45 protein-coding genes and 1 tRNA gene (2 of these 46 running past the window's edge) are annotated in these 57671 nt (G+C 42.2%); 30 read left to right on the top strand and 16 right to left on the bottom strand.

The window, feature by feature from the left end:
- The 11 genes from ACSLUR_RS14030 to cobA all read left to right on the top strand — a co-directional run.
- A protein-coding gene (locus ACSLUR_RS14030; RefSeq protein ID WP_448555535.1) for a trypsin-like serine protease crosses the window boundary here: on the top strand, positions 1–1143 show its 3' portion. Its footprint begins 933 nt before the window's first position; the window shows 1143 of its 2076 coding nt (coding positions 934–2076); its start codon lies beyond the left edge, outside the window; the stop codon is at positions 1141–1143.
- Positions 1144–1474: 331 nt separating this feature from the next.
- Positions 1475–2080: an ANTAR domain-containing response regulator gene (locus ACSLUR_RS14025; RefSeq protein WP_116000116.1), complete on the top strand. Its 606-nt coding sequence runs from the start codon at positions 1475–1477 to the stop codon at positions 2078–2080.
- A complete protein-coding gene (locus ACSLUR_RS14020; protein ID WP_448555532.1) occupies positions 2077–3237 on the top strand; it encodes a CmpA/NrtA family ABC transporter substrate-binding protein in 1161 nt (386 codons plus the stop codon). The genes ACSLUR_RS14025 and ACSLUR_RS14020 overlap by 4 nt, the downstream gene beginning before the upstream one ends.
- 445 nt (positions 3238–3682) lie before the next feature.
- On the top strand, positions 3683–5044 hold the full coding sequence (locus tag ACSLUR_RS14015) for a CmpA/NrtA family ABC transporter substrate-binding protein (RefSeq protein WP_448555608.1): 1362 nt from the start codon (positions 3683–3685) through the stop codon (positions 5042–5044).
- Between the two features lie 118 nt (positions 5045–5162).
- On the top strand, positions 5163–6140 hold the full coding sequence (locus ACSLUR_RS14010; RefSeq protein ID WP_220347687.1) for an ABC transporter permease: 978 nt from the start codon (positions 5163–5165) through the stop codon (positions 6138–6140).
- Between the two features lie 43 nt (positions 6141–6183).
- Positions 6184–7047: an ABC transporter ATP-binding protein gene (locus ACSLUR_RS14005; protein ID WP_116000120.1), complete on the top strand. Its 864-nt coding sequence runs from the start codon at positions 6184–6186 to the stop codon at positions 7045–7047.
- Positions 7048–7158: 111 nt separating this feature from the next.
- Positions 7159–8349 carry an alginate export family protein gene (locus tag ACSLUR_RS14000; protein WP_448555530.1) on the top strand — a complete coding sequence of 397 codons (1191 nt, stop codon included), beginning with the start codon at positions 7159–7161 and terminating at the stop codon, positions 8347–8349.
- 42 nt (positions 8350–8391) lie between these two features.
- The gene (nirB, locus tag ACSLUR_RS13995; protein WP_448555528.1) at positions 8392–11007 is read left to right on the top strand and encodes a nitrite reductase large subunit NirB; all 2616 of its coding nucleotides are present in this window, start codon (positions 8392–8394) and stop codon (positions 11005–11007) included.
- A gap of 2 nt (positions 11008–11009) precedes the next feature.
- Positions 11010–11393 carry a nitrite reductase small subunit NirD gene (gene nirD / locus ACSLUR_RS13990; protein ID WP_448555526.1) on the top strand — a complete coding sequence of 128 codons (384 nt, stop codon included), beginning with the start codon at positions 11010–11012 and terminating at the stop codon, positions 11391–11393.
- 14 nt (positions 11394–11407) lie between these two features.
- Positions 11408–14200 carry a nitrate reductase gene (locus tag ACSLUR_RS13985; protein WP_448555524.1) on the top strand — a complete coding sequence of 931 codons (2793 nt, stop codon included), beginning with the start codon at positions 11408–11410 and terminating at the stop codon, positions 14198–14200.
- 43 nt (positions 14201–14243) lie between these two features.
- Positions 14244–15203, top strand: coding sequence for a uroporphyrinogen-III C-methyltransferase (gene cobA / locus ACSLUR_RS13980; protein ID WP_448555522.1), 960 nt, complete (start codon positions 14244–14246; stop codon positions 15201–15203).
- A 66-nt stretch (positions 15204–15269) separates the two neighbouring features.
- Here cobA and ACSLUR_RS13975 read toward each other — a convergent pair.
- Positions 15270–15346, bottom strand: a tRNA-Val gene (locus tag ACSLUR_RS13975).
- 239 nt (positions 15347–15585) lie between these two features.
- On the opposite strand from ACSLUR_RS13975, the gene ACSLUR_RS13970 reads away from it, so the two are divergent.
- A complete protein-coding gene (locus ACSLUR_RS13970) occupies positions 15586–16695 on the top strand; it encodes an OmpA family protein (RefSeq protein WP_448555520.1) in 1110 nt (369 codons plus the stop codon).
- A gap of 104 nt (positions 16696–16799) precedes the next feature.
- Here ACSLUR_RS13970 and ACSLUR_RS13965 read toward each other — a convergent pair whose 3' ends face one another.
- Entirely contained in the window at positions 16800–17744 is a 945-nt protein-coding gene (locus ACSLUR_RS13965) for a DUF3137 domain-containing protein (RefSeq protein ID WP_448555518.1), read from the bottom strand.
- Between the two features lie 50 nt (positions 17745–17794).
- Positions 17795–19147, bottom strand: coding sequence for an MATE family efflux transporter (locus ACSLUR_RS13960; RefSeq protein ID WP_448555516.1), 1353 nt, complete (start codon positions 19145–19147; stop codon positions 17795–17797).
- 57 nt (positions 19148–19204) lie between these two features.
- On the opposite strand from ACSLUR_RS13960, the gene ACSLUR_RS13955 reads away from it, so the two are divergent.
- Positions 19205–19843: a riboflavin synthase subunit alpha gene (locus ACSLUR_RS13955; protein WP_448555514.1), complete on the top strand. Its 639-nt coding sequence runs from the start codon at positions 19205–19207 to the stop codon at positions 19841–19843.
- A gap of 61 nt (positions 19844–19904) precedes the next feature.
- Here ACSLUR_RS13955 and ACSLUR_RS13950 read toward each other — a convergent pair whose 3' ends face one another.
- The 3 genes from ACSLUR_RS13950 to ACSLUR_RS13940 form a co-directional block, all read right to left on the bottom strand.
- A complete protein-coding gene (locus ACSLUR_RS13950; protein WP_448555512.1) occupies positions 19905–20111 on the bottom strand; it encodes a CPXCG motif-containing cysteine-rich protein in 207 nt (68 codons plus the stop codon).
- Between the two features lie 141 nt (positions 20112–20252).
- On the bottom strand, positions 20253–21122 hold the full coding sequence (locus tag ACSLUR_RS13945) for a fructosamine kinase family protein (RefSeq protein ID WP_448555510.1): 870 nt from the start codon (positions 21120–21122) through the stop codon (positions 20253–20255).
- Between the two features lie 107 nt (positions 21123–21229).
- Positions 21230–22006 (bottom strand): START domain-containing protein, encoded by a 777-nt coding sequence (locus tag ACSLUR_RS13940; RefSeq protein WP_448555508.1) that lies wholly within the window; start codon positions 22004–22006, stop codon positions 21230–21232.
- A 179-nt stretch (positions 22007–22185) separates the two neighbouring features.
- On the opposite strand from ACSLUR_RS13940, the gene thrS reads away from it, so the two are divergent.
- The 6 genes from thrS to ACSLUR_RS13910 all read left to right on the top strand — a co-directional run bounded on the left by thrS (position 22186) and on the right by ACSLUR_RS13910 (position 29273).
- Positions 22186–24096: a threonine--tRNA ligase gene (gene thrS, locus ACSLUR_RS13935; protein WP_448555506.1), complete on the top strand. Its 1911-nt coding sequence runs from the start codon at positions 22186–22188 to the stop codon at positions 24094–24096.
- Between the two features lie 92 nt (positions 24097–24188).
- Entirely contained in the window at positions 24189–24755 is a 567-nt protein-coding gene (infC, locus tag ACSLUR_RS13930; RefSeq protein WP_448555605.1) for a translation initiation factor IF-3, read from the top strand.
- Positions 24756–24911: 156 nt separating this feature from the next.
- Entirely contained in the window at positions 24912–25106 is a 195-nt protein-coding gene (rpmI, locus tag ACSLUR_RS13925) for a 50S ribosomal protein L35 (protein WP_116000135.1), read from the top strand.
- Between the two features lie 16 nt (positions 25107–25122).
- Positions 25123–25482 carry a 50S ribosomal protein L20 gene (rplT, locus tag ACSLUR_RS13920; protein WP_116000136.1) on the top strand — a complete coding sequence of 120 codons (360 nt, stop codon included), beginning with the start codon at positions 25123–25125 and terminating at the stop codon, positions 25480–25482.
- Positions 25483–25638: 156 nt separating this feature from the next.
- A complete protein-coding gene (locus ACSLUR_RS13915; RefSeq protein WP_448555503.1) occupies positions 25639–26742 on the top strand; it encodes a phosphoribosylaminoimidazolesuccinocarboxamide synthase in 1104 nt (367 codons plus the stop codon).
- Between the two features lie 386 nt (positions 26743–27128).
- The gene (locus ACSLUR_RS13910) at positions 27129–29273 is read left to right on the top strand and encodes a methyl-accepting chemotaxis protein (RefSeq protein WP_448555501.1); all 2145 of its coding nucleotides are present in this window, start codon (positions 27129–27131) and stop codon (positions 29271–29273) included.
- A 401-nt stretch (positions 29274–29674) separates the two neighbouring features.
- Here ACSLUR_RS13910 and ACSLUR_RS13905 read toward each other — a convergent pair whose 3' ends face one another.
- The 3 genes from ACSLUR_RS13905 to ACSLUR_RS13895 all read right to left on the bottom strand — a co-directional run bounded on the left by ACSLUR_RS13905 (position 29675) and on the right by ACSLUR_RS13895 (position 31851).
- Complete coding sequence (locus ACSLUR_RS13905) at positions 29675–30313, bottom strand: GNAT family N-acetyltransferase (RefSeq protein WP_448555499.1); 639 nt, start codon at positions 30311–30313, stop codon at positions 29675–29677.
- 15 nt (positions 30314–30328) lie between these two features.
- Entirely contained in the window at positions 30329–31045 is a 717-nt protein-coding gene (locus ACSLUR_RS13900) for a YehS family protein (protein WP_448555497.1), read from the bottom strand.
- A gap of 113 nt (positions 31046–31158) precedes the next feature.
- The gene (locus ACSLUR_RS13895) at positions 31159–31851 is read right to left on the bottom strand and encodes a helix-turn-helix domain-containing protein (RefSeq protein WP_448555495.1); all 693 of its coding nucleotides are present in this window, start codon (positions 31849–31851) and stop codon (positions 31159–31161) included.
- Positions 31852–32079: 228 nt separating this feature from the next.
- Between ACSLUR_RS13895 and ACSLUR_RS13890 the strand changes: the two genes are divergently transcribed.
- Positions 32080–33627, top strand: a complete 1548-nt coding sequence (locus ACSLUR_RS13890; RefSeq protein ID WP_448555493.1) for a methyl-accepting chemotaxis protein — start codon at positions 32080–32082, stop codon at positions 33625–33627.
- An 86-nt stretch (positions 33628–33713) separates the two neighbouring features.
- Complete coding sequence (locus tag ACSLUR_RS13885) at positions 33714–35774, top strand: EAL domain-containing protein (RefSeq protein WP_448555491.1); 2061 nt, start codon at positions 33714–33716, stop codon at positions 35772–35774.
- 259 nt (positions 35775–36033) lie between these two features.
- Here the strand turns inward: ACSLUR_RS13885 and ACSLUR_RS13880 are convergent, their stop codons facing one another.
- Positions 36034–38028, bottom strand: a complete 1995-nt coding sequence (locus tag ACSLUR_RS13880) for a HAMP domain-containing methyl-accepting chemotaxis protein (protein WP_448555489.1) — start codon at positions 38026–38028, stop codon at positions 36034–36036.
- 699 nt (positions 38029–38727) lie between these two features.
- Here ACSLUR_RS13880 and pheS point away from each other — a divergent pair.
- Genes pheS through ACSLUR_RS13865 form a run of 3 tightly spaced genes read left to right on the top strand, consistent with a single transcriptional unit; the run spans position 38728 to position 42431 of the window.
- Positions 38728–39708 carry a phenylalanine--tRNA ligase subunit alpha gene (gene pheS / locus ACSLUR_RS13875; protein ID WP_116013328.1) on the top strand — a complete coding sequence of 327 codons (981 nt, stop codon included), beginning with the start codon at positions 38728–38730 and terminating at the stop codon, positions 39706–39708.
- A gap of 11 nt (positions 39709–39719) precedes the next feature.
- Positions 39720–42137, top strand: coding sequence for a phenylalanine--tRNA ligase subunit beta (gene pheT / locus ACSLUR_RS13870; protein WP_448555487.1), 2418 nt, complete (start codon positions 39720–39722; stop codon positions 42135–42137).
- A gap of 3 nt (positions 42138–42140) precedes the next feature.
- A complete protein-coding gene (locus tag ACSLUR_RS13865; RefSeq protein WP_116000146.1) occupies positions 42141–42431 on the top strand; it encodes an integration host factor subunit alpha in 291 nt (96 codons plus the stop codon).
- A gap of 139 nt (positions 42432–42570) precedes the next feature.
- Here ACSLUR_RS13865 and ACSLUR_RS13860 read toward each other — a convergent pair whose 3' ends face one another.
- The 3 genes from ACSLUR_RS13860 to queC form a co-directional block, all read right to left on the bottom strand.
- Entirely contained in the window at positions 42571–43080 is a 510-nt protein-coding gene (locus ACSLUR_RS13860; protein WP_448555484.1) for a DUF2937 family protein, read from the bottom strand.
- Positions 43077–44528 carry an HDOD domain-containing protein gene (locus tag ACSLUR_RS13855; RefSeq protein ID WP_448555482.1) on the bottom strand — a complete coding sequence of 484 codons (1452 nt, stop codon included), beginning with the start codon at positions 44526–44528 and terminating at the stop codon, positions 43077–43079. The genes ACSLUR_RS13860 and ACSLUR_RS13855 overlap by 4 nt, the downstream gene beginning before the upstream one ends.
- A 145-nt stretch (positions 44529–44673) precedes the next feature.
- Positions 44674–45339: a 7-cyano-7-deazaguanine synthase QueC gene (queC, locus tag ACSLUR_RS13850; RefSeq protein ID WP_448555480.1), complete on the bottom strand. Its 666-nt coding sequence runs from the start codon at positions 45337–45339 to the stop codon at positions 44674–44676.
- Positions 45340–45408: 69 nt separating this feature from the next.
- Here queC and queE point away from each other — a divergent pair, with 69 nt between their 5' ends.
- Entirely contained in the window at positions 45409–46110 is a 702-nt protein-coding gene (queE, locus tag ACSLUR_RS13845) for a 7-carboxy-7-deazaguanine synthase QueE (protein ID WP_448555478.1), read from the top strand.
- Positions 46111–46192: 82 nt separating this feature from the next.
- On the opposite strand, the gene pdsS is transcribed toward queE, so the two are convergent.
- Complete coding sequence (pdsS, locus tag ACSLUR_RS13840) at positions 46193–48433, bottom strand: proteobacterial dedicated sortase system histidine kinase (protein ID WP_448555477.1); 2241 nt, start codon at positions 48431–48433, stop codon at positions 46193–46195.
- Between the two features lie 2 nt (positions 48434–48435).
- The gene (gene pdsR / locus ACSLUR_RS13835) at positions 48436–49161 is read right to left on the bottom strand and encodes a proteobacterial dedicated sortase system response regulator (protein WP_448555475.1); all 726 of its coding nucleotides are present in this window, start codon (positions 49159–49161) and stop codon (positions 48436–48438) included.
- 258 nt (positions 49162–49419) lie between these two features.
- Between pdsR and pdsO the strand changes: the two genes are divergently transcribed.
- Together pdsO and ACSLUR_RS13825 are read left to right on the top strand one after the other, a co-directional pair.
- Positions 49420–50196, top strand: coding sequence for a sortase-associated OmpA-like protein PdsO (gene pdsO / locus ACSLUR_RS13830; RefSeq protein ID WP_448555473.1), 777 nt, complete (start codon positions 49420–49422; stop codon positions 50194–50196).
- 207 nt (positions 50197–50403) lie between these two features.
- A complete protein-coding gene (locus tag ACSLUR_RS13825; RefSeq protein ID WP_448555471.1) occupies positions 50404–50883 on the top strand; it encodes a hypothetical protein in 480 nt (159 codons plus the stop codon).
- A gap of 19 nt (positions 50884–50902) precedes the next feature.
- Here ACSLUR_RS13825 and dinG read toward each other — a convergent pair whose 3' ends face one another.
- A complete protein-coding gene (gene dinG / locus ACSLUR_RS13820; RefSeq protein WP_448555469.1) occupies positions 50903–53041 on the bottom strand; it encodes an ATP-dependent DNA helicase DinG in 2139 nt (712 codons plus the stop codon).
- A gap of 75 nt (positions 53042–53116) precedes the next feature.
- On the opposite strand from dinG, the gene ACSLUR_RS13815 reads away from it, so the two are divergent.
- The 3 genes from ACSLUR_RS13815 to ACSLUR_RS13805 form a co-directional block, all read left to right on the top strand.
- Positions 53117–55690: a DNA polymerase II gene (locus ACSLUR_RS13815; protein WP_448555603.1), complete on the top strand. Its 2574-nt coding sequence runs from the start codon at positions 53117–53119 to the stop codon at positions 55688–55690.
- Between the two features lie 94 nt (positions 55691–55784).
- Positions 55785–56321 carry an ATP-binding protein gene (locus ACSLUR_RS13810; RefSeq protein WP_448555467.1) on the top strand — a complete coding sequence of 179 codons (537 nt, stop codon included), beginning with the start codon at positions 55785–55787 and terminating at the stop codon, positions 56319–56321.
- 188 nt (positions 56322–56509) lie between these two features.
- Positions 56510–57671 carry the 5' portion of a cystathionine beta-lyase gene (locus tag ACSLUR_RS13805; RefSeq protein WP_448555465.1) on the top strand. 59 nt of this gene lie beyond the right edge of the window, so only the first 1162 of its 1221 coding nucleotides appear in the window; the start codon lies at positions 56510–56512; its stop codon lies off the right edge, out of view.

Here is a 57671-nt window from a genome sequence, read left to right as displayed (position 1 = left end):
CTGTTAAATAACCAAGAATGTCGAACCATTTTAGCCAATTCATTGTTTGGTGAAGGTGGCGACCCTGACCGAGCAGGTGTGACTGATGTCATGATTTGTGCCGCTGTCGCTGGTGGCGGCAAAGGTTCATGTCAAGGTGACAGTGGTGGCCCTCTTGTACTAAATACTAACGAAGGCTGGCAACAACTAGGTATCGTTAGCTGGGGCTTTGGCTGTGCAGCAGATGGGTTCCCAGGCGTTTATGCGCGTGTTGCTGAATTTGATGATTGGTTAACGGCAATCACTGAAGGTATTGCGATTAACCAAACGCAAGACTTCCATATTGTTGGAACTGAGCAAACTTTTAGCACGCAAGTAGAAGTGGTTAACAACGCCTCACAAACAGCGAATCTTACCTACAGTATTGAAGGCGATGATAGCTTCTCTGTTGCTGGAGATGAATGTTTATCGCTCACCGCGGGTGAACGTTGTCAGTTAACGGTTGATTACACGGCTAGTGCCGTGGGTGAGCAAACAGCTCGTCTAACCATTAACAGTGATAATAGTGAAATTACCACCAGCGAGACTTTCTTGGCAGGTCGTGCAATTGCGGCATCAAGTGATATTGAAAACACGGTTGGCGGCGATGAAAACATCACTTGGTATAACGGTGGTGAACAGGCTTGGCTTGCCAATAACGTTGACGGTGGCATTGAAAGCGGCGCAATTACTCATGATCAAGACAGTATCGTTATGGCTGTTGTAAGTGGTGAAGGTGAACTTAACTTTGAATGGTCGGTATCATCCGAAGAAAATGCTGACGATCCTGCCGAGCCTTACGACGCACTTTATGTTTACATCAATGGCGAACTAGTAGAGTTTATTTCAGGTGAAGTCGCATTTGAGCAAAAATCTTACGACTTAACGGGTGAAGAAAACCGTATTACTTGGGTATACAACAAAGACGGCTCTGCAAGTGAAGGCGACGATAAAGGCTATATTCGCAATATTAGCTTTACGCCGACAGCGGCTCCAGCTCCTGCTCCAGCGCCGACACCAACACCATCGCCGACTCCGGCAGCACCTAGTAGTTCTTCTGGTGGCGGCTCTATGGCATGGTTACTACCATTGTTATCGTTAGTGTGGTTAAGAAGAAAACACTAGCTTAGCTGATACTAGCTTAGGTGATTATTAACGGCAGCTTGTTAACATATTAATTTATATAGCTTTTCGTTAACCTGTTTAAAGGTCTGCATATGCAGGCCTTTTTTGTGCCAAATAGCTTAACATTAGGGAATGTTTATAGTTATCAGTTCATTGCGTTGCACGTGTTTCACTAAAATAAAGCAAAGCTGCATTAAATCGGTTCAACAGTTGCGTAAATAGCCATAATAATAAACTTAAGGTTATGTTATTTAAGGGAATATAAAGCTGGTGTGTATCTTGTATTAGTTGCTGTCTAAGCTTGGAAAAGTGGCGACTCACGCAAACCAGCATGCAAAAACAACAATTAAATGAACTTAACGTGCTACTTATCGAAGACGATAAGAAAAAAGCCGACATTCTGATGAGTGCCTTAGATCACTCACAATACTGTATTAAACACGTCGCATCTTCGGGTATGTCATTGCTCAAGCAAGTTGAACAACTGCAACCTGATGTCATTATTATCGATGTAGAATCCCCAAGTCGCGATATTCTCGACAGCCTCAGCATTATTTCACACGCCAATCCTAAACCTGTTGTCATGTTCTCGGAACAAGAAGATACCGAAACCATTAATCAAACAGTGAAATCTGGGGTTAGTGCCTATATTGCCGGCGATATAAATCCTATTCGGGTGCGCTCCATTTTAGATACCGCCGTCGCGCGTTTTTCAGAATACCAAGCGCTAAAAAGTGAACTGGTCAAAACCAAGCAAAAGCTTTCTAGCCAGCGAGTGGTTGAACAAGCAAAAGTTTGGTTGATGGAAACCAAAAGCCTAACTGAAAAAGAGGCTTATCATCGAATTCGCAAAATGGCGATGGATAACAGTCAGAAGCTAGAAGATGTGGCCAAAAATATTTTATCACTTGCGCAAATGTTGGAGAAATCATCATGAGCAGCACCAATATTCATAACATAGAGAATAACAAGCGCAATATCTCTCTTGGCTTTATGCCATTAACTGACTGTGCGCCACTTGTCATTGCCCATGAGTTGGGCTTTTTTGAGTCGCAAGGGCTAAATGTTACGCTGAAAAAGCAATATTCATGGGCGACCATGCGCGATAAGTTGCATGCAGGCGTGTTAGATGCTGCGCAGTTTCTTGCACCGATGCCGATTGCTAGCACGTTAGGATTAAGTGGCCCTGCGGTGAACGTTATTGCGCCTATGGTGCTGAGCCAAAATGGCAACGGTATTACCATCTCAATGGCGCTTTATGAAGAAATAAAGTTTGTTCATCAACGTCATCATATTGATTTACCCATTAGCGCTGCTTTGTTGAAACCTGTTATTGAGGCTAGAAAGAAAGCAAGCAAGCAAACTGACACGAAATTAAGATTTGCCACCGTTTATCCGCACAGTTGTCATTATTATCAATTACTGACGTGGTTCGAGCAAAATGGTGTTAATAAGGACGATGTTGATATCGTTATTATTCCTCCTGCCTCTATGGTTGAAGCGCTCCAAAGTGACGATATTGACGGCTTTTGTGTGGGTGGTCCTTGGAATGCCAAAGCAGTGCGTGATGGTGTTGGCGTTACAGGGGCAACATCTTGCGATATATGGCCTGACATGCCAGAAAAAGTACTGGCGATGAAACAGAGCTGGCAAGAGCAACACCCAGAAACCACGAAAGCGCTAATCATCGCGTTGCAGCAAGCATGCGATTGGCTGGCTACAGTGGCTAATCGCTTTGAAGCGGCACGTATACTTAGTCGGCACACCTATTTAGATTTACATTTGTCGGTTATCGCGCCGTCGCTTATTGGAAGCTGCCTCGTGCATCATCAACTATCACCACGTCACATTCCGAGCTATAACCGTTTTGCCCTTGATGGCAATGATACGATTAATAAACCGGAACTCTTCCATGGTGAATGGCTGTTGAGTCAGATGGTCAAACATCAACATATTCCTGCTGAAGTTAAGCTAGAAGCACTGATTGATAGTGTATTTCGACAAGATATTTATCAGCAAGCATTTGCAGAGCACGATGCTTTTGCAACACCAACTAAGGTAACGCCATTAAAAAGCACCAAAATGGTACCTTAGTGCGCCAAACTAATGCATTGGCAGGTTAACAGCATTTAACACAAAATCATCACTAGGGTATGCAAAGTCAATAAAAATAAGGGTTTAGAGTAAATGTTCAAAGTTGGCACTAAACCTGAATAGTAATAATTGAAGTTATCAACGTTTGTAGTTGGGTCAAACGAAAACAAAAACCAACCCTGCAACGGCTGTGGGTATAACTCGCCTAGAACCAAGCATTTTAGGCAACAAAAAATTACGCGTTAATAAACAAGTAATAACACAACAATTTATTTAACTAATTACACCGCAAAGGCGTGGTAACCGATTAGTTTGGCATAGTAGCCCGCATGCACGTGGTAATGATCCCCATGATCAAACCTCAGGTGCAGCGGGCTTTTTTTATTTGGAGGAACGGATGTTTAAACACCTATTAAAACAACCTAAACATTTCTGCCGTAAAATAATGGGTCAAGCGCTTGTAGCCGGCCTTTGTCTTTCGAGCAGTGTCGTAAGCGTTAGCGTTAGTGCCGAGGAGTTAGGGTATCCAGAAAAAGAAGAGCTAAAATTCGGTTTCATTAAACTTACAGATATGGCGCCTATCGCCATTGCTTATGAAAAAGGCTATTTCGAAGACGAAGGTTTATACGTCACGATTGAAGCGCAAGCAAACTGGAAAGTTTTACTTGATGGTGTGATTGATGGCCGCCTAGACGGTGCTCATATGCTAGCGGGTCAGCCAATTGCTGCAACCATTGGTTATGGTACAAAGGCTGAAATCATTACACCGTTTTCAATGGACTTAAATGGTAACGGCATCACAGTTTCTAATGAAATTTGGAAACAAATGAAGCCAAACATTCCTAAGCAAGCTGACGGTAAGCCAGTTCACCCGATTAAAGCAGATGCCCTTAAGCCAGTGGTTGAGAAATACTCAGAAGCGGGTAAGCCATTTAATATGGGCATGGTATTCCCAGTGTCTACCCATAACTATGAGTTACGCTACTGGTTGGCGGCAGGTGGTATTCACCCTGGTTACTACGCACCACATAAAGGCGACACATCAGGTCAAATTGACGCTCAAGCATTACTTTCGGTAACGCCGCCACCTCAAATGCCTGCCACGTTAGAAGCTGGCACTATCTACGGTTACTGTGTGGGTGAACCTTGGAACCAGCAAGCAGTATTCAAAGGTATTGGTGTACCTGTTGTTACTGACTACGAGATCTGGAAAGACAACCCAGAAAAAGTATTCGGTATCACCAAAGCGTTTGCTGAAAAATACCCTAATACCACTATTCGTTTAACGCGTGCACTCATTCGCGCTGCGAAATGGTTAGACGAGAACAACAACGCTAACCGTCCAGAAGCGGTAAAAATTCTATCGCAGTCAAACTACGTTGGTGCTGACTACGATGTGATTGCAAACAGCATGACAGGCACTTTTGAATACGAAAAAGGTGACAAACGCGCTGTTCCTGATTTCAACGTATTCTTCCGTTACAACGCAACTTACCCGTTCTATTCAGATGCCATTTGGTACTTAACACAAATGCGTCGTTGGGGCCAAATCAGTGATGATAAGCCGGATAGCTGGTACTTCGATGTAGCGAAAAAAGTATACCGTCCAGACATTTACATGAAGGCAGTGCAATCATTGGTCGATGAAAAAATTATGCCAGCAACTGATTTCGCTTCGCTTGATGGTGAAGACGGCTTCCGCAGCCCGCAAACACACTTCATCGATAACATCGTTTACGACGGTACTAAGCCAAACGAATACATCAATAAATTTAACATTGGCTTAAAAGCTGGCGACAAGATTTAGTCGCCAGTAACAAAACCCAGTACTAGAAAAGTAAATAGAAAGTTATACAGCGTAGCTTTACGGTTAAGTGGCTAGTGTTACGCGCTTGGAGAGAAATATGACCACCTTAATACAAAAAATGACTACATCAGAAGGGCAGCCGAGCTGGGCAACCAATGCGTTGCGCTGGTTGTCAAATCACATCAAAGCTATTGTTTTGCCAATAGTTGGTATTGCGATTTTCCTGATAATTTGGTCGTTTGCTGCCAGTAAAATAGATACGTCGTTAGGTAAGTTCCCAGGCCCAACGGCAGTGGCGACTCAGGTGGTCAATTTATATCAAGAGCACAACACAGAACGCGAAAAAGAAGCAGCGTTTTATCAACGTCAAGAAGAGCGCAATGCCAAACGTGTTGCTAAAGATCCGAACTATGTACCTAAAATCCGTGCATATACCGGTAAAGAAACCTTTATCGACCAAATCGGCACTAGCTTGATTACGGTGATGAGTGGTTTTGCTGTCGCGGCGGCTATCGCGATCCCACTAGGCATTGCAATTGGTCTTAGCAAAAACTTGAATACGGCAATTAACCCCATTATTCAAATTTTTAAGCCGGTATCACCGTTAGCGTGGTTGCCACTAGTGACCATGGTGGTTAGCGCGGTATATGTGTCGCCTGAGCCAATGTTTGCCAAGTCATTTCTAAACTCAATGATCACGGTAACCCTGTGTTGCTTGTGGCCAATGGTGATCAACACCTCTGTGGGCGTATCAGCTATTAACTCTGATTGGAACAATGTTAGCCGAGTATTGCGCTTACCGAGCCTAGTACACGTGCAAAAGATTGTACTACCAGCGTCAATTCCTGCCATTTTCACGGGTATGCGTTTATCACTGGGTATTGCTTGGATGGTGTTAATCGCGGCAGAAATGTTGGCGCAAAACCCTGGTCTTGGCAAATTTGTTTGGGATGAATTCCAAAATGGTAGCTCGCAAAGCTTAAGTCGCATTATGACCGCCGTATTTGTTATTGGCTTTATCGGCTTCTTGCTTGACCGCGGCATGTTACAACTGCAACGCATTGTCTCTTGGGACAAAGCCAGCGCAAATCGTTAATCCTCTTTAGGCCCTGATAATAATACAGATAAGGAATATTTAGATGAGCATTTTACTTGATATCAGCAAAATCGACATGGTATTTCCAACGCCTAAAGGAGACTTTACCGCGCTAAAAGAAGTGGACTTAAAAATTAACAAAGGTGAATTTATTTCGTTAATTGGCCACTCTGGTTGCGGCAAGTCGACGGTACTAAACGTAGTGGCGGGTTTATATCAAGCCACTAAAGGTGGTGTGCTGCTTAACAACAAAGAAGTGACGGAACCAGGCCCAGAACGCGCCGTTGTGTTTCAAAATCACTCTTTGTTGCCTTGGCTAACGGCTTATCAAAACGTTGAACTTGCGGTGAAGCAGGTGTTCAAGAAAAAAATGGCACCGGGTGAGATGAAAGAGTGGATAGAGCACAATTTGAAACTCGTTCATATGGATCACGCGATGCACAAACGCCCAGATGAAATTTCTGGTGGTATGAAGCAACGTGTGGGTATCGCTCGCGCGCTGGCTATGCAACCAGAAGTACTCTTGATGGATGAACCGTTTGGTGCATTGGATGCGCTAACCCGTGCGCATATGCAAGATTCATTGATGGAAATACAAGACGAACTCAACAATACCGTGATCATGATCACCCATGATGTTGATGAGGCTGTGTTGTTATCAGATCGCATTGTCATGATGACCAATGGTCCTGCGGCCACAATTGGTGAAATTCTTGATGTTAACTTACCAAGACCGAGAAACCGCTTGGCACTTGCGCAAGATGTTGAATATAACCGACTTCGCTCCGCTGTATTAACTTTCCTTTATGAAAAACAACGAAAAGTCGAAACCATTGGTCAAAAGGCTGATGACTCGACAACTGTTAAATCGAACAAAGAAAACATGAAAAAACATGACGTGGCGTAACAAAAAAACACTAAATTAGCGCTACGATACGCTGGTTAATATTTAGCCGGTCACTAGACTGAGCTATGTAAAACCCACGTTTTCGTTTGAATCGAACACTAAGGAATTAATATGAAAGCAAATAAACTAACTCTCTCAATTCTAGCTGCAACTACATTTACTGCTGTTTCACCATTGGCCTTCAGTGCCGATGCAGGCACAGCGTCTATCGATTTTCGTTTACGTTATGAAGCTGTCGATCAAGACAACGCCTTGCGCGATGCTGATGCTTTAACGTTACGTACTCGCCTAAGTTATAAAACGGCAACCTTTAACAAGTTCTCCGGCTTTGTTGAATTTGAAGACTCGCGTCAAGTGCTAGGTGTTGACGATTACAACGACACGGCTGGCAATGGCGCAGGTTATTCAGTAATTGCCGATCCTGAAACAACAGAAGTTGATCAGGCATATGTTCAGTACGCTGATCAAGGCTTTACGGCAAAAGTTGGTCGTCAAGTACTTACCTTAGACAATCATCGTTTTGTGGGTCACGTTGGCTGGCGACAAGACAGACAGACCTTCGATGCGGCTTCATTTAATTACAAATCGGATAACTATGAAGCGATTTACGCTTACCTGACTCAACGCAACCGTATTTTTGCCGAAAATCGTGATTTAGACAGTAAAGACCACTTGTTGAATGTGAGCTACAAAACGCCATTCGGTAAGTTAACTGGTTATGGCTACTTGCTAGACGAAGATGAGGGCGTTCAAAGAGAAATAGATACGTACGGTATTCGCTTCGCGGGCAGCCAAAAACACGGCGACAGCAACAAAGTACTGTATGCCTTTGAATTTGCTACACAAGACTCTGAATCTGCGGCTGGTCAATTTGATGCCGAATATTCACTCATTGAAGTGGGTTACGGCTTTAGCGGTATCACTGTGAAAGGTGGTTACGAAGTATTGGGCAGCGATAACGGCTTCTATGGCTTCTCAACACCTCTTGCAACCTTGCACAAATTTAACGGCTGGGCTGATCAATTCTTAGGTACGCCAAGCTTAGGTTTAGCTGATTTATATGTATCAGTTTCAGGTAAGGCGTTGGGCGGTAAATGGTCTGTTGTTTATCACGACTATGAAGCTGACGAAGATGAAGCAGCAGTGGAAGACTTTGGTGACGAAATCAATCTTTCATACGGGAAAAGTTTCAACAAAACCTTTTCAGGTGGAATTAAGTTTGCCGCTTATTCGGCAGGCGACAGTGGCTCAGGCAAAGTCGATACAGACAAGCTTTGGGTCTGGGTTGGTGCGAAATTCTAATAACAAAGCATCAATCAAGAATCTAAGTTAAGAGGAAATAACATGTCTAAACAGCTAAACGTCGTTGTTGTTGGCAACGGTATGGTCGGTCATCACTTTGTTGAGCAACTTGCCAATTTACGTGAGTCTGCAAAGCAAGTGAACATCACAGTGTTGTCAGCTGAAAATCGCTTGGCCTATGACCGCGTTCATTTATCTGAGTATTTTGCGGGTAAAACAGCGCAAGACTTAGCATTAACAGACGAATCAACTTACCATGATTGGCAAATTGATTTTCGTACCAATGCTAAGGTCACGACTATTGACCGCCAGCAGCAGCAAATCACCACTGAAGTGGGTGAAACGTTTAGCTATGACAAGTTAATCCTTGCAACAGGTTCTTATCCTTTTGTGCCACCGATCCCTGGGGGAGATCAATCTCATTGCCTTGTTTACCGCACCATAGATGACCTGGAGTCTATTAAAAGCAGTGCAAGTAGCAGTAAAGTTGGTGTGGTGATCGGTGGCGGTTTATTAGGCTTAGAAGCCGCCAATGCACTTAAAGAGTTAGGGTTGCAAACCCATGTAGTGGAATTTGCACCGCAGTTAATGGCGGTACAAGTTGACACTGGCGGTGGCCGCTTACTCAAATCAAAAATTGAAGAGCTTGGCGTGCAAGTGCATACCTCAAAAGCAACACAAGTTATTGAAAAAGGTGAGTCTTGCCGATACCGCCTAGTGTTTGCTGATGGTGAAACCTTAGAAACTGATCTGGTGTTATTCTCAGCAGGTATTCGCCCATACGACAACTTAGGACGAGAAAACGACCTAGTGCTGGGTGAACGTGGTGGTATTGTGATTAACAGCCAATGCCAAACGTCAGACGAAAATATTTACGCGATCGGCGAATGTGCGTTATATGAAAATATGATTTATGGCTTAGTGGCACCCGGCTACTCGATGGCGAAAGTTGCCGCTAAGCATGTGCTAGATAGCACCAGTGAAACGGTGTTTGAAGGTGCCGACATGAGCACTAAATTAAAATTAATGGGTGTTGATGTTGGCTCAATTGGTGATGCGCATGCCAAAACACAAGGTGCATTAACTTATACCTACGAAAATCAACCAGAAGGCGTTTACAAGAAAATCGTTGTTTCTAGCGATAAAAAGTTACTACTAGGTGCTGTGCTTGTTGGTGATACTAGCGAATACGACAGCCTTTTGCAGTACATGCTAAACGCCATTGAACTGCCAGAAAGCCCAGAAGCGCTGATCTTACCAATGGCCGCAGACAAACCTATGTTGGGTGCTGATGCACTGCCAGATACCGCAACGATTTGTTCATGTTTAAATGTCACTAAAGGCGATATTGTTGCGGCAGTAGACGGCGGTGCCTGTAGCGTAGCCGATGTAAAATCTTGCACTAAAGCTAGCACAGGTTGTGGTGGCTGTGCAGCCTTACTTAAAGATGTGGTAGACAAAGAATTAGAAAGTCGCGGCGTTGAAGTGAAAAAAGATATCTGTGAGCACTTTGCTTATTCTCGCCGCGAATTATTCGATATCGTTAAAGTAGAGAAAATTACCAGTTTCGAGCAGTTAATTGAAAAACACGGCCACGGGTTGGGATGTGAAATTTGTAAGCCAACCGTAGGTTCAATTTTAGCGTCGGTTTGGAACGATTACATCCTTGATAGCAATAAAGTGCCGCTTCAAGATACCAACGATACTTTCCTCGCCAACATGCAAAAAGACGGTACTTATTCAGTCGTACCGCGTATTCCAGGCGGTGAAATTACACCTGACAAACTGATCACTATCGGCGAAGTCGCGAAAAAATATAGCCTTTACACCAAGATTACTGGTGGCCAACGCATAGATTTATTCGGTGCTCGAGTCGACCAATTACCTGATATTTGGCAAGAATTAATTGATGCTGGCTTAGAGACAGGTCACGCCTACGGTAAATCTGTACGTACAGTGAAATCTTGTGTTGGTAGCACTTGGTGTCGATATGGCGTGCAAGACAGTGTGGGCATGGCGATTGATATTGAAAACCGCTACAAAGGCGTGCGTGCTCCACACAAAGTGAAGTTTGCTGTCTCTGGTTGTACGCGCGAATGTGCTGAGGCGCAAAGTAAAGATTTTGGCGTGATAGCAACCGACAAAGGCTGGAACCTTTATGTTTGTGGTAACGGTGGTATGAAGCCTCGTCACGCGGACTTATTCGCCACCGACTTAGACGATGAAACCCTGATTAAATACATTGACCGTATCTTTAGCTTTTACATTCAAACTGGTGATCGCTTGCAGCGCACGTCAGTGTGGATGGAAAATTTAGAAGGCGGTTTAGAGTACCTACAAAAAGTGATTATTGACGATCACTTAGGCATTTGCGACGAACTTGAAAAGCAAATGGCAAGTATTGTTGGCAAATACCAATGTGAGTGGAAAACCACACTTGAAAATCCAGAGTCATTGAAGCGATTTAGACAATTCGTCAATTCAGATAAAACCGACAGCAATATTCAATTTGTGACGGAGCGCGATCAAATTCGCCCGGCAACACTTGCTGAAAAGAAAGCGGGTGAACTGGGCGGCAATATCGAAATTGTCGATTTAACCCACAATGAAAGCCCTAGCGAATCAAGCAAACAAGCTGTTGCTGTAATGGAGGACTAATTATGACACAAGCGTTAAAAGAACAAACGGTAAACAAAGATTGGGTGACCTTGTGTGGTATTCAAGACCTAGTTGCTAACTCCGGTATCTGCGCCTTAGTTGCTAAGCCAAGTGAACAGGGTGAGCAACTGGAGAAACAAATTGCCATTTTTAGTATTCCCGACAGTGACGAAAAAGTGTTTGCGGTTGATAATTTTGACCCGATTGGTAAAGCAAACGTGCTGTATCGCGGCATTGTTGGCAGTAACAACGGCGAACCTATTGTTGCTTCACCACTTTACAAGCAGCAGTTTTCCTTGAAAACCGGCAGCTGTATTCAAGAAGAAGCTGAAATAGGCGCTTATCCAGCGCGTATTCAGGACCAAGCGATCCAAGTTTATATCTAAGAGGATTGCAGCTTATGACGTGCGACCAAACCATTGATAAGGCAGCTCAGCTTTACGCTACTGGCTTGAATGAGCAGGCTCACTGTTCATCTCTAAATGAGCAAGCTCATTATCCACCTAGAGTGACAAACGCTTTGGTGCAAAGTACGTGTGCCTATTGTGGCGTTGGTTGTGGTGTGGATATTACGATAAACGGCGAGCAGGCAACTAACCTTGCGGGCTCGCCTGAGCATCCTGCCAACTTTGGTCGCTTGTGTGTTAAGGGAACGCACCTACTTGATACGGTCGATATTACCAATCGCTTGTTAGCACCTGAAATCGCAGGTAAGCAAGTAAGCTGGGATACAGCAATTAGCAAAGTTGCTGGTGAGTTCGATAAGATAATTAAGCAACATGGCCCCGATGCGGTTGCCTTTTATGTCTCTGGGCAGTTACTGACTGAAGATTACTATGTTGCCAATAAGCTAATGAAAGGTTATATCGGTAGCGCCAATATCGATACTAACTCAAGACTTTGCATGTCATCAGCAGTGTCGGCTTATAAACGAGCGTTTGGCGAAGACGTGGTGCCTTGCGATTACCAAGATTTAGAACACACCGACTTAATCGTATTAATTGGCTCTAATGCCGCGTGGACGCACCCTGTATTGTTTCAACGTATGCAGCGTGCGAAACAAATCAACCCAGCGTGTCAGCTCGTGGTGGTTGACCCAAGGCGCACGGCAACAGCGGAAAGTGCAGATCAGCATTTAGCGATTAATCCTGGTACCGATGCCGCGCTGTATAACGGTTTGTTGAATTTCTTGGCCGAACATGAAGCGTTGGATAAAGCCTACATAGATGGCAATACACAAGGATTTGACGAGGCACTTGCCGAAGCCTCGTATTGGGACATGGCAAAAGTTAGTCAATTTTGTGGTGTCAGCCAAGCCCAGTTGCAAGATTTTTATCAGTTATTCCTGCGCTCAAAGAAAGCAATATCCATGTACTCCATGGGCATCAATCAATCGACTTCCGGTGTTGATAAATGCCATGCCATCATCAACGTGCATTTAGCGACAGGCAAAATTGCATCACTTGGCTCTGGGCCATTTTCTATCACGGGTCAGCCTAATGCCATGGGCGGGCGCGAAGTAGGGGGCTTAGCTAACCAGTTGGCGGCTCATATGGATATTGAAAACCCAGCACATCGTGATTTAGTGCAAACGTTTTGGCAATCACCGCACATCCCAACCGAGCAAGGTGCGAAAGCGGTTGATATGATTGAACAAATGCAATCGGGCAAAATTAAAGCGGTTTGGGTTATGGCAACCAACCCTCTCGTGAGTTTGCCGGATCACAATCAAGTTGCTAAAGCATTTGAACAATGTGAGTTTGTCGTGGTGTCAGATTGCGTCGCTGATAACGATACATTGGCCTTTGCTGATGTTAAATTACCAGCTACACCATGGCTTGAAAAAAATGGCACTGTCACTAACTCTGAGCGCCGAATTTCAAGACAACGCGGTGCGCTAACACCAGCAGGGCAAGCCAAACACGACTGGCATATTATGTCGCTAGTGGCACAAAAAATGGGTTTTAGTGGCTTTGATTATCAGCACCCTTATCAAGTATTTACCGAATTTGCTGCCTTATCTGGCTATCAAAACGCAGGGGAAACCAAGCGCGTTTTTGATATGTCAGGCTTGGCGCAACTAACACTCGCCGAATTTGACCAATTACAACCTGTGCAATGGCCAATAACAGGGCCAATAAAAGCGGGCGCTCAAAAAAGCGCACGCGTATTTGCAGACGGTCAATTTGCTACTATTAACGGCAAAGCTAAGTTTTTCGCCGTAACCCCACAATTACCTCAGCAGAAAGTCAGTAAAGCATATTCATTAGTACTTAACAGCGGTCGTTATCGCGATCAATGGCATACGATGACACGCACAGGCGTTGCATCTGCGTTAACTCAACATTTAGCGAAACCTTATATTGCCGTTAACCCGCAAGACGCGATTAAACTAGGTTTAAAAGAACACCAGATTGCCCATGTTCAATCGCAAACCGGTGAGTTATTTGTACCCGTGCAAATCACTGATGCCGTTAATTTGGGTGAGTGCTTTATGCCTATTCACTGGAACGGCCAATTTTCATCAAATGCAACGGTGTCAACGCTTTACAATGCAGTGGTAGATCCTATTTCTGGTCAACCCGAGTTAAAACATACTGGTATTGCGATAGAAAAGGCTAACTTTGCTCAGTATCTTGATTGCTACTTTGCAGAGGATATTAACACTGATACGCCTTATTGGTTAAAAGCTAAGCAAGAGCATTGTTGGCACTACCAACTTGCCACCAGTAAAGAACAACCCATGACCATTGCTAAACTGCAACAACTTTTTCCGTGCCAAGGGGAGTGGTTAAGTTTTAACGATGAAGACAATCAACTTTCTCATGTGATTTGCTTGCAAAATGGTGCAGTGAAATGTGTCGCTTACTTTGCCAATCAGGCTTTTAGTGAAGCGAAAAAATGGGTGGATAGATTGTTTGGGCAAGACAGTTTGTCGTTTACTGAGGTGCAAGCCTTACTCTCAAAAACAGCGCCAGCGAGCGCAGATGAAAGTCGAAAAGTGTGCAGTTGTTTCAATGTGTCTGAAGCGAGTATTCGAGAAGCGGTAATGTCTGGCACAGACAGTGTTACTGCGCTAGGTAAGTCACTAAAGTGTGGCAGTAACTGCGGTTCGTGTAAGCCAGAATTACAAGCCATTATTAATGATTGCCAATCGAACCTAATCGACATTAAAGAAGTCGCCAGCGCTTAGTTGGTGTCTATTTAAAGAATTTTAAGATGCTTAAGGAATTAGTATGCAGTTAAGCTTATTTAAAACCCCGTTATTTTGGTTTAAGCATCAACAAAAGCGCCGTTGGGCTGCCAAAAGTGTTCAGAATACCAATGCGAGTAATGTCAGTAAATTAACCTGGCTAACGCGCAAGCTACATCAACACAAGAACAGCTCGTTAGTACTATCCTCCGACAAAAATTCTGGGCAAGTGGTATTTGTTGGTGCAGGGGCTGGCGACCCAGAGCTATTGACGATAAAAGCTGTAAAAGCACTGCAGCAAGCAGATATCGTATTAGTTGATTGGCTGGTGAACCCTGAAATTAATGCCCTTATTCCAGATCATATCGAACGGGTATTTGTTGGCAAAAAATGTGGTCAGCATTCGGTCACACAAGCAGAAATTTGTCAGTTATTGGTAGATTACGCGGCTCAAGGTAAACGAGTTGTGCGATTAAAAGGTGGAGACCCGTCGATATTTGCTCGACTTGCCGAAGAAACGGATGTGCTTTCGAAAGCGAATGTTCCATTTCAAGTCATCCCCGGTATTACTGCGGCGACAGGCTGCGCCGCTTATTCCGGTATTCCGTTAACTCATAGAGACTGCGCGCAATCGGTGAAATTTATTACTGCTCATGGCAAGCAAGAAGACCATGAATGTGATTGGCACCTGCTTGCAGCAGAGCAAAGCACACTGGTTTTTTATATGGGCTTGAATCGTGTTCAGTTAATTTGTCAGCGATTAATAAGTCATGGCATGGCAACAACTATGCCGATTGCGGTGATTGATCAGGGCACGAGTCATACCCAGAAAGTGGTTTGCAAGTCTTTGGCATCGATGGATGCGGCAAGTGATTTAGCTAACTTTCAAGGCCCAGCGTTAATTATCGTAGGTAAGGTGGTTGAAAAGCGCGTAGACGTTAATTTATCGCTGGTTGATGGTGAAGGGCCCACCATTTCCGCAAGTGCTTTCGAAGCCGCTTAGCGATCAAAAACTCGTAATAATCTCGCAAAACGAAAAAAGCCGCACAATGTGCGGCTTTTTAGAATGTGGTGGGTGCGACTGGAGTTGAACCAGCGACCTCTTGCATGTCAAGCAAGCGCTCTAACCAACTGAGCTACGCTCCCAAATCAATGTTGCCTTAGCAACGGAGCGCTATGTTAGCGATGCTATTTTACAGTTGCAAGTGTTTTTCGCGATATTTTCTCAAATTTGGTTTGTTCGATTAATTTAACAACAAATTACTAAATTTATTGATTAAATTAGCATCGTTATTAACAATATAATTAAATAACTTGGTAGTTTAAAAACCTTCACGCATTGATAAGCCCCAAACGCAGGGCATGGAATAATTAAGGGAATCTAGATGAAAAATAATAAAATTATTGCGCTATTGGCAGCAGGAGCCTGTTCTTCTGCATTTTCAATGGGAGTTATGGCAAACGAGCAGCCAGATGCCTCAGTTTTGGTTAAGCAAGCTTATGGCGGTATTCATTACAGCTATTTTGATGCAGATAATGAACGATTGACCGTAGCGGGTGATCGTGCGTCAGGGTTAGAGGAGGGCGATGGTGCGGGTTTGTCGCTTGGCTATCGTTTTTCTGAATACAACGAATTGCGTATTCAGTATACCGACTTGTCAGTTGATGCACTGCGCAATGTTTATGGCGACCAAGATGGTCGTTCAGTAGCAATTGATGTTTTGCACTTTCCAAGCAAAAAGAACCTTTACCTTATTGGTGGTTTTAAAGAAATTGATTTAGAAGAAAAAGAAGTATCAGCCAACATTGGTATGGGCTACCGTCATTACTTTACCAATCGCTTTGCTGGTTTTGTTGAAGGTAAAGGGCATTATCAATTTGAAGAGTACCATACTGACTTTAACGCCACTTTGGGTTTAATTTACTTCTTTGGTGAGAACAAGGCACGTAAAGCCTCACCTGTAACGCCAAAACCAACAGCAGTGAAGCCCGTTACGGCTAAACCAGCAACAACGCCTACCGTTAAAGATGCTGATAAAGACGGTGTTATTGATAGTTTAGACCAGTGTCCAGGCACACCAACAAATCATATGGTCGATATTAAAGGCTGTACCTTGTTTAGCGAGAAAATGCGTTCTATTGAAGTGCAAGTCAACTTTGATAATAACAGTGATGTCATTAAGCCTGAGTTTTATGGTGAAGTTGAAAAGCTCGCTAACTTCTTAAAACAATACAGCGGTGTTAATCTAACCATTGAAGGTCATTCGTCTAGCGTTGGTGCGGCAGGCTACAATAAAACCTTATCAATGAAACGTGCCCAAGCTGTGGTTGATATGTTGGTAAACGAATATCGTATTGATGGCGGACGATTAAACGCTGTTGGCTATGGCGAAGAGCGTTTAATTAACGAGGCAAATACTGCTGCTGCTCATGCAGAAAATCGCCGTATTATGGCAACAGCAGAAACTAGTGAAAAAGTTGCAGTTGAGAAATAGCTGGGCATATCAATCCTGCTGCTAAAGAAAGAAAAAAGTGCAAAGTGGATTAATTTATACAATTAATTACTTTGCGCTTTTTCATGTCTATATCTAAATGAGCATTAGTGTCGAGTATTTGAATTAAGTCCTAATTCACGTAATAAACCCGTAAAAAACACTAAATCTTGAAACAGTCCCTTGATGACGTCAAATTCAGTTACAGCCAGTGCTAGTTGAGGTTCGAATAAATCCCTGCCTTCGGGGATTGCAATGTAAACATTTTGGCCAACAAAAGATAGCGATATCGCGATTCCCTGTTTTTGCTTTCTATAGTCAACTAATTTATTCATCAACTCAGGCGTTAGCATTTGTAATATGTTATCTGGCGCTGAGCTGACAACGGAGAAATATTGGCTAAATTCACTTTCCGGTAATGCTACGTTTTCACCAATACGTGGACTTTGAAAATGGCCAAATAGCTTTTCTTTTAACCTTTGCTTGGCATTTTCTTTCGCTAAAATATAACTAGAGTGAGAAAATGGCGTGGAACGTTGAGCTTTGAGAAATAGACCGATAAAAATCGGGTTTTTTAGTGAGCCGCCTTCAGGCCGCTGAATAATCTGTTCTACAAAAAGTTCAGACATTTCAACCTTAAAGCCTTCGAGCTCGCCACAAATAAGATCTTCACCACCGTAACTATCAATTTTTTTGGGGTACAAACCGCTTTGTTCGAACTCGGTTTGAGTGATGAATTTGTCTTTATGCCAAATTAGCGACTCGTCAATTTCACTCAACAGAGTCACCATTATTTGTTTTTTGTAACTACTTCGGAACTTGTCCAAACTGAATTTAAAGGTGACAAGGCAATACGCCATAGTGGCAAATAACGCAATTAGCAAAGGCGTTGAGTCAATGTCTGACAATACTGCGATAAAAAAGGCACCTACGGAAATGGTAAGCGCTTTTTTCTTCTTTAATGTCGCTAAACGTGTGATTTCTAGCGGCGCTAACTTGGGTTTTAGCTTTTGTTCAAACAGCAAACTTAACTGTGCACTGTCTAGGTCCATGTCTCGTCCACCTCCAAAAAATGAGCTAGCTTTGAAAGTATGCTCTAATTTTACGCTAGCCGTGCTTGCACGACCTTTAACCGAATAGCTAATAGCACTGCGGCGGTGGTTAAGCCTGAGATAAAGCCAATCCAAAAGCCTGATGGGCCTATCGGCTCAATTATCCAATTAGTTAAACCGAGTATTAAGCCAATAGATAAGCCGACAATCCAATATGAGAAAAATGTGATGATCAATATTGAGGTAGTGTCTTTATACCCCCTTAATGCACCCGCTGAAATCACTTGAATAGCGTCTGAAAACTGAAATAGAGCTGCCAAGAACATTAAGCTTGCTGCTAGCTCAATTACAGGTAGTTCAGTGGTATATATACCCGCAATTTCGGATTTAAACAGTAACGTGCCAGAGGCTGTAACGACGGCAATAACTAAGCCTAATAGTGCTGAATACCAACAAATATCTTTTGCATCCTGATATTGTTTATTACCAACGGCAAAGCCGACTTTTATCGTCACTGCCATGGCAAGGCTTAGCGGGATCATAAATACCAGCCCAGAGAAGTTAATGGCGATTTGGTGGCTCGCCACAACTTCAGCGCCAAATGGTGCCAAAATTATAGCCACCACAGCAAATAGGCTAACTTCAAACAGCAGTGATAATGCGATAGGCACACCCAGTGCCAAAACCGTTTTTATCTCTGACCAATTTGGCCAGTAAAAACGATCAAACAAATGCGCTTGTTTAAGGTGTTTAGAAAAGTAAGTGTAGGCCAACATAGATAAAAACATTGCCCAATAAACCAAAGCCGTAGCTAGGCCGCATCCAGCGCCGCCCAGTGCAGGCATGCCGAATTTACCGTAAATAAATATGTAGTTAGCGGGGATGTTAACGAGCAAACCAATGATACTAATGATCATGGTTGGCCGCGTATGTGATAAGCCCTCTGAATAGTTCCTTAACACAAAATACAAGCAAAACGCGGGGCCACCCCAAACGATATAGTCTAGGTAGTCAAACATTAACTTCTTGAGTTCTGGTTCAAGGGTCACTTCTTGATAAATTGCTGGCGCGACGGTGGCGTTTAACAAGATAAGTGAGCCACCTAAAAACAAGCCAATCCACGCAGTTTGATAGGTTGCACTTGCGACTTTATCAAATGCCTTGGCGCCTGAGTATTGTGACACTATTGCCGCTAACGCCATCATGATACCGGAAATCGTTAGAATGGCTGGTAGCCAAACACTGCTAGCAACTGCTACCGCAGCCATGTCAGTTGCGCTTACACGACCAGCCATTACCGTATCGGCAAAGCCCATTAAGTTTTGGATCAGTTGGGCAATAAGAATAGGGTAAGCAAGTTTAAGTAAACTTTTTGATTGATAAATAAAATCTGATAAGCGCATGAAAACCTGAATGCTTTGCTGTTAAAATAGCGAAAATTTTTAAGGGGTAAATAATATATGTTTACTGGGATTGTGCAATCGAAAGCACAAGTTTTATCAGCACAAACTAAGCATGGCGTTTGCCAGTTATGCATCGCTGTTGACAAGCAATATGCACAGCAAATTGAGTTGGGCGCCAGTATCGCTATTAATGGTGTATGTTTAACTGTTGTCGAGCAGCAATCGCTTGATGAAACGCTCGACAAAATTCGCTTTGATGTGATTGATGAAACGTTACGCGTAACCAACCTTGCATCGATTAAAGCTGGCGATTTTGTGAATTATGAGCGGTCGTTAAAAGTTGGCGATGAAATCGGCGGGCATCAAGTCTCAGGCCATATTCATGCCATGGCCAGTGTGACTCAAATTGAAAATATTGGTGATAATCGCAGTATTTATTTTGAGTTGGCGCCAAGCCAACAAGCAGCTTATGCAAAGTACTTATTTGGCAAAGGGTTTATTTCAATTAATGGCACGAGTTTGACCTTAGGTGAGTCAGTGGAAAACGGTCACTTCAATGTGCATTTGATCCCTGAAACATTAACCAGAACCAATATTGGTGATCTTAAGGTTGGTGATAACGTCAATATTGAAATGGATCAGCAAACCATTACTATCGTGTCGACGATAGAGCGAATGAAATTGCAATTGGGCTAACCTTAAAAACGCAGAGATAAGTCGGCCAGTTTTACGCCGCTTTTCGCTCAAACATTTGCGCCTAAAAAACTTGCTCGTCGTCTGCGTCTACTTGTAGCTCAATCTTTTGCCCGACCTCATCAATATGCATATTGAAATGAATTTCACTGCAGCATGCAGGGCATTCGTCGTAATAATCTTGGTCACCGGCACTTGGGTCTAACGTTACGTGTAAGTGGTGTCCGCAGTGTGGACACTCAATCCGCTGTTGCTGAAGTTCTTCGAGCATAATTGACCTCTTCACCTTTGCTCAAACGTCTTTTAAGTATGACCAAAATATGTGATTCTGCTAGCTACAGCTAAGTCTCTGAAAAGCAGTAGAATACTGGTTTATAGGCGTTTGACGTGAATTTTTAACGAATGGTCGTGGCTAACTTGGCGTTGATAAAATACGCTGTAAATTAGCCTTTGACTGGTCAATGTAGATACCACCGAACATATTGGCGTGGTTAAGTACATGGTAAAAGTTATAAAGCAGTTTTCGTTTGGCATAACTTTTCGATAATGGATATGTTGCTTGGTAGCCTTGATAAAAACTTGTCGGAAACAAACCAAATAATTCGGTCATGGCAATATCAGCTTCGCGATCACCGTAGTAACACGCAGGGTCATAAATAACGCCCTGTAATTCAGTGAAACTTACGTTACCTTGCCATAAATCGCCGTGAAGTAAGCTAGGTTGTGGGTGATGGTGAGCGAGCAACTTTTGGCAATGCGCACAAATGTAGTCAATATCGCCCAGCAAAATTGATTTTTCTTCTAACAAGGCTAATTGCCAACCAATACGTTGCTCTGCAAAAAATACACTCCAATTCTTCTGCCATTTATTGGGTTGTCGAGTATGACCAAGGTAGTTGTCGTGTTGCCAACCAAATTCGCCATGGGTGCATACTTGGTGCATTAAGGCAAGTTGCTGACCGATTTGAAACCACTGGCTATCGCTGCCACTGGTTAATGCTAGATATTCAAGCACCAGAAAACTTTTATCTAGTGTGCTACCAATCGCAATAGGCTTGGGTGATTTAACGTCAGAAAGGCTGGCCAATTGGTCAAGCGAATACCACTCTTGCGCAAAGTTATCGTATGCAGTTTTGTTGTTCACCTTAACGAAGTAGTTTTGGTCTTTACCACTAATGTGAAATGTTAAGTTGATATCGCCGCCAGAAATAGGGGATTTACTTTCAATACTAAACGCCTTTCCTGTGCTTTTAGTAATCGCAGACTCTACGCTGTGCCACATAGTTAATAGAATATTAAATACCAATAATTGCTTAGTATAGAACAAGTTGCAGTATGTGCTTGCCAACAAAAAACTATTAAATAGTGGCGTTTTACCAGCATCCTTACTTACGGTGTTGGAGAAATTTGAACTGCTTGCTCTTTAATTGAATTGATATGAAATTGTTGCCATTGAGATGCGGGTAACTGTTGTTCAATGTTTCGCATGGTTTGCCATACGGAATTCACTGTCATTTGATTAACCAGCCAAACTGGAATGGCACCATTTGGATCAACACTAAATTCGTAGGCAATATGAATATAACCAAGTCGCTCAATTGGTTTGATGAGCCAGTTAGCGTGCAATACGCTAACCCTAACAATGTCGTTTGATAGCGGTATTTCATTGCTTGCATCTTTCACATCAATATTGATGCTAAGATCCGGCTGTTGTGTAAACTCTGTGTCTATCACCATATCTCGGGGCTTAACTGGCCAAATGCCTTCAAAGTAGGTGATGAAAATATTACGGGTTGGCGATTCCTGGCTGATCAATTCACTATGGTATGCATTATCCAGCCAATTGGGAATATTGTCGTAATCTTGTAAAAACAATAAAAAACCGGAAAGGGAAGATCGAACGGTAAGCTCGGCTCTAATATGAGCAAGGTGCTTGTTTTCGTTTTGCTTTTGAAACTTTGCAGGCTTAGCTGTATAGACTTTAATAGCGTCGCTTGTTCGCACTAATTGCCAATGTGTAGCTGTGCTCTTATTTTCAACTTTTTCTACACCAGCATTCGCGTAACTTTTACCAAGAATAAGAGGGTTTGCAACAATTGATAAAAGCAGTGGAAACGTTATTTTAACGAAATGATGAAAAAGCTTTGAAAAACGCCTGTTTGCCATTGAAATATCCGCTTAATTTTTCTATTCTTCCGAGCTCATTTGTATTAGACCATATTTTGCGTGTTTTAGGTTCGAAAAGGTAATTCGAAACGATAGTGCTATTTCTGATGGCTAATCATACTTTTATTTAAATTAACAAGCGGCGCTACGTGTGCGTCGCCACTGTGTAAGGAAATTTCATGCCTGTAATTACTCTCCCAGACGGAAGTCAACGTTCTTTCGATAATCCAGTATCTGTAATGGATGTTGCATTAGACATTGGTCCTGGTTTAGCAAAAGCGACACTAGCGGGTCGCATTAATGGTGAGCGCGTAGATGCGTGCGAAATGATCACCGAAGATTGCCAACTACAGTTGATCACTGCGAAAGATGAAGATGGTCTGGAGATTATTCGCCACTCTTGTGCTCATTTGTTAGGTCACGCGATCAAGCAATTATTCCCTGATGTAAAAATGGCGATTGGTCCAACAATCGACAACGGTTTTTACTATGACATCGATTTAGAGCAAGCATTAAACGATGATGATTTAGCTAAGTTAGAAAAGCGCATGCTTGAGCTTGCTAAAACTAACTACGCGGTTGTGAAGAAAACTGTTTCTTGGCAAGAAGCACGCGACACCTTTGAAGCGCGTGGCGAAAGCTACAAGATGGAAATCTTAGACGAAAACATCGAGAAAGATGATCGTCCAGGCTTATACCACCACGAAGAATACATCGACATGTGTCGTGGCCCACACGTACCAAACATGAAGCACTGTCATCACTTTAAACTGATGAATGTTGCTGGTGCCTACTGGCGTGGTGATTCAGAAAACAAAATGCTACAGCGTATCTACGGCACCGCATGGGCAGATAAGAAGCAATTAAAAGCTTACTTGCAACGCTTGGCCGAAGCTGAAAAGCGCGATCATCGTAAAATTGGTAAAGCATTAGACTTATTCCACTGGCAAACCGAAGCGCCGGGCATGGTGTTCTGGCACAACGATGGCTGGACTATTTATACTGAGCTTGAAAAATTCGTTCGCCAAAAGTTACACGAGTACGATTACGACGAAGTAAAAGGTCCATTAATGATGGATCGTCAGTTATGGGAGCGCTCAGGTCACTGGGACAAATACGCAGAAAACATGTTCACGACAGAATCTGAAAAGCGTGAATATGCGATTAAGCCAATGAACTGCCCAGGTCACGTGCAAATTTTCAACCAAGGTCTGAAGTCATACCGTGATTTACCGCTGCGTATGGCAGAGTTTGGTTGTTGTCACCGTAACGAGCCATCAGGTGCATTACACGGCTTAATGCGTGTGCGTGGTTTCACCCAAGATGACGCCCACATTTTCTGTACTGAAGATCAAGTACAAGCAGAAGTTACTAAGTGTATTGAAATGGTTTACGATGTATACAAAACCTTTGGTTTTGAAGACATTCTCGTAAAACTTTCGACGCGTCCAGAAAAGCGTATCGGCGCTGACGAAATTTGGGATAAAGCCGAAGAAGGTTTAGCCAACGCGCTTAAGTCTTTAGACATCCCATTTGAGTACTTACCAGGTGAAGGTGCATTCTACGGTCCGAAAATTGAGTTCACTTTACTCGATTGTTTAGGCCGTAACTGGCAATGTGGTACGGTGCAGCTAGACTTTGCACTGCCAGGTCGTTTAGATGCGTCTTACATTGGTGAAGATGGCGAGCGTCATGTACCAGTTATGATCCACCGTGCAATCTTAGGTTCATTAGAGCGTTTCATCGGTATTTTAATCGAAGAATACTCAGGTAAATTCCCAACTTGGTTATCACCAATTCAGGCAACCGTGATGAATATCACCGACAAACAAGGTGAATATTGTGAAAATGTTGTGAAAAAACTGAAAGAAAGTGGATTTAGAGCCAAAGTTGACTTGAGAAATGAGAAGATAGGCTTTAAAATCCGCGAGCACACTTTGAAGCGTGTTCCATATCTTTTAGTCGTTGGTGACAAAGAGATGGAAAATGGCGAAATTGCTGTTCGTACACGCGGTGGTGAAGATTTAGGAAAAATGTCGGTTGACGACTTTATTGCTAAGCTAACACAAGAAGTTAGCGACAGAACCTAATCATAGTGATTAGCAAGTAAAGTTAAAACGGACACAACACGTTATTTTATCCAGGCATGAATGCAAAACCATGCCTGATTATTTTTAGTTCTTTGGAGGAACAGGCTATTAAAGGTGGTCAAAGAGGCGGTCAAAAAGAGCCGGCACATCGTTTAAATGAGTTAATTACAGGTATTCCTGGAAACGAAGTTCGCTTAATTGGTTATGACGGCGAAGCAGCTGGTATCGTAACGTTAAACGAAGCGATGAACTTAGCGGAGCAAGCAGGTGTTGATTTAGTAGAAATCAGCCCAACGGCAAAACCGCCTGTGTGTCGTGTAATGGATTACGGTAAGTTCCTTTACGAAAAAGCCAAAGAGCAAAAAGAACAGCGTAAAAAGCAGAAACAAATTCAGGTTAAGGAAATTAAATTCCGTCCTGGTACAGATGAAGGCGACTATCAGGTCAAACTACGCAACCTGAAGCGCTTTTTAGAAGGTGGTGACAAGGCTAAGGTAACAGTACGTTTCCGCGGTCGTGAAATGGCCCACCAAGACATTGGTATCGAGCTTTTAAACCGTGTTAAAGCGGATTTACAAGACATAGCATCTGTAGAATTCTTCCCTAAAAAGGCAGAAGGTCGTCAGATGATTATGGTTCTCGCACCAATCAAACGTTAGTAGTTTGGTCTACAAGTAGTTAATCCGCTTATTTTTATAATTGGATTGCTCACCACTATTATCTTGAAGCTGGTTATTAAGGCCTGCAAGTAGAGCGCAATAAGCACTCTCGCCTTGATAGCTTAATATTAATGGCAGAAATGCGGAGTATTTTTCATGCCTAAAATGAAAACTAACAAAGGTGCTGCAAAGCGCTTTAAGCCTACAGCTAACGGCTATAAATTCAAGCAAGCTGGTCTTCGTCACATCCTGACTAAGCGCCGTACCAAAGTTAAGCGTCACTTACGTGCTAAATGCCTAGTTGCCGCTTCTGACATCAAGTCAGTTAAGAAAATGTTACGTCACGCTTAATAGGAGAACTTAGACAATGGCAAGAGTAAAACGTGGTGTTGTAGCACGCCGTTCTCATAAAAAAGTTTTAAAGCAAGCTAAAGGTTACTACGGTGCTCGTAGTCGCGTTTATCGCGTTGCTTTCCAAGCAGTAACTAAAGCTGGCCAATACGCATACCGTGACCGTCGTCAACGTAAGCGTCAATTCCGTCAACTTTGGATTGCTCGTATCAACGCTGCATCTCGTCAAAATGGTTTATCTTACAGCCGTTTCATCAACGGTCTTAAGAAAGCTTCTATCGAGATCGATCGTAAGATCTTAGCAGACATCGCTGTATACGATAAAGCTGCTTTCACTGTACTAGTAGAAAAAGCAAACGCGGCATTAGCTGCTTAAGCTTGACTATTTGAATAGTTGAAACACAAAAAAGGACGCACTAGCGTCCTTTTTTATTAGCTAACATTTATTAGTTAACAAAAGCCTAAAGAAATTATTAATGTGTTTTCATCGATTGAAATCAGACTAATAGATTCTTTAAAGGAAAGTATAAGCATGAGTCTTGCTGATCAAGTTTTGGCGGTAAATGATGATTTACCCATCCGCACTGATAAACCTGTTCACAGTGGTAAAGTTCGTAGCGTTTATTGGTTAACTGAAGCCGACAGTCGTCGTTTAATCATCGAGAAAGGATACGACGTTCCCGCCGACACACCATTAGCCATAATGGTGATCAGCGACCGCATTTCAGCCTTTGACTGTATTTGGACAGGTGAGGGTGGCATGCGTGGTGTGCCAGGTAAAGGTGCAGCGCTCAATGCGGTTTCAAACCATTGGTTTAAGCTGTTTAAAGAGCAAGGCTTGGCTGATAGTCACATTCTTGATATTCCTCACCCATTTGTATGGATCGTACAAAAAGCACAACCAGTGATGATTGAAGCGATCTGCCGTCAATACATTACCGGCTCTATGTGGCGTGCCTACGAAAAAGGCGAGCGTGATTTTTGTGGTATTGAATTACCAGAAGGCTTAAGCAAAGACAGCAAGTTACCAGAGTTGTTACAAACGCCATCAACAAAAGGTATTTTGAAAGGGATCCCTGATGTACCAGAAGCAGATGACGTTAACATTACCCGTAAAAATATTGTCGATAACTTCCAAGCCTTCAACTTTAAGTCGGTCGATGATATCGCTTTGTACGAAAAGCTGTTAACGCAGGGCTTTGATGTAATCTCAGACGCGCTTGGCAAGCTTGACCAAATTTTTGTTGATACCAAATTTGAATTTGGTTACGTCAAAGACAAAGCCGGTAACGACAAGTTAATTTACATGGATGAAGTGGGCACACCAGATTCTTCTCGTATTTGGGACGGTGAACAATATCGCGCTGGTAAAGTGGTGGAGAATTCAAAAGAAGGTTTCCGCCAACTATTGCTTAGTCATTTCCCAGATCCAGACATTCTCTTAAATAAAGACCGAATGGTAGAGCGTGAAGCATTGGCGCGAGATAATGAGTTACCTGCCGACGTACTCATGCAAGTGTCAAAAACTTATACCGATATTGCCGAGAAAATTACCGGTGAAAAAATCGTGTTAAGCGACAATCCTAAAGCTGAGATCATTAAAATATTGAAAACTCAGTACCAATTAGTTGAATAGGCAGTTATTATTTCTGCGAGGTTAATCGGCGAACTCAGCAAATAAAGCATCTGTAATCGTTACTAAAATTTGCTGGGCTTGCCCGTTAGTGAAGCTAATATGTAATAGTTAATATGATTTAGCACAGAACTATTTATATAACTTTGTATATAACGATGTTTACCAATTAGAGAGTATTCATTAAGTATCTAGGTAATTATTGAAAAATACATAAACGACACACATTTGTATGCGCCCCGTTAAATCCTAAGGTAATATTAAGAATAATCTAATCATTACAACTACCTTTATACCTAACAAATGTATTTCAGATTGCGAGAAACTCAAATTTAGACTAGTTTCTCCATCTAAGTGTCCTTCAAATTAAGACAAAGGAATTTCCAGTTATGGCAACGAAAACCGCTAGTACCCCAGATCACGACTATCAACAAATGATCGCAAAAGTTGATGCATTAAATAAGGTACAGGCCGTTATTGAATTTACATTAGACGGCACAATCGTGACCGCCAATGATAATTTTCTCAACGCAATGGGTTACACATTGGAAGAAGTTGTAGGCAAGCACCATAGCATGTTTGCAGAAGCTGGCTATGCGAATACCGCGGAATACGCAGCATTTTGGCAGCAGTTAAACCAAGGCGAATTTGTCACCGGTGAGTTCAAACGTATTGGTAAAGATGGTCAGCCAGTTTGGATCCAAGCATCGTACAATCCAATTTTCAACGAAGAAGGCGAAGCCACAGGTGTTGTAAAATTTGCAACTGACATCACCGAGCAAAAAATAGCGGCGGCGAACTTTCAAGGTCAAATTGATGCTATCAGTAAATCTCAAGCGGTAATTGAATTTAATATGGATGGCACCATTATCACGGCGAATGATAACTTCCTTAATGCCATGGGTTATACTTTAGTCGAAGTACAAGGTAAGCATCATAGTATCTTTGCTGATCCTGAGTACGCTAACAGCCTAGAGTACAAGCTGTTTTGGGAAAAACTAGGCCGCGGTGAATTTGAAGCGGGTGAATACCGACGTGTCGGTAAAAATGGGAAAGAAGTTTGGATTCAGGCTTCCTACAACCCAATATTAGATATGGAAGGCAAGCCATTTAAAGTGGTTAAGTATGCTTCAGATATCACGACACAAAAATTAGAGTCTGCTAATTTCTCAGGCCAGATTGACGCTATTGGTAAATCACAAGCGGTGATTGAGTTTGAATTAGACGGTACCATTATTGATGCCAATGAAAACTTTTTAATGACCATGGGCTACACCCTGGCTGAAGTGAAAGGTAAACATCACAGCATGTTTGCAGAGCCAGAAGTTGCCGGCAGTGCTGAATATCAGCAATTTTGGCAAAAACTAGGCCAAGGTCAGTTCGACTCAGGTGAATACCGTCGTTTAGGTAAGTTTGGTAAAGAAGTTTGGATTCAAGCTTCATATAACCCAATTTTAGATATGAACGGTAAGCCATTTAAAGTGGTTAAGTACGCCACTGATATTACGCAGCGCAAACAAGCGATATCAGAAATCAAAGACAGCATTATGTCGTTATCGGAAGGGGATTTAACCAACCGTATTGACGCTGATCTAGGTGAAGAATTCAGCGTGTTAGGTGATTCGATGAATTCCTTGCTGGATAACTTAAACGATATGATGAGCACGATTCGCGATGCTGCTGATCATGTGTTCCACTCTTCGCGTGAGTTAGCTGTTGGCAACAGTGAGTTAAGTCAACGTACTGAATCTCAAGCAGCAAGCCTTGAAGAAACTGCCTCAGCTATGGAAGAACTGACTTCTACGGTTCAGCAAAATGCCAATAACGCAACGGAAGCGACCAAGCTTTCTACTGCGGCGATGAGTAAAGCCAGTGATGGTGGCGACGTGGTTAACAATGCGATTGCTGCGATGCAGGCTATTGAAAAGTCGAGTAAGAAAATCTCTGACATCATCGGTGTTATTGATGAAATTGCATTCCAAACCAACCTACTTGCACTAAACGCCGCAGTTGAAGCAGCACGTGCTGGTGAGCAAGGTCGTGGTTTTGCGGTTGTTGCAAGTGAAGTTCGTAACTTAGCACAGCGCAGTGCGTCTGCGGCGAAAGAAATCAAAGGTTTGATTAACGACAGTGTTGATGCAGTTAATCAAGGTAGCAAGCTTGTTGATGATACAGGCAAGACATTTAGCGATGTTATCGGCGCGGTACAAGAAGTGGTTACTATGATTTCGGATATTGACTCCGCAAGTCGCGAGCAAGCGGTTGGCATCAGCGAAGTGAGCAATGCGGTTTCGCAAATGGATTCGATGACACAGCAAAATGCTGCATTAGTTGAAGAAGCGACGGCGGCTAGTCGTTCGATGGAAGAGAAAGCGCAAGACTTACTTGAGCAAGTATCAAATTTCGAAACTGATGAGGCTTTACAGAGCCCAGTATTAAAACCTGAAGTGACTCGCGCTAAAGATTTCAGCCCACGCCCTAAGCCGGCAGCGCGTTTACGCAAGCCTGTAGTTAATGAGTGGGAAGACTTCTAATTATCGTTTCGCAATAGCTAATAAGCTAAGATAGTTAGCAATATATTAAAAAAGCCATCATCGATTCTTATCGATGATGGCTTTTTTAAATCGCATGTTTTAGCTGGAGGTTACTAGTTGCTATTTAATACCAAATTGAATAATTATTTGATCACTCAGCGAGAATTTAAAGGCTCATAGACAAGGCTTGACGTGTAGAGAATGGTTATTCCCTTGTCAAACGGTATAACGCAGTATATGAGCCTTTAAAACTCGCCCTTGGGAATGCATAAGCAGCATGATAACTGCACAAAATTCACTTGATGTAGAACGGCTATATCGTCATAAATTTCGTTTGTTCTAATACTGCTTGTGTCATTCTGAGAGGCTAAATAATTAATCAAATTGGTATAAGGCCAGTTTTATTCGTTATCAGCTAGTAACTTAGGTGACGTGACCAAAATCTCATAGGGTAAAGGCTCGGCCAATAAGTTTTCATCAATACTGAGTGATTGAAAGCCTTGTTTTTGGAAGTAGACCGAAATTTCTGAACTTGTTGCGGTTTGCTCAGTCAACTTCATGGCTTGATAGTAAGCTTTATCTTCAGCCAACTCACATTCTTCTGGGTCGATAAAAAAGTGCATTGGCATTGCCATTAACCAAATCGACTGGGCTTTTGAATATTCGTTTGCAAGGTAATTTAGGATCGCTTTAGCTAAACCTTTACCTTGGTATGCTGGCAAAACGCTAATCGCCTCTAGCATAATGTGCTGGGTTGCCTTTTTACTTTCTTGTTTTACTGAAAGTTGCTCGCCAAGGTCAGCTTTTACATTGTGCCCTTTAAAAAATAAGTTTAATGGCAGCTCCCAATCTGTGGCACCTAGTTCTTCAAGTGCTTCACAGCTTTGTAGCGCATTGCGATGTTTGTTGATGGTTAGTAACTCTAATTCAACTTTGGCAATAAGTTGATCGCCATCTAATACATTTAGCTCTTGATAAAGCTGCCATTCAAAATTTGTTTTAATCTCTGGCGATTGCAGGGAAAAGGTATAGTCGGTCATGAATTTGCCTTGTGCTTACTTATCTTTTTGTCCCCAGATTTGCTCTGGTTTAAGTTTCAATGTTTTGCGCTCATCTGACTTCATGCTGTCATCGCGTTGATTACTGGCATTTGGATTCACATAAACTTTACTTTTGTTTGGTCGCGCGCCTTGTTTCGCAAATTTGTCAGTTTTACTTTTTTTATTGGTAACAGCACTTTTGGGCTTGCCAGCATGCTTATTAGGTTGGGTGTTTGCTGAGCCATCCTGGTGGTCAGCGACAGCAGAGTTTCTGATTGGTCGCTGTTTTTGCTGGATTGCCGTTAACAAGTTACGCAATATTTGATCTTTACATTGACGAAAATGCTTGTGATCAGGCTTTCTAAAAAATGCACTTAGTTCAGCTTTACCTAAATTAAAATCAACCGATTTTAGTAAGGCTAATATATCTTCAGCTTTCAGTGATAAGGCAATTTTTATCTTAGTTAAAATTAAATTATTGCTAAGCTGTTTTTCGTTGATTGGCGTTTGCCCATCTTTTTTACCGCGATTTTTAACTATCCAGCCATTTAGGAAACCTGCTAACTTTTGATCTGACAGGTTAACTTGATCTTTATCGTCATCTTTTCTTAACCAGTTGACTACTTGCTCGGTGGTCACACCAACATCTGCCAGTGCAAAGATGTCGCAAATCTGCTTGTCTGTGAAGTTATAGGTAAAACGCAGTCGGCGCAGAATATCGTTATTAGTCACTCGTTAATCTCATGAAAAGGGTAAACGTGCATTTTAGCATGAAATTGGTGATGCGCGCTTAACTTTGTAGCGCTACGATATTTTTACGCTTTGGAATTGGATGTAATTAATTATTAAGTATTAGCAACTTCTTTACGCAACTCATTAATACACTTATCACATTTTGCTTTTAGACATTTAGAAAGCTTTTCATGTTCAGTGAACACTTTAGTGACACTAAAAGAAATCCCCTCTAGCAACTGTGTTTGATTAACAATGGGCATTAGTGTGCATTGGTAAATATGGGGATTATGCACTGTGCTTATGTGAAATGAATCAATACGCAACTGGGTTAGCAGCTTAAGTGCGTTTAGTTTGATGCGTTTTAATTGTTGAACACAGATATGACTGGTTAAGTCTTCGAAACTATCTACAGGGCCCGCTGCTGGGTTCAAAATAGTGCTTGTGTTATAGCAACTTATTTTCCCTGTGCTGAAGTGATAGGCGCCAATTAGCACATCAAGTTCTGTAAGGTGCTGCTTGGTATCATTAAACGCATGATTATCTAGCACTTTAATAAAGGCATTTTTACCTGAATTTACACTTTGTTCTCGTGTAGTAAAACCTTTCGTGCCATATCGTAGCCAGTCTTCATCAACCGCTAAACTGCGGGCGAGTTTGGTTAGAGAGTGCGAGCTGATGTTGTCGGTAGCAAACCATTTGTAAATTGATTGTCGGCTAATGTTGGTGAGCCGAGATAACTGCGAAATCGAGATGTTGCGCTCTGCCAACAACTTTTTCAGTCGGGAAGAAAACTTATGTGCCATAAACTTCAGGCTAGTACTTTTGCTTACTTTTATGATACTCGGCTACTGGTCACCAATCTTGATCTGCGTCAACCTGCTTTGGCTTTTTAGCATAAAATGTAAGGGTTTTCATTGCTCAGACTGTAAGGTGTCAAGTTGTAGTTGACACATTGGCAGCGATTTGACGATTGTCAGATAAATTTACAAGCTAGCGCATCACTTCTACATTATTTAATGGCAGTTGAAAGGATGTCACGAGAAGTAAAGTTAGCCCATGATGACGTACTTATATCAGTTACGGATACCGCAAGCCATATCACTTATGCGAACCAAAAGTTTTGCGATATAGCGGGATTTACTGAAGATGAATTAGCTAATCAACCACACAATATCGTTCGCCATAGTGAGATGCCCAAAGCGGCGTTTGCCAATATGTGGCAGTATATAGAAAATGGCGAATCATGGATGGGACCAGTTAAAAATCGCTGTAAAAATGGTGACTACTACTGGGTAAATGCCTTTGTTACGCCGATTAAAGACCAGCAAGGCAAAATTGTTGAATACCAATCGGTACGTACCCAACCTGATCCACAGGTTGTCGAACGAGCGAGCAAAACCTATCAACAGCTCAACCAAGATAAGTTGCCAACCAAATTGAAATTCTGCACCGATGCCACACGCTGGGTGCAATGGCTACTGCCGTTAATACTAATCTACTTACTTACATTACCTTTCTTTTTCCCACAACTTACTGCAGCGATGCTACCGTTGATGATAATTGTGACTACAACATTAGGAGTGTTTTCTTACTGGCGAATAAAATACCGCGCCATGGTCAAAGCGACCAAAGAAGTGTACGACAACCCACTGATGAATTATTTATACGCCGGCACAACTGATGACATAGGCTCTGTGATTTTGGCGTTAAAAATGCGTAAAGCTGAACTAAATGCTGTGGTAGGGCGTGTTTGTGATGTCTCTACTCAGGTTACCGAAACCGCAAATGATTGCCATCAACTAGGTCAACAAGCATCAACGGCTTGTAGTGAGCAAAACCGTGAAACATCGCAAGTTTCGCAAGCGATAAAAGAGCTTTCCAACACCATAAACGATATTTCAACTACGGTTAAACAAGGTGCGCAGGCAAGTGAGCAAGGTATGCAACTTTCGCAGCTTAGCCAATCTACCGTTACGGATATGCTCGGCGCAATCGATGCATTGTCACAACACTTGTCATGTGTTGGCGGCACGATAGAAAGATTGATTACCGGTACCAATTCGATCGAAACGGTACTAACTGAAATTAGTGGTATTGCAGATCAAACTAATCTACTCGCGTTAAACGCAGCGATCGAAGCTGCACGTGCCGGTGAACAGGGTAGAGGTTTTTCTGTCGTCGCCGAAGAGGTTCGAGCACTAGCCATTCGCACACAGTCTTCTACGGAAGAGATCAACAGCTTACTTGGCCAAATCAAAACTGAATCTGCTGGAGCCATTAAAGAAATGAATGAAGGTGGCGAGCTTTCTGCGACTTGTGTTGAGTTGGCGACAGCCACAAAACAAGCCTTAACCGACATTAATAATGAAGTTCATCGGCTTTCCACACACAGTGTCGATATTTCTGTCAATGTTGAGCAGCAAGCAGTAGTGGCTGAGCAAATTAGTCATAATTTGCAATCAATTTCTGCAATGTCGTCTGATACTGATGAACATAGCAAGAGCGCCTGCCAATTGAACCTGAGCCTGTTGCATCGAATTAGTGACCAACAGCGCTTAGTTGGCCAGTTTTTGAATTAACGTTTGTAAGGCGCTTTTTTAGTGCGTTTTTTTGGTACATTTTTTAGTAATAAAAGTTAAGTTATTCCCTAAGTTCGAGAAGTTCGATGAATGAAGTTGTATTAAGTAGTCGTTTCCCTGAATTATTGTCTGATGCTATAGATCCTATGTTGATATTGCGTGGCGAAGACGTGATTGACTGTAATCAGGCGGCTTTGGATTTCTTTAAATTTGCTAACCGGCGCGAGTGTTTAACTAAGCGACCCTGGGATTTATCGCCAACCTATCAGCCTGACGGGCTACTTTCACTTGAAAAAGGTTGGCAAAAAATTATGGCCTGCTACCAACATGGTAAGCAGCGGTTCTTGTGGTTACACCGAGACATGCAGCAACTTCTGCATTGGGTTGAAGTCACCATTGTAAAAATTTCGCATGGAGATAGCAGTTATATTCACGCGACAATTCGTGATGTTGTAAAAATGCAAAGTGATAACGACTCACAATCAACCGAAGAAGAGGGCACTCAGCTATATCAGATTGATAATGACTATCGTGAACAGCTCGATTTGGTGAATCCCTATATCCAGCTATTACATGAACATAAAAAGGTGATTGATGCCTCTTCGATCGTGTCAAAAACTAACACTAAGGGCATTATTACTTACGTCAACAAAAATTTTTGTGAAACCTCAGGCTACCATGAGCGTGAACTAATTGGTCAAAGTCACAATATTATTCGCCATCCCGATATGGACGCCGCGGTATTTAAAGATTTATGGCGCACCATAGCGCGCGGTAAAATTTGGCAAGGAGTGATCAAAAACCGTAAGAGAAATGGTGACACTTATTTGGTGAAAAGCACTATAGCACCGATATTTAACGATAGTGGTCGTATCGCTGAATATATCGCGATTAGACAAGATGTTACTGAGTTTACCAAACAAAAGTTAGTCATTGAACAACAAACTATTGACCCAATTACCAAAGCAAAAAACTACTCTACTTTACTCAGCGACATGAGCAGTGAGCTGCAATGTCATATTGCCATTATTGATATTCCTGACTTAGAAGTGATCCAAAACGCTTATGATATTAAAGAGTATTATCGGGTGTTTGCGCGTGTTGCCTCTCAACTAGCTAGCTTATTGCCAGTTGAAGCAACGCTATATCGTCATTCAGGTCGCTCTTTTGCTGTATTGATACCTAATTCTATACCGTTTAACGACTTTATTCGTTTTTGCTTAGAGTGGCAGAATGAGCTTGAAGAACGAGACATAGAAACGGCTAACAACTTATTCTCGCTATCTTTTTATATTGGGTTAGCGCAATGGATGCCAGATGCCGACTTGCTCAGCCGCGCACGGATGGCGTTAGTGGGTGGTGACGAATTGAACCAGAAGCTTTCTGTTTTCACACAAGGTAGCAACATTCACAGTCGCTTGTTATCCACCATTGATTGGACAAATCGCTTAAAGTCAGCAGTTGCAGGTAATGGTATTGTCATTTTTGGTCAGAAAATAGTGAACCAGCAACACGACTATTACTCCACCGAAGTACTTATGCGCTATTTTGATCCAGACAAGCAGCATTATGTCTCGCCAATTGAATTTTTAGGTTATGCCAAACGTTCAAAAGTTTACCCAAGCCTGTCACGTGTGGTGATTGAAAAAGCGTTTGAATATTTTGCCAGCAAGCAGCAACGCTTTTCGCTGAACTTATCAAAAGCGGATATCTCCGATCGATTTACCGCAAATTTAATACTTTCATTGCTAGACAAATACCAACTCGGCAAAAACGTGATCATTGAGCTTGTTGAGTCTGAAAACTACGAGTTGGACGATCAAAAGTTTGCAGATTTCCTCGTCAAGCTTAAAGCGCACCAATGCCAGATTGCGATTGACGACTTTGGCTCAGGCTACTCTAACTTTGAGTACTTAACTCGCTTACCCGTCGATATTATTAAAATCGATGGTTCACTAATAAAGCAGATAGCGACGAATCAAAAGCACCAAGTGATTGTGAATACCATAGTGAACTTCTGTCACTCACTGGATATTAAAGTAGTGGCGGAATACGTTGCCAACGAACAGGTGTTAGATAAGGTTAAAGAATTTGGCGTGGATATGTATCAAGGGTATCACTTCCATCAACCGGAAAGATTGCATTAATGTACCAAATTTAGAACAAACTCATCCGAATAGGGAACAGGGTGCCTTGCAATTGAAGCAGTGAAAAATAACCTCTCTTATTGAATGGGTTATATAAATTTGTTCAGAGTATGTGCATTAAAAAAGTTATCACAGATGAATTCTGGAGCCGACATTACCTTGCCGGCTCCAGAGGTATTTAGCTCTTGTTAGGGGTCGCTATCAAACTAGATTCTGAACCTATCGACTTTACTTGATCGAGTTGCCCTAGTAAGAGAGTCTACAGTTTGAATCTTTCTAACATAACTCTTAGCTCGTTTGCTGAGCTTGTTAAGTTATTTGTTTCCTTGGCATTCAAGGTTGAAATATCAACAGATTGCTGGATTACTTTGTCTATTTCAGCCACACCTTGATTAATAAAGTTCACTCCTTGAGCTTGCTCGTTATTTGCATTAGAAATATCTGACATAAGTGACGCAGTTTCGTTTATTTGGCTATAAATCTGTTGCAACGCATTTGATGTTTGCTCTGCAATTTGATTACCTGTTGCGGTTTTCGCTGTAGACATAGCAACTAGCTTTTTGGTTTCCTCTGCAGCTTGTGTGCTTCTTGCTGCTAATCCTCTTACTTCGTCGGCAACAACGGCGAAGCCACGACCTTGCTCACCAGCTCTTGCTGCCTCAATAGCAGCGTTTAGCGCCAGCAAATTTGTTTGAGCGGCAATTTCATCAATTGTGTTAATAAAGTTAGAAATACTTTGACCTGCTGAGTCTATTTCGAACATCGCTTCTGTCATTTGCTGCATCTTGTCTCGGCCAGTTTGTGCAAATTGCTTTGCGTTATTGGCTAGTTCAGTCGCCTTTTCAGCATTAGTCGCATTTAAATTGGTTTGCGTTGAAAGCTCCTCTAAAGACGAGGATATTTGTTCCAGCGATGTTGCTTGATTAGTCATTCCTAACGCTAGGTCATCACTGTTTTTCAACACCACATTACTGGCTGAGCTAATGTTGGCGCTAGAGGTTTGAACTTGAGAGATGACGTCGTGCAGTTGTTCTGTCATGGTTTGTAGAGACTGGCCAAGATTATCTTTGCTTGACGATAAATTGATATTCTTCGATAAATCGCCTTCTGCAATCTTAGCAGCTAATTGAGCTTTGTCTCTCAATCGCTCTACCATAGTGATTATGGCTGAATACAGGCTGTCAGGTGCCGAATTGTTTTTTGGTAAATTAAGATCTAGCTCTCCGTCGGCAACTCGTTGAGCCACAGAAATGACTTCTTTAGGTTCACCGCCCATCTGATTCAGAATCAGCTTGGTAACGATAATTGAAGCAAATATGCCAATAATGATTGAAATAACAACAATGACTTCGATTAATAGAATAGAGTTTTCATTCGCAGCAACCAGTTCAGGCCCTAAAGTGTCCTGCACCGACTTAATATCTAGTTTTACGTCTTCAACTTTTCTGGCTACTTCAGGCCCTATCTTATCTAAGCTATTGGTGATAATGCTGTTGCGTTGAAGAATGATATCAACAACTTTTAGAAAAGTTTCGTAATATTCAGCGGTTAGCTTCTGGGTATTTGCTAACAGTTCCCTTCGTATAGGGTTTTGCAACTCCGAATCTAAAATCTCTAGCTCTTTGTTTAGGTCGGTAAATTCACTTTTAACCCTATCTACGTCGGATAATTCATTAGTGTTTAGAAACTTACCCGCATACAAACGTGCTAGTAGTAAGCTTCGGGTCGCCAAGGATGCACCGTAGGCAGCGACCATATCACCATCTTCTCTAGCCGATTTAAGTATCTTAGTTAGGTTTTGCTCTGCTTCAGGCCCCTTAACATCAAGTACCTGCTTCACTAATTGATGACGCTCTCCAATAAGAGAAACGACCTGCTCAAAGCTGTCATGATAAAGCGTTAAACTATTATCAACCTCGTCAATTGCTCTGGCTCTATTTGGCTGATTGATTTCTCGCTGCGCCTCTTGCATAAAGCTTTGAGTCTTTTGCCAATATTCTTCGAACTGCTGCTTATCTCTATCTGAGTTAGTAATAATAAAGTCTTTAACATTCATCCTTACCATTAACATATTGGCTTGGACTCGACCCGATAAGTTCGTATCTCTGGCCATTTCACGATAGCCAGTAAACCCTTCTGTTGCATTTTGCAGGGCAAAGTAGGAGATGACACCTACTACCGCAATAAGCGTTAAAACAACTCCAAAGCCCGTATACAACTTTTGCGCTAGTGTTAGTTGTTGAAATTTGTTCATCAATTTATTCCGTTAATTATCCAACATTAATTGTAATCATGGATTGTTTAAAACTGAAGCTATGAAACAAGAGTGTCCTTTCCTTTATTTAACAATTTCATAACCTTTGGTTAAACAAATGGTTACTTACTCCATTAAGTGTTGGACAGATCAATATCAAACGTGCTGATTTGGGGGGCTTCATTAATTGGATTGTGTCCACTAAAATGGACAACGACAGCTCCAAACTGAAATTGTTATAAATTTAGTTTTAACAAAGCACCAAGAATTATGAATTTAGAAGTAGTAGGGTAATAACTTGTTTGTTTTATTTATTTTAGTTCTTATTGGCTTATATTTAGCGCGGAAAGCTTTCGTTGAAAAGTCATACCTAATCGCTTTGTATTGCTTACTGGAAATTTATTTTTCAACATTAGTGTTAATTACCGAAACTAAGTCCTAATTTAACTTAATATCTAGAGAAAAATGACAAGGCCACATCGATAGTTATAAATCGCTAGGCTCTTTCTTTATTATCCATCAAATTCACTTAATACACTTTATCTTTTACTTCTTAAATAAAACACCATCAAAAATCCAATAAAATTAGCGCTAAGCCAATATTAGCTCTACATTTCTACTCGCTTTTTATGTAGAATCATTCACCATTTTTGAAAACAGAATCCAGTCTAACTTAAGCTATTCGCTTTAGAGGAAATCATGAACTTAGACGATATAATTTTGCAAGCAGAGCAAGAGATCGCTGCGGCGTCTACACCTGCTGCGTTAGATGACGTGCGCGTAAGCTACCTAGGTAAAAAAGGTGTGTTTACCGAAAAGATGAAAGGCTTAGGCCAACTACCTAAAGAAGAAAAGCCAAAAGCAGGCCAAGTAATCAACCAAGCTAAGCAGCAAGTACAAAAGCTATTAACTGAACGTGGTGAGTTACTGCGCGCAGAAGAAATCAAAGCAAAATTAGCGGCTGAATCAATTGACGTAACCTTGCCAGGTAACACTAACGAGATTGGTGGCTTACACCCAGTTACGCGCACAATTGAGCGTATTGAGTCATTTTTCAGTGAGTTAGGCTTTGAAGTAAAAGCGGGTCCAGAAGTGGAAGATGATTTCCATAACTTTGATGCGTTAAATATTCCTGAGCATCACCCTGCACGTCAAGATCACGATACCTTCTACTTTAATCCTAAGTTGGTATTACGTACGCAAACTTCTGGTGTACAAATTCGTACTATGGAAGCGGAAAAGCCACCGTTGCGCATTATCTCGCCGGGTCGTGTATACCGTAACGATTACGACCAAACACATACGCCAATGTTCCACCAAGTCGAAGGTCTATTGGTAGATAAAGACGTGAGCTTTACGCACCTAAAAGGTATTTTGCACGACTTTTTACATAACTTCTTTGAAGAAGACTTAGAAATTCGTTTCCGTCCTTCTTACTTCCCGTTCACTGAGCCTTCAGCAGAAGTGGATGTGATGGGTAAAAACGGCAAATGGTTAGAAGTACTAGGTTGTGGCATGGTTCACCCGAACGTACTTAAATCAGTGGGTATCGATCCAGAAGAATACACCGGTTTCGCCTTTGGTATGGGTGTTGAGCGTTTAACCATGTTGCGCTACGGCGTGAACGATTTGCGTTCATTCTTTGAAAACGATCTTCGATTATTAAAACAGTTTAAGTAAGGCGAGCGATAATGAAATTTAGTGAATCTTGGTTAAGAGAGTGGGTTAACCCAGAGAGTACTTCTGACGAGTTAGCGCACCAAATTACAATGGCTGGCCTTGAAGTTGACGGCGTTGACCCAGTTGCTGGTGAGTTCTCTGGCGTTGTTGTTGGTGAAGTGGTTGAATGTGGTCAACACCCAGATGCAGACAAACTGCAAGTCACCAAAATTAACGTTGGTGATGCCAGCACAGACGGCGAATTATTAGATATCGTTTGTGGCGCGAAAAACTGTCGCTTAGGTCTTAAAGTGGCTGTTGCTATGGTGGGCGCTGTGCTACCGGGCAACTTCAAAATTAAGAAAGCGAAACTTCGCGGTCAACCGTCATTCGGTATGCTGTGTTCAGAGTCTGAACTAGGCATGGCAGAAAGCGCCGAAGGTATTATTGAATTACCAGCTGATGCGCCAATCGGCACAGATATTCGTGATTACTTAGACTTAAACGACAACACGATTGATGTTGATTTAACCGCTAACCGTGGTGACTGTTTAGGCATTAAAGGTTTAGCGCGTGAAGTAGGCGTACTTAACAGCTTAGCTGTTACTGAACCTGCGATTGAGCCAGTACCTGCGACGATTGAAGATACCCGCGAAATTAAATTATCAGCACCAGCTGCGTGCCCGCGCTACTTAGGTCGCGTAATTAAAGGTATTAACCTTGGCGCAACAACACCGCTTTGGATGGTAGAAAAGCTTCGTCGCTGTGGTGTGCGTTCAATCGATCCTGTGGTTGATGTCACTAACTACGTATTACTTGAGTTAGGCCACCCAATGCACGCTTTCGATTTAGCAAAAATCGACGGCGCAATTGATGTACGATTTGCGAACAAAGAAGAAAAATTCGTTTTATTAGACGAAAACGAAGTGACGCTTTCGGAAGAAACATTAGTTATCGCTGATACTGGTTCTGAAGGTAAAGACGGCAAGTCGTTAGCGATGGCAGGTATCTTCGGTGGTCTTCACTCTGGCGTTGCCGAAGGCAGCAAAGATATTTTCTTAGAAAGTGCCTTCTTTGCACCATTAGCGATCCTAGGTAAAGCACGTCAATACGGTTTGCACACAGATGCATCTCACCGTTACGAGCGTGGTGTTGATCCAGCACTTCAACGTGATGCGATGGAGCGTGCTACTCAGTTACTACTTGAGATCGTTGGCGGTGAAGCTGGCCCAATCGTAGAAGCAAAATCTGACGAGCACATTCCTCAGCCGCGCCAAGTAAGCCTTCGCCGTGCGAAATTAGATCAGCGTATTGGTTTACACATTGAAGACGACAAAGTGTCTGAAATTCTAACTCGCTTAGGTTTTACGGTTGCTTTTGCTAACGATGTTTGGGAAGTGACTGTACCGGGTTACCGTTTTGATATTTCAATTGAAGTTGATTTAATTGAAGAAGTGGCGCGTATTTTTGGTTACAACAACATTCCAAATGTTGCCCCGCAAGCGTCACTTTCAATGCGCAAGCACAGCGAAGGTAAGTTAGGTTTAACTAAACTGCGCCAAGCGTTGATTAACCGTGGTTACCAAGAAGCGATTACCTACAGCTTTGTTGACCCGAAAGTGCAAGCGTTATTGCACCCGAATAAAGAAGTGATGACCTTACCACACCCAATTTCATCTGAAATGTCGGTGATGCGCCTAAGCCTATGGACAGGTTTATTACAAGCGGTGACGTACAACCAAAACCGTCAGCAAGGTCGTGTTCGTTTGTTTGAAACCGGTCTTCGTTTTATTCCTGACGAAAGTGCAGAAAACGGTGTACGCCAGCAGCAAATGATTGCGGGTGTAATTTCAGGCTCACAAAACCAAGAGCACTGGAACTTAGCCAAAGCAGCCGCTGATTTCTTCGATATCAAAGGTGATGTTGAAGCTATGTTAGCCGTGACTGGTAAAGGCGCTGAGTTTGAATTTTCAAAAGCAGAAATTGATGCATTACACCCAGGTCAAACAGCGGCAGTTCACAAAGATGGCGAGCTAGTTGGTTACCTTGGTACCTTACATCCTGAATTAGAAAGAAAATTAGGATTAAACGGCCGTACGTTAGTGTTTGAATTATTGTTAGACGCTGTTCTAACCTTAAATGTACCTGAAGCTCGCGATATTTCTCGCTTCCCAGCCAACCGTCGCGACATCGCGGTTGTGGTTGAAGAACAAGTTGAAGCAAATAATGTGTTACAACTCATTGAAAAGGTTGGCGGAAATAATTTAGTTGATCTAAACTTGTTCGATGTATACACAGGCAAAGGTATCGAACCTGGCTTTAAGAGTTTAGCGATTGCAATGACCTTGCAAGACGTTGAGAAAACCCTTGAAGAAAAAGATATAACAGAAGTTGTTAATCGGGTTGTTGATACATTAAAAACTGAACTAAATGCATCACTGAGGGATTAAGCAATGGCGCTAACCAAAGCAGAAATCGCAGAACACCTATATGAAAAGGTCGGGTTGAGTAAACGCGATGCTAAAGATATGGTTGAGATATTCTTTGAAGAAATTCGAGAAACTCTTGAAGAAGGTGAGCAGGTTAAATTATCAGGCTTTGGCAACTTTGACTTAAGAGAAAAAAGTGAACGTCCTGGCAGAAACCCTAAAACTGGTGAAGATATTCCTATCTCTGCCCGTAAAGTGGTTACCTTTAGACCGGGTCAAAAACTTAAGAGTCGTGTTGAAGACGGCAACGAGTAAAGTATGCTATTGGCTGCAAGGTAAATAACGTTTAACTTGTTGCTAGCGAAGACAAAAAAATCGAGGTTTATGCCTCGATTTTTTTATACATGAAGTTTTCGTTTTCAGAAAATTAGCGGATAACGTTAGGCTCCAAGCGCTAAGCTCCTTGGGGTAACACTCGGCTAAATAACCCTGTAACTAGCATTCGAAGCCAAATAAAGATAAAGGCTAACACAACACCTGATGCTAATGCTTCAACGGTTAATGGGATCGCTAATTGATAATAACCAAGCACGGTTTCTGCATCGTTAACATTTACATTAGTAAATAAGCTAATGACTTGCTCTATATAACTGTTGCTATCAAGCGATGCAATGGTCTCTGCAAGGCTTTGTTTGCGAGTTAACATCTTACTGACCAATTGACCTGTTTGTTCAATCGCTTGCTTACCACTTGCTAGGTAATCTTGAATTAACGCTGGAATACTACCTTGATAGTTTTGATCGGCAATTTGCTGGTAGCCATTTAAATGCCACTGAGTTTCACTTAGTTTACCTGCCAAATATTGTTTATATTGTTGAATAAATTCGGGAAGTTGTACGGCTAAAATAAAACCTAAGGTAAATAAGCAATAGTCCAGTGTGGATTTAATAGCGGTGGTGATCATGTGGCTTTTTTATTGGGCGAAATCAAGGTTAGGCACATATTAAGGTGCTGAGTCAGCAAATGGAAGTTGTCTAGTTCAGCTTGTTCTATTGTTGGCTTTTTACGCTGTCCTATAATCATACCTATATTACTTTGTTTGATATGTACTGCTGCGAATACCAATTTTGAGTTGGCGAAAAGCTTATTAACTGGGTAGGGAAAGCGAGCGTTACTGTGGTCACTTTCGTTGTTTACGATTACGGGTTGTTGGGTATATAAAACTCGGTTTAGCAAAGATTTCGGATCTGTCAGTGAGATGGTTAACGGCTCTTCTACAACTTTGCCAAAGTGGTTAACGGTTTGCCGACAAGTTAATGTTTGTTTTAAATTGGTCAGCAAATAAAACGAGCAGGTTTCAAAATTTAGTATTCTAGCCAATTGCGTTAGTGCGTATTCCAAGTATAGGCTTGCGTCTTTAGTCGTTAACGTCATGCTGGTGAGGTGCTGAATGGTTTTCAGCAACGCCGCTTCCTTATTGACAACTTCCTCATAAACAAACTGGTTATCGTGCGCAAGATCTGCTGCAGATGGAAGTTTTTTCACATACTCAATAAGTATTTGTGCACCGTATGACTCTAATAACTTGATTGACGTTTCGCGGGTTTGTTTAATGCGATAAAGCAATTGCTGATCAGATATTTTCATTAACTTGGATATCTGGCGAATTATTTTATTGTACTTTACTGCGGTCGGCGGGTTGTGAATATAATGAACCAGCTTGTCGGCGAGGTAGATAACTTGCATCTCTAGCGTCCGTTGCTCTGGGTTATCGAGTGATTTAATCATTAAATCACCTAGTTGCCAGCGGCGCGCTAAGCCAATGCTCAATTCATCAAACGACATTCCAATAAGCTCAATGCATGCTTCTTCATATTGCTGTTTTGGTACACTGATCAAATGATCTAGCTCTTCTTGAAATTCCTTACCTAAACACCAAAATGCTGTTTCGCCAATTCTGCGCAGCATTGCTGCTATGTAAACTTCTTCTTGAGTTTCATCGCTGTGATTAGGGAGCATCATTTTAGCAAGTTGTCCGGCAAAGAATGATTGCGCCATCAAGCTTTTAATTCTTGTGTAAACTTCAATATCGAGATCTTTATGTTTCAGCAGGCTTTCGATGACCTTAGAGGTCAGGCAAATATTTTTAACTGTTTGAATGCCAAGGATCACAGTAGCGCGAGAGACTGTGGTGATTTTATTTACCCCGATACGCTGAATGCTGTTGGCAACCTTGAGTAAAGAAGAAGAAAGCACTTGATCGTGCAAAATCGCGTTGCTTAATCTCGGTAGGGATGAAACATCATCGTTAGCAAATTTATCGAGTAACAGCGCAGTTGAAGTTAACGCTGGTAATTCTCGCTGTGAAATGATTGAAATCCAATGTTCTGAACTGGCTTTTTTTGTTGCCACACCACCACCAAAAACAAGCTAAGTTTTTGTTTAATATGAGCTACGTTTACTAAAGATGACAGACAAAAGAACAATTTACAAACAATAAGAATAAAAAGCGGGCAAGATTGCCCGCGATGTTTACGTTATAATTAGCGCTAGCGAATTATGCTGTAGTTTCGTAAGTTAATGGATCCGTTGCGTTATTATCACGGAAGGCTTCTAAACGCTCTTGGCAAGCACCGCATTTTCCACAAGCGTGTTCACGACCGTTGTAGCAGGTCCATGTTTGGCTGTAGTCTAGGCCCATCGCTATGCCGTCAGTTAAAATAGCCGTTTTGCTAACACTTAAATAAGGGCTGTAAATTTCAACGGCTTCGTAATTGGCAATTTGGCAAACATCATTCATTTTCTCAACAAACTCTGGGCGACAGTCAGGGTAGATAGCGTGATCGCCAGAGTGTGCGCCGTAATAAACCTTTGAAGCACCAACTGAAACAGCGTAACCCACAGCAAGTGAAAGTAAAATCATATTGCGGTTCGGCACTACGGTAGATTTCATGCTTTCTTCTTCGTAGTGGCCTTCGGGAATCTCGATATCATCAGTTAGTGACGAGCCCGCCAATAACTGATTAATCGCTGAAATATCAATAACCTTATGCGGTACATTCAATGATTTACATACAGCTGCTGCACAATCAATTTCTTTAACGTGGCGTTGACCATAATCAAACGTTAGTGGGTATACTTCCATACCATCTTTAATTGCGCGATTCAGTACTGTGTATGAATCCATGCCGCCGGAATAGATAACGACAACTTTTTCAGTCATTTATTACTTCTCTTGAGGTATAATCGATAATGCGTTGAATTTTACTTGATCTACTTCTTTAGCGAAAGCATGACAATTGATATAACACCTACCGACAATACCATTTTGTATAAAATTAATGAGATCTTTGAAACCCTTCAAGGTGAGGGTTCTTTTACGGGGCAGCCTTCTATATTTATCCGTTTACAAGGGTGTCCTGTCGGCTGTTCTTGGTGTGATACTAAGCACACTTGGGAAACCAAGCCTGACTTAGCTATTCCCGTTAACGATTTATTAGCAAAAAGCGAAGAGTCTGAGCATTGGAGTGAGTTATCAGTTGATGGCATCGCTGCCTTGTTTATCGAACAAAAATACCAAGCAAAGCATGTGGTAATCACTGGTGGTGAGCCTTGTATGTTCGATTTAACGCCACTTTGTGCAGTGCTTGAAAGCCGTGGTTACAGCACACAAATTGAAACCTCTGGCACCTTTGAAATTAATACCACTGAAAAGTGCTGGGTAACGGTGTCACCGAAAGTGAATATGCGCGGTGGCTACAAAGTATTATCGCAGGCGATGCAGCGCGCAAATGAAATCAAGCACCCAGTGGCCACTGAACAACATGTAGATGATTTAAAAGCATTGTTAGCAGAGCACCAAGTCACAGATAAACAAGTTTACTTGCAACCAATAAGCCAAAAGCAGCGAGCAACTGAGCTCGCAATTAATACATGCATTGAAAATAATTGGCGCTTGTCAGTGCAAGTACACAAATATATTGGCATTGAATAGTGCTAAGCCTAATCCTAGCCAGAGCATAGCCACCAAACCCTAACGATTACGACAGTCAGCCGAAACGTCAAAGCATAGCCGTTTATTCAGTTAGCGGTATTTCGATATTAATTTGCACGCCATTAGGGTCAAAACAGTTTTGCGCACTGATTTGCCCTTGATGGTATTCGCAAATTAACCGAGCGATAAAAAGCCCAAGCCCCAAATGTGGCTGTGAATTTGACGATGGCTGTGATGATTGCAAGCTAGATTCACTGTTTACTGAAGCTTCTTCCCTTAGCGATACCATAGAGTTAAACAAACGATTTTCCATCGTTTCTGGCAATAACTCACCATTGTTTTTCACGGTTAAAATCAGATTTTTCTTCACCGTGATCAGCATTATTTCTACTTGAGCGTCACAACTAAACTCAACGGCATTCGTCACTATTTTCTCTAACATTTGCGCGAAGTGTTCAGGCGAGCCTAGCACATTGGCTTTTTGACTTGGTGACTGGAAGTTAAAAGTTGTTTCGGGGTGAATTTGTTTAAAACCGCTAATACAACTGGCGATAACCTCAAAGGCATTAAAGGATTGCTTTTCGGTACGTTGTAGCAGTTGTTCAACGCGTGTGGCCTCTGTCATGCTGGTAATAATGTGATTTAGCCTGTGCACGCCAGATTCTGCACGCTCAATATAGGCTTTGGCGTTTTCAGGAATAGGGTACATAGACAAGTTTTCTATTGAGGTACGCACTACGGCAATGGGTGTGCGAAGCTCGTGTGACAAACGCGAAGATAAGTTTTCCAGATATTGATTGTATTGAGTTAATCGCGATACCGCCGTAGAGAAGCTGCGCGACAAATCACCAATTTCGTCGTTTCCTTTTAGGGCAGGTAGGTCTTCTTTTACTCGCCCGTGTTCATCTATTGCTACTTCTGCATGATTACGAAGCTGACGGATACGGTTTGAAATACGAGATGCAAAAAAGAAAAAGCTAATGGTACCAACCAGTAAAATGGCGAGAATCGACGTAAATAATTGCTCTAACGCTTTATTTCTTAGGGTTTTAATACCGTTTGTGGTTTCTTCAACTATCACTGCCCCTTGTACTTGTTCATCAATATAAATGGGATAGGCAGCCGAGAGGATCACAGCTTGTTTGTCGGTACTTAATCGCCATTGGCTATGTACTTGACCTGATAACGCTTGCTCGATATGCTCGCCAGCTAAGTGGCTTTCATCGTAAAGCTGGTCGTAAAAATCTTGCGTTGGTTTGGTCAGCACCTTGTAATAAAGCGGATGTAACAGATTAGTTTGCAGCCAATGCCACCACGTTGGCCAAATGCCCGAGTTGGCATTAGTTGACGCGGTTGAGCGCCAAACACCACTTGCGCTATTAATATCACCAGCGCTCGCCAGTACCCGTTGGTGTTTATCTATTACCCAAATGCTGGACTGGGTATAGCTCATGCCTTTCACAATACGCTCTATTTCTGGCGAAGGAACGAGAATAGTGCCTAGTTGCTCAGGATCAGAGGTATTAGCCGAGCCGACTAAACTCGTTGCTTTGGTGCTTGGCGCATCAACATCGGCAAAACTAAAGCCTATTTTATTGCCGACATAGTCAAGCGGTAGGCGCAGTTCAACGTTATAGCCAGTGTTATTTGGCTGCCATACCCCTTGAATATAGTTAATTGGCTGTGGGCGACTTGTTTGATTATCTAAATGGAAAGACTCTATCCAGCCTGCATTTTTATTACTGACAATATATTGTTGGTGTTCGCCATTAGGGCCGGTGAGACTCAGCGTTAAATGATCATTGAGATAAATCGACCGTGCATTGTTGCCACGAAAAATAAGCTTATCGTCAACAACATTAAAAAATAGGTACAAGTATTTGTCGTATTTGCCGACGGCGGCGTTAAAGCGAAGGCTAACAGTCTGATTGGGCTCTTGCCAGATAATGTTTGAGTCTTCGTAAAAGTGCGCCTTTCCTTCAAAGTCAGGCCAGTCATTGTACCGTCCATCTAACTGAATAGGTTGACGAATTTGAAAGCCGTATAGATCTTTTCCTTTTTCAACACTGGCTAAGAAAGACGCTTGGTTGTCGAAAAGATTCGGGCGATCGTGCAGTGTTGTTGCTAGCGCCCTAGCTGTACCAACAATAGTTTGTTCTTGACCATAGCGCAGGTATTTTTCCATCTCCCAAACATACTGATAGCCAAACCAAGGAATGGTAAAAAGGAAGCTAGAGAGGATCACTAACTTGGTTCTTAAGCCAATACGGATAAATCCTTTGTTGGCAGAAATAGTGTTTGCGCGGTTAGGCAATGTAATCAAAGCTACGCCTCATTACTTAGTGATGAGGCGCTTTGTTCTGTATCATTCCAGCGATAGCCCATACCATAGACGGTTTCGATACAGTTAAAATCAGCTTCTATTTTACTGAATTTTTTACGAATACGTTTAATGTGAGAAGTAATGGTGCTGTCATCAACAAAAATTTGTGAGTCTTGCATAAGCTGCTGTCGGTTTTTCACATGCCCCGGTGATTTTGCCAATGCAAAAACCATCCAGAACTCGGTAACGGTAAGTTCTACATATTGTTGATGCCATTTAATCGTCATTTTCTGACTATCGATCACTAATGGCCCTCGCTCAATTAGATTTTCCTGATCGACTGGTTTATTCTGTGCATCTTGACGGCGAAACAGTGCAGCAATACGAGCAGTTAAATGGGGTAGGCTTATGTCTTTGGTTAAGTAGTCGTCTGCCCCAATGCGTAGACCCGAAACAGTATCGACATCATTGTCACGCGCGGTCAAAAAGATAATAGGTAACGTAGAAGACTTGGCTCTAAGCCATTGGCAAAGCTCAAAGCCCGCGTCGTATTCATCGTGTAATCCAATATCTAGAATGACTAAGTTAGGCAGGCGAACGGTAAAAGCCGCTTCTGCGCTTTGACGATTAGCAAAGCTTTGTACTTGATACCCTTGATGGCGCAATACATCGGCATAGTTTTCACGAATGGCGTCGTCATCTTCTACTATGGCTATGCGTTTACTCATACCTTTTACTCACGTCGTTTATTTCTCTTTATTAACTATAAACGGGCTTTAGCGCCGCTTCTTAATGGCGTTCACTATATCCTAATTTATTGTCATCAGGGCACTTTTGGCGAAATTGCCAGATTGTTGCCACATTTGCTCGCTAACTTGCCATTTTTGTCGCCCGATTTGGTCGCTTTTGCTGTGTTTAATAATCATCAAGTTCCCAAACAACTTATTTAAATAGAACATAAGACCAAAAGGTAAAAGGATAACAAGATGAAAAAACTTATTTTAACGTCAGCAATCTTAACGAGCTTAGTATTAACACCTATGGCGCAAGCTAATTCTCATTCACGTTCATTATCAGAGCCACAAGCTGAAGGATTATCGGACGACACTTTTTCTGATGAGAGTAAAGAAGAACTAGGCTTCGGTGCTGGTGCGATTTTAGGTGGTATTTTCGGTGGTCCAGCGGGTGCCATGATCACAGGCCTTGCGGGTACCTTTTTAATGAAAACCCTCAATGGTGAAGAAGATATTGTTGAACTAACCAAAGCTAACAAAGCACAAGCTAAAAACTTCGAAATGCAGTTAGCCAGCCTTAAAAGCCAGATGCAAGACGCAGAGTTTCAGCATCAACAAGAGCTGTTAGCGTTCGAGCAGTCGCAAGCAAAAGCCAGTGCTTTGCAGGCCAGTAATTTAATGATGAGCTTACAGTTCAATACAGGCTCAAGCGATATCCCAAGCTACTACGCGGAACAAGTGAATGCGCTGGCTAGTATTCTTAACAGTAATCAAGACCTAACCATTGATTTGTCTGGTTACACCGACCTACTCGGCAGTAGTGAACGCAATCAAGCTTTATCGCTCGCTCGTGCGGAAAGCGTAAAAACCGCTTTAGTTAACCAAGGTGTGGGCGCGCATCGAATCAATACCATTGGCTATGGCGAGAATCACCCTGTAGTTGCGAACGCCCAACAAGAATCTAGCTTTTATGATCGCCGTGTGATGATCATTGTTCAGCAAAGTGATAAGCAAATGGCAAAAAACTAATAATTAACGGAACAATTAAGGAGGGGTTACACACAAGAGACTTATTAAATTTCAGGATATAGCTAACTAATCTGTTTTAATCAAACAAAGTAACCAGAGCACTAGTTGTTGTGCTCTGGTCTTTTTTTAAACAGCAACAACTGCAATAGTTCTAGTGCCACAGCTAACACTCTTAAAGGCGATCGAGTATAGTTAGGTAGTATCAGCATGTTGTATAAGCGATTTATTATGGCAATGAGTTACAGCACAAATTCCATCGACATTTCACAGTTTCGCCAACATGGTATTGTCAATCTTGAAATTCCTTCTGAGCGAGTCGTTGTTTATCATGCGCAAGGCCCATTTAACAAAGAGCTGGCTCAAGCCTTGGTAAAGATAGAGCAGCAGGTATGCCCTGTGTTCAAAGCTAAATGGGGTTACTGGGCTGATCTATGTGTGTTTAGTGAGTCTTGTTTAGTATTGGAAGAGGCAATTGAATACTATCAAGATTACTTAAAATCATTTAAAGCAGAAGGGTTGTCGCCTATTGCCTCTGCTTTTATCTATTCGCCAGAAGTAGAAGGTCGATCACTCGCCGAAAATATTTACCAGCAGCTATATCAGTTTGCCGGCGTTAAATACGCTGGCTTTTCAAGCTTTGAGGATGGCCTTAACTGGGTTAATAAAGAGTTATCACTTAAGCAATAACTCATTACTGCAACAATTATTAATAACTGATTTGACGTTTAAACGGTGGCAGGGCATCTAGTAACTCACCACCGTAGCGCTTAGTTACCACGCGGCGATCTAGCAGGGTGATAACACCACTGTCTTTCTCATTTCGCAATAAGCGACCACAGGCTTGAATCAGCTTATTGGAAGCATCAGGCACGGTGATCGACATAAACGGGTTGCCGCCTTTGGCGGTCACATATTCGGCGTGCGCTTCTTCTACTGGCGAAGTAGGCACGGAAAACGGCAGTTTAGTGATTACTAAGTTAGTTAGGTAATTACCAGGTAAATCTAGCCCTTCAGAAAAGCTTTGGGTGCCAAATAAAATACTGGCTTTATTGTTGTCACATTTCTTTTTGTGATTCTCGATAATATAGCTTCTAGCTTGCTCTCCTTGCATTTGCAGAGAAATTTTATGTTTTTCACGCATCACTTTTGCTACTTGTTCCATTTGCCAATATGACGAAAACAGTACCAGTGTTGCCTCATCTTTTTTGATTAATGCCGGTAGCAATTTACAAAGCTCATCGGTGAATGACGGATGGCTAGGTTCATAGCTCACATTAGGCACAGACAGCACAGCGTTTTCACGGTAGTTAAATGGAGAATCGACTTTTTGATATTGCGTACCATCATTATTGGAAAGACCCACTTGGCGGCGAAAATGGTCAAACGAATTGAGCGCTACGATAGTGGCAGAGCAAAGTACAGCACCAGCGCATTTTGACCACAGCTTATCTTCAAGTGTGTAACCTACTTCAATGGGGGAAGCAGATAATAAGTAGTCTTGCTTTTTACCACTGAGTTTTTCTAACCAACGAGCTAGTGGTGCGGCTTTTTCACTGTCGGTTTTTGCGTACATCACCCAAAGCGCGTTAAAGTTTTCTAGGCGTTGGAGTAAAAAACCAAATTCTGATAATAATGGCTCTGCTAAGTAGGCCTTTACGTCACCATCTTTCACCGCTTCCACTAATAAGTAATAGAGCTTGTTACCATGTGCTAAACATTTGCGGCTGTATTCGCTTAAATCTTCTGCACTGGTTTTAATCAGCTGTGGAATAATACCGTGCTCAAAACGGTAACTTAGCATGCTATTACTTTGAGCGTTGTTTTGCTCAGCATTAGCAAAATAAGTCGCTTGGTTTGCTTCAACAAATTGCAGAATTTTTTGCATATCGGCAATCAGCGATTGGCAATCATCGGCGAGTTTTAGCGATGGGTTTATTGATGATTGCGACTTGATAAGCTTGGCCACTTTATCGCCGGTATCTGCCACTTTTTGTAGCCATTCCAACGAACCTTTTAAGGTGATTGCGGCACTTGAATGGTCACGCGTAACCTTGGGTAAGTGGTGCGCTTCGTCAATCACATAGTAGGTTTCATCCGGCTCTGGCAGAATTTTACCGCCGCCCATTTCTAAATCTGATAATAGCAGTGAATGGTTTATCACCAGCACACCGGCTTTATCCATGGTATCGCGTGCTTTGTGAAACGGGCAGTGCGTATGCTCCGCTAAGTGACGCAAACAGCTATGTTTATCTGATTGAATAGCTTGCCACACATGATTTGGGATTGGGTCTGCCCAACTGTCTCTATCACCTTGCCAGCGATTTTCACTGAGCGCACTGTTGAGTTCTTTAATTAGCTTGATATCAAAGCGGTTCGGTTGCTCAGCAAAGGTAAAACCAGGCTGTGGATTTTCGCTGGCGTTAGCTGCGGCAGCTAGCTTATGACGACAAACGTAACGCTGGCGGCCTTTCGCTAGAGTAAAGTCAAAGTCTATACCGCCGTGATCTTTCAAAAAGGGCAAGTCTTTATTGACGAGCTGCTCTTGCAAGGCAACGGTCGCGGTCGAAATGACTACTTTTTTCTTTTTCGAAAGCGCTAACGGAATAGTACTTAAACTATAAGCTAATGACTTACCTGTGCCCGTACCTGCTTCAACGGCAATGATTTTGCGGGTTTTGTCGTACTCACCGGCCAGCGTTTTGGCTATTTCTGCAATCAAAAAAGTTTGCTGTTTGCGTGGGTTAAAGTTGGGTAGGCTTTCACCGATGGCTTTGTAGGAAGTGCGAATGGCTTGTTTAATATTATCGCTAAGCGCGCTGGTTTGCTTTTTGGTGGCGGTCGACATTGGTTCCCATTCACAGGTATTTGTTTTAAACTGCTGTATATATTAACAGTTTGTGGTGGCATGTGGCGAGACTTAATGGCCAACTTATCTGACAATTTTACCAGCAATGAGGTTCAGGCGAGTGGCGTCGATACTAACAACAGTGCTTTTGGCTTTGTGTTAACCCGAAAAACCTATGATACCCGACGCGGCATGGTCATTTCACTGTGGTTAGTTACAGAGCAAGGGCCAGTTAACCTCAAAATTACGGATGAATGCGCACTGCTGTTTATCCATCAAACGGAGCAAGAAAAAGCACTTGAACTCCTTGCTAAACATCAACTGCAACCGGCCAAAGTAACACTGCTCCCCTTAAAAACCTTTGCTCAGCAGGCTGTAACCGGGCTTTATTTTGCCAAGTTAAGAGATTTTTACCAAGCCAGAGAGTTGCTGAAACAGCACTATATTAAGTGTTTTGAAGACGATATTCGCCCTGAAGATCGCTACTTAATGGAACGCTTTGTTACTGATAATTGTTATTTTACTGGCCAAACAAGCAACTATACGCCAAACCATGCCCATCATTACCCAACCTTATATCAAGCCAAATGTAAGAAATCTGAGGGCGATATTAAGCTGTCTATGGTGTCGATTGATCTGGAATGTAGCCCTAAAGGCGAGCTGTATTCGATAGGGCTGTACAGCGATACCTGTCAAAAAGTAATGATGATAGGCAAGCCTGAGCCACTTGATGAAAGCTGCGATTATATTGAATGGCTCGCCAATGAAGCGGAGTTATTACAGCGCTTTCTGGCTTGGGTAGCAGAGTACGATCCTGATGTGTTTATTGGCTGGAACGTGGTTAATTTTGACTTTAGCTTGTTACAAAAGCGCTACGACTTGCACAACATTCCTTTTGCGATTGGCCGCGATAACAGTGCGCCTAATTGGCGAAAACAACGCAATAGCGAACAAAACTTTATGGATATCGAGGGGCGAGTCGTTATTGATGGTATTGATCTACTGAAAAGTGCCACTTATAACTTTACTTCGTTCTCGCTCGACAATGTTGCTCATGAACTCTTGGGCAAGCGCAAACAGGTCAAAGATGTAGAAAATCGCCTGTACGAGATTGTTGACAATTTTCACCATAACAAAAAAGCATTAGCCGCTTATAACCTAGAAGATTGCCGTTTAGTCTGGCAGATATTTGAACACACCGACTTACTAGCTTTTGCCAAGCTTAGAGCCAAGTTAACCGGATTATCGCTTGATCGAATCGGCGGATCGGTGGCCGCTTTTACCAATCTTTATTTACCTAAATTGCATCGCGCTGGCTACATTGCCCCGAATTTAGGAGATGGAAAGTCTGATCTAGTCTCACCTGGTGGCTATGTAATGAACTCTATTCCCGGACTGTATCGCAATGTGCTTGTGTTAGATTTTAAAAGCCTATACCCAAGTATTATCCGCACTTTTTATATAGATCCTATGGGCTTAATAGAAGGGCTAAAGGCCGAAGGACTGAGAGCGGAAGGGCTAAAGGCCGAAGGTTTACAATCTGAAGAGCTTAGGGTTCAAGGCTTAGAAGCGGAAAATGGTAATTTAAAAGCGCAAAACCAAATCGTCCCTGGGTTTGATGATGCTTATTTTTCACGAGAAAGGCACTTTCTACCAGCCATTATTGATGAGCTTTGGGCAGCGCGAGACAAAGCCAAGCGCGATAAAAATGCCGCTTTATCGCAAGCGATTAAGATTATTATGAACTCGTTTTATGGTGTACTGGGCTCTACCGGCTGTCGCTTTTTTGATCCTAGGTTGTCAGGATCTATTACCAAACGCGGACACCAGATTTTAAAAACTACCAAACAATGGATTGAAGATATCGGTTATCAAGTGATTTACGGTGACACTGATTCAATATTCGTTGCAATTGGTGAGTCACATAACGTCAAAGAATCAAGGCGCATTGGCAAGGAGCTTGAGCAGCTAATTAATGAAAAATGGGACGAGCATATTGCCAGCGAATATCAGATTGAGAGTAAACTGGAAATAGAATTTGAAACCCATTTTTCTCGTTTTTTTATGCCGACTATTCGTGGCTTAGCCGATGTTGGCACCAAAAAGCGTTATGCTGGTCTTGTGATCAATGAAGCTGATAAATCGAGTAAAAATGACAGTAAGCCAAATGAACGTATGGTGTTTAAAGGATTAGAAACCGTCCGCACCGATTGGACGCCACTGGCTAAAGATTTTCAACAAGCTTTGTACGATAAAATATTTCACGACGAGCCAGTCAGCGACTTTGTCCTTGATACAGTGAATCAAACCAGAGCAGGGCAGCTTGATGAAAAGCTCATTTATCGAAAGCGTATTCGTCGCAAGCTAGATGACTACGTAAAAAATGTGCCGCCCCATATTAAAGCGGCAAGAGCCGCTGATGCTATCAACCTTGCTAACGGTCAAAAGGCCAAATACCAAAAGCGCGGCCATATCGAATATGTTCTGACCACTCAAGGCCCTCAAGCGATAGAGCACCAAAGCGCACCACTTGACTACGATTTGTATATCGAACGCCAGTTGAAATCGGTTGCCGATGCGATTTTGCCTTTTGTGAATTTATCGTTTGAGCAGATCACAGATAACCAGTTAGATTTGTTTTCATCATAAGTTTTGGAGTATTTGTCATTTATTTCAGTTTTCTTGATACTGTAAATATAAACAGTTAAGTTATAATTAACCTAAATAGTGAAACGGAATGACGATGAAGTTTGTGATGGTTTATGGGGCACCTGGTGTTGGTAAAGAGAGTGTTGCAAGAGAGTTGGCAGCAAGAAATGGATGGAAGTTGTTTCCTCAGCACCTAGCATTTGATGTTGCTTGCGCTGTTGTTGGCTTTGGTAACGCAGGTTTTGAAAAGTACCAGCGTAAAATTTGCTTGGAAGCATTTCGAACAATCATTGAAACACAAAAAGATAAAGGCATTGTATTCACTTTTTGCTATGTAAACCCCGCAAGTAATTTCTTTATTGAAGGCCTTCTTGATTTATTGCAGGAATTTAGCGTTAGCCCTGATTTTATATATCTATCTTGCGACTATGACGAGCATTTAAGGCGAGTACTAAGTGACGGAAGAAAAAATACGAATAAACTTCAATCAAAAGAGTATTTGGATAAGTACTTAAAGAAATTCGATTTCTCAGCAACTATACCAAATGTTGAGTCTTTTCGATTAAACACCAGCAATCTAACAATTGAACAATCTGCAACCGAAATTGAGTGTTATTTAAAGAATGAGTGATTTGTGCAAATAGCGTTGTTAGGCTGTATCTGTTTGCTATTTACATTTAATTAAATAAATATCTTAGGGAATCAAATCTAACTAGCATTTCTTCTTGAGCTTTCCTACTAAGCTAGGTATAAATTGTTTAGACGGCTAGATAGCCAATAAATGTATTTCAAATATCCAAACTCTAAAAGAAGTAGCGCATGTCCGATCCAAAGAGCCCAAAGCAAAGCAGCGAGTCTAATAACGCACCTAAACAAGATACTAAAATCGTCAATGCTGGTCGCAGTGATAAATGGACGAATGGGGTAGTTAATCCAGCGGTACAGCGCGCTTCAACCGTAGTGTTTGATAGCGTTAAACAAATGAAACATGCGACTGCCAACAAAGCGAACCAAGTGTTGTTTTATGGTCGACGTGGTACTAGCACATCGTTTGCCTTTAGCGATGCCATGACAGAATTAGAAGGTGGTGTAGGATGTGCGCTATACCCGAGTGGTACAGCGGCAATTACTAATGCGATTTTAGCTTTTGTAAAAACTGGCGATCATATCTTAATGGTGGATACGGCTTATGAGCCAACTCGCAGTTTTTGCGACAATATTCTCGCTAAAATGGGTGTTGAGACGACTTACTACGATCCTTTGGTTGGTGCTGGCATTGAAAGTTTGATAAGAGAAAATACCAGCCTCGTATTTTTGGAAGCACCGGGTTCGTTGACTATGGAAGTGCAAGATATTCCGGCGATTGCAGAAGTTGCCCATCGTCACGGCTGCTCAGTACTGCTAGATAACACTTGGGCATCTCCTATAAATTTAAAGCCGTTTGAATTAGGCGTTGATGTGTCTATTCAAGCAGCAACCAAGTATGTGGTAGGGCACTCAGATGTGATGCTAGGTACCGCAACCGCTAATGAAGCTCATTGGCCTCAACTGCGTGAAAGTAGCTATACCATGGGGCAATGCACATCACCTGACGATCTCTATTTAGCGCTGCGCGGCATTCGCACCTTAGGTGTACGTATGAAGCAGCATGAGCAAAGCGCACTTACAGTTGCCAAGTGGCTAAGTGAGCGTGAAGAAGTGGAAACTATCCTTCACCCAGCTTTTCCGTCATGCCCTGGGCATGAGCAATTTAAACGAGACTTTTTAGGCAGTAATGGCCTGTTTTCGTTTGTGGTAAAACCTGAATTTGCCAAGGATGTCACCGCATTTTTAGACGGTATGCACCATTTCAAAATGGGCTATTCATGGGGTGGCTTTGAAAGTTTAATTTTGGCGGTACAAAATATTGGTGCAATGCGTGCTGCCACCGATTGGCAATATCAAGGACCATTAGTTCGTTTACATGTTGGTTTGGAAGATG

Source organism: Thalassotalea montiporae (assembly GCF_053485855.1).
The sequence above is the reverse complement of the archived record's forward strand: the minus strand, read 5'-3'. Positions and strand labels throughout refer to the sequence as shown.

Coding starts and splice junctions, on each gene's coding strand:
- ACSLUR_RS14025 (WP_116000116.1), top strand. CDS start 1,475: ATGCAAAAACAACAATTAAATGAACTTAACGTGCTACTTATCGAAGAC.
- ACSLUR_RS14020 (WP_448555532.1), top strand. CDS start 2,077: ATGAGCAGCACCAATATTCATAACATAGAGAATAACAAGCGCAATATC.
- ACSLUR_RS14015 (WP_448555608.1), top strand. CDS start 3,683: ATGGGTCAAGCGCTTGTAGCCGGCCTTTGTCTTTCGAGCAGTGTCGTA.
- ACSLUR_RS14010 (WP_220347687.1), top strand. CDS start 5,163: ATGACTACATCAGAAGGGCAGCCGAGCTGGGCAACCAATGCGTTGCGC.
- ACSLUR_RS14005 (WP_116000120.1), top strand. CDS start 6,184: ATGAGCATTTTACTTGATATCAGCAAAATCGACATGGTATTTCCAACG.
- ACSLUR_RS14000 (WP_448555530.1), top strand. CDS start 7,159: ATGAAAGCAAATAAACTAACTCTCTCAATTCTAGCTGCAACTACATTT.
- nirB (WP_448555528.1), top strand. CDS start 8,392: ATGTCTAAACAGCTAAACGTCGTTGTTGTTGGCAACGGTATGGTCGGT.
- nirD (WP_448555526.1), top strand. CDS start 11,010: ATGACACAAGCGTTAAAAGAACAAACGGTAAACAAAGATTGGGTGACC.
- ACSLUR_RS13985 (WP_448555524.1), top strand. CDS start 11,408: ATGACGTGCGACCAAACCATTGATAAGGCAGCTCAGCTTTACGCTACT.
- cobA (WP_448555522.1), top strand. CDS start 14,244: ATGCAGTTAAGCTTATTTAAAACCCCGTTATTTTGGTTTAAGCATCAA.
- ACSLUR_RS13970 (WP_448555520.1), top strand. CDS start 15,586: ATGAAAAATAATAAAATTATTGCGCTATTGGCAGCAGGAGCCTGTTCT.
- ACSLUR_RS13965 (WP_448555518.1), bottom strand. CDS start 17,744: ATGGACCTAGACAGTGCACAGTTAAGTTTGCTGTTTGAACAAAAGCTA.
- ACSLUR_RS13960 (WP_448555516.1), bottom strand. CDS start 19,147: ATGCGCTTATCAGATTTTATTTATCAATCAAAAAGTTTACTTAAACTT.
- ACSLUR_RS13955 (WP_448555514.1), top strand. CDS start 19,205: ATGTTTACTGGGATTGTGCAATCGAAAGCACAAGTTTTATCAGCACAA.
- ACSLUR_RS13950 (WP_448555512.1), bottom strand. CDS start 20,111: ATGCTCGAAGAACTTCAGCAACAGCGGATTGAGTGTCCACACTGCGGA.
- ACSLUR_RS13945 (WP_448555510.1), bottom strand. CDS start 21,122: ATGTGGCACAGCGTAGAGTCTGCGATTACTAAAAGCACAGGAAAGGCG.
- ACSLUR_RS13940 (WP_448555508.1), bottom strand. CDS start 22,006: ATGGCAAACAGGCGTTTTTCAAAGCTTTTTCATCATTTCGTTAAAATA.
- thrS (WP_448555506.1), top strand. CDS start 22,186: ATGCCTGTAATTACTCTCCCAGACGGAAGTCAACGTTCTTTCGATAAT.
- rpmI (WP_116000135.1), top strand. CDS start 24,912: ATGCCTAAAATGAAAACTAACAAAGGTGCTGCAAAGCGCTTTAAGCCT.
- rplT (WP_116000136.1), top strand. CDS start 25,123: ATGGCAAGAGTAAAACGTGGTGTTGTAGCACGCCGTTCTCATAAAAAA.
- ACSLUR_RS13915 (WP_448555503.1), top strand. CDS start 25,639: ATGAGTCTTGCTGATCAAGTTTTGGCGGTAAATGATGATTTACCCATC.
- ACSLUR_RS13910 (WP_448555501.1), top strand. CDS start 27,129: ATGGCAACGAAAACCGCTAGTACCCCAGATCACGACTATCAACAAATG.
- ACSLUR_RS13905 (WP_448555499.1), bottom strand. CDS start 30,313: ATGACCGACTATACCTTTTCCCTGCAATCGCCAGAGATTAAAACAAAT.
- ACSLUR_RS13895 (WP_448555495.1), bottom strand. CDS start 31,851: ATGGCACATAAGTTTTCTTCCCGACTGAAAAAGTTGTTGGCAGAGCGC.
- ACSLUR_RS13890 (WP_448555493.1), top strand. CDS start 32,080: ATGTCACGAGAAGTAAAGTTAGCCCATGATGACGTACTTATATCAGTT.
- ACSLUR_RS13885 (WP_448555491.1), top strand. CDS start 33,714: ATGAATGAAGTTGTATTAAGTAGTCGTTTCCCTGAATTATTGTCTGAT.
- ACSLUR_RS13880 (WP_448555489.1), bottom strand. CDS start 38,028: ATGAACAAATTTCAACAACTAACACTAGCGCAAAAGTTGTATACGGGC.
- pheS (WP_116013328.1), top strand. CDS start 38,728: ATGAACTTAGACGATATAATTTTGCAAGCAGAGCAAGAGATCGCTGCG.
- pheT (WP_448555487.1), top strand. CDS start 39,720: ATGAAATTTAGTGAATCTTGGTTAAGAGAGTGGGTTAACCCAGAGAGT.
- ACSLUR_RS13865 (WP_116000146.1), top strand. CDS start 42,141: ATGGCGCTAACCAAAGCAGAAATCGCAGAACACCTATATGAAAAGGTC.
- ACSLUR_RS13860 (WP_448555484.1), bottom strand. CDS start 43,080: ATGATCACCACCGCTATTAAATCCACACTGGACTATTGCTTATTTACC.
- queC (WP_448555480.1), bottom strand. CDS start 45,339: ATGACTGAAAAAGTTGTCGTTATCTATTCCGGCGGCATGGATTCATAC.
- queE (WP_448555478.1), top strand. CDS start 45,409: ATGACAATTGATATAACACCTACCGACAATACCATTTTGTATAAAATT.
- pdsR (WP_448555475.1), bottom strand. CDS start 49,161: ATGAGTAAACGCATAGCCATAGTAGAAGATGACGACGCCATTCGTGAA.
- pdsO (WP_448555473.1), top strand. CDS start 49,420: ATGAAAAAACTTATTTTAACGTCAGCAATCTTAACGAGCTTAGTATTA.
- ACSLUR_RS13825 (WP_448555471.1), top strand. CDS start 50,404: ATGTTGTATAAGCGATTTATTATGGCAATGAGTTACAGCACAAATTCC.
- dinG (WP_448555469.1), bottom strand. CDS start 53,041: ATGTCGACCGCCACCAAAAAGCAAACCAGCGCGCTTAGCGATAATATT.
- ACSLUR_RS13815 (WP_448555603.1), top strand. CDS start 53,117: ATGGCCAACTTATCTGACAATTTTACCAGCAATGAGGTTCAGGCGAGT.
- ACSLUR_RS13810 (WP_448555467.1), top strand. CDS start 55,785: ATGAAGTTTGTGATGGTTTATGGGGCACCTGGTGTTGGTAAAGAGAGT.